The 57,671-nt window shown below is 42.5% G+C and carries 65 protein-coding genes, 1 tRNA gene and 1 other annotated feature (2 of these 67 running past the window's edge); of the genes, 7 read left to right on the top strand and 59 right to left on the bottom strand.

The annotated features are described in order from the left end of the window. Positions 1–787: the 5' portion of a ribosome small subunit-dependent GTPase A gene (rsgA, locus tag CES82_RS04770; protein ID WP_098824175.1), read on the bottom strand. 116 nt of this gene lie to the left of the window's left edge; 787 of the gene's 903 nt are visible here — the first part of the coding sequence; the start codon lies at positions 785–787; its stop codon lies off the left edge, out of view. Positions 788–1,108: 321 nt separating this feature from the next. Here rsgA and CES82_RS04765 point away from each other — a divergent pair, with 321 nt between their 5' ends. Beyond that, a complete protein-coding gene (locus CES82_RS04765) occupies positions 1,109–1,300 on the top strand; it encodes a hypothetical protein (protein ID WP_098824174.1) in 192 nt (63 codons plus the stop codon). A 298-nt stretch (positions 1,301–1,598) separates the two neighbouring features. On the opposite strand, the gene pknB is transcribed toward CES82_RS04765, so the two are convergent. The 8 genes from pknB to gmk all read right to left on the bottom strand — a co-directional run bounded on the left by pknB (position 1,599) and on the right by gmk (position 11,239). Further along, a complete protein-coding gene (gene pknB / locus CES82_RS04760) occupies positions 1,599–3,578 on the bottom strand; it encodes a Stk1 family PASTA domain-containing Ser/Thr kinase (RefSeq protein ID WP_098824173.1) in 1,980 nt (659 codons plus the stop codon). Further along, positions 3,578–4,321 carry a Stp1/IreP family PP2C-type Ser/Thr phosphatase gene (locus CES82_RS04755; protein WP_098824172.1) on the bottom strand — a complete coding sequence of 248 codons (744 nt, stop codon included), beginning with the start codon at positions 4,319–4,321 and terminating at the stop codon, positions 3,578–3,580. The genes pknB and CES82_RS04755 overlap by 1 nt, the downstream gene beginning before the upstream one ends. Positions 4,322–4,333: 12 nt before the next feature. Then, positions 4,334–5,680, bottom strand: coding sequence for a 16S rRNA (cytosine(967)-C(5))-methyltransferase RsmB (gene rsmB / locus CES82_RS04750; protein WP_098824171.1), 1,347 nt, complete (start codon positions 5,678–5,680; stop codon positions 4,334–4,336). Next, positions 5,677–6,624 carry a methionyl-tRNA formyltransferase gene (gene fmt, locus CES82_RS04745; protein ID WP_098824170.1) on the bottom strand — a complete coding sequence of 316 codons (948 nt, stop codon included), beginning with the start codon at positions 6,622–6,624 and terminating at the stop codon, positions 5,677–5,679. Before fmt ends, rsmB begins: the two co-directional genes overlap by 4 nt. Positions 6,625–6,644: 20 nt before the next feature. Continuing rightward, positions 6,645–9,059, bottom strand: coding sequence for a primosomal protein N' (gene priA / locus CES82_RS04740; protein WP_098824169.1), 2,415 nt, complete (start codon positions 9,057–9,059; stop codon positions 6,645–6,647). Position 9,060: 1 nt separating this feature from the next. Then, positions 9,061–10,272 carry a bifunctional phosphopantothenoylcysteine decarboxylase/phosphopantothenate--cysteine ligase CoaBC gene (gene coaBC, locus CES82_RS04735; RefSeq protein ID WP_098824168.1) on the bottom strand — a complete coding sequence of 404 codons (1,212 nt, stop codon included), beginning with the start codon at positions 10,270–10,272 and terminating at the stop codon, positions 9,061–9,063. A gap of 129 nt (positions 10,273–10,401) precedes the next feature. Continuing rightward, positions 10,402–10,617 (bottom strand): DNA-directed RNA polymerase subunit omega, encoded by a 216-nt coding sequence (gene rpoZ, locus CES82_RS04730; RefSeq protein ID WP_098824167.1) that lies wholly within the window; start codon positions 10,615–10,617, stop codon positions 10,402–10,404. A 1-nt stretch (position 10,618) separates the two neighbouring features. Further along, positions 10,619–11,239: a guanylate kinase gene (gene gmk, locus CES82_RS04725; protein WP_098824166.1), complete on the bottom strand. Its 621-nt coding sequence runs from the start codon at positions 11,237–11,239 to the stop codon at positions 10,619–10,621. Between the two features lie 175 nt (positions 11,240–11,414). Here gmk and CES82_RS04720 point away from each other — a divergent pair, with 175 nt between their 5' ends. Next, positions 11,415–11,732 carry a hypothetical protein gene (locus CES82_RS04720; protein WP_098824165.1) on the top strand — a complete coding sequence of 106 codons (318 nt, stop codon included), beginning with the start codon at positions 11,415–11,417 and terminating at the stop codon, positions 11,730–11,732. A 100-nt stretch (positions 11,733–11,832) separates the two neighbouring features. On the opposite strand, the gene recN is transcribed toward CES82_RS04720, so the two are convergent. From recN to fabZ (CES82_RS04585), 27 genes are all read right to left on the bottom strand, one after another. Continuing rightward, a complete protein-coding gene (gene recN, locus CES82_RS04715; protein WP_098824164.1) occupies positions 11,833–13,536 on the bottom strand; it encodes a DNA repair protein RecN in 1,704 nt (567 codons plus the stop codon). 91 nt (positions 13,537–13,627) lie between these two features. Next, a complete protein-coding gene (locus CES82_RS04710) occupies positions 13,628–14,080 on the bottom strand; it encodes an arginine repressor (protein WP_098824163.1) in 453 nt (150 codons plus the stop codon). Positions 14,081–14,160: 80 nt separating this feature from the next. Further along, a complete protein-coding gene (locus tag CES82_RS04705; RefSeq protein WP_098824162.1) occupies positions 14,161–14,976 on the bottom strand; it encodes a TlyA family RNA methyltransferase in 816 nt (271 codons plus the stop codon). A gap of 8 nt (positions 14,977–14,984) precedes the next feature. Continuing rightward, positions 14,985–15,887: a polyprenyl synthetase family protein gene (locus CES82_RS04700; protein WP_098824161.1), complete on the bottom strand. Its 903-nt coding sequence runs from the start codon at positions 15,885–15,887 to the stop codon at positions 14,985–14,987. Further along, complete coding sequence (locus tag CES82_RS04695) at positions 15,880–16,146, bottom strand: exodeoxyribonuclease VII small subunit (protein WP_098824160.1); 267 nt, start codon at positions 16,144–16,146, stop codon at positions 15,880–15,882. The genes CES82_RS04700 and CES82_RS04695 overlap by 8 nt, the downstream gene beginning before the upstream one ends. Next, positions 16,143–17,498, bottom strand: a complete 1,356-nt coding sequence (gene xseA / locus CES82_RS04690) for an exodeoxyribonuclease VII large subunit (RefSeq protein ID WP_098824159.1) — start codon at positions 17,496–17,498, stop codon at positions 16,143–16,145. The genes CES82_RS04695 and xseA overlap by 4 nt, the downstream gene beginning before the upstream one ends. 1 nt (position 17,499) lies before the next feature. Beyond that, the gene (locus CES82_RS04685) at positions 17,500–18,351 is read right to left on the bottom strand and encodes a bifunctional 5,10-methylenetetrahydrofolate dehydrogenase/5,10-methenyltetrahydrofolate cyclohydrolase (RefSeq protein ID WP_098824158.1); all 852 of its coding nucleotides are present in this window, start codon (positions 18,349–18,351) and stop codon (positions 17,500–17,502) included. Positions 18,352–18,571: 220 nt separating this feature from the next. Next, the gene (gene nusB, locus CES82_RS04680) at positions 18,572–18,994 is read right to left on the bottom strand and encodes a transcription antitermination factor NusB (RefSeq protein WP_098824157.1); all 423 of its coding nucleotides are present in this window, start codon (positions 18,992–18,994) and stop codon (positions 18,572–18,574) included. Continuing rightward, positions 18,991–19,437, bottom strand: a complete 447-nt coding sequence (locus CES82_RS04675; protein WP_098824156.1) for an Asp23/Gls24 family envelope stress response protein — start codon at positions 19,435–19,437, stop codon at positions 18,991–18,993. The genes nusB and CES82_RS04675 overlap by 4 nt, the downstream gene beginning before the upstream one ends. Before the next feature lie 182 nt (positions 19,438–19,619). Then, complete coding sequence (gene efp / locus CES82_RS04670; RefSeq protein WP_098824155.1) at positions 19,620–20,183, bottom strand: elongation factor P; 564 nt, start codon at positions 20,181–20,183, stop codon at positions 19,620–19,622. 84 nt (positions 20,184–20,267) lie between these two features. Continuing rightward, entirely contained in the window at positions 20,268–21,323 is a 1,056-nt protein-coding gene (locus CES82_RS04665; RefSeq protein WP_098824154.1) for a M24 family metallopeptidase, read from the bottom strand. Between the two features lie 62 nt (positions 21,324–21,385). Continuing rightward, positions 21,386–21,682, bottom strand: coding sequence for a 50S ribosomal protein L27 (rpmA, locus tag CES82_RS04660; protein WP_098824153.1), 297 nt, complete (start codon positions 21,680–21,682; stop codon positions 21,386–21,388). Positions 21,683–21,703: 21 nt separating this feature from the next. Further along, the gene (locus tag CES82_RS04655) at positions 21,704–22,033 is read right to left on the bottom strand and encodes a ribosomal-processing cysteine protease Prp (RefSeq protein ID WP_098824152.1); all 330 of its coding nucleotides are present in this window, start codon (positions 22,031–22,033) and stop codon (positions 21,704–21,706) included. A gap of 19 nt (positions 22,034–22,052) precedes the next feature. Continuing rightward, on the bottom strand, positions 22,053–22,361 hold the full coding sequence (gene rplU, locus CES82_RS04650) for a 50S ribosomal protein L21 (RefSeq protein WP_098824151.1): 309 nt from the start codon (positions 22,359–22,361) through the stop codon (positions 22,053–22,055). A gap of 20 nt (positions 22,362–22,381) precedes the next feature. Beyond that, positions 22,382–22,457: a sequence feature (ribosomal protein L21 leader region), on the bottom strand. Positions 22,458–22,530: 73 nt separating this feature from the next. Beyond that, complete coding sequence (locus CES82_RS04645) at positions 22,531–23,289, bottom strand: acetyl-CoA carboxylase carboxyltransferase subunit alpha (RefSeq protein ID WP_225364840.1); 759 nt, start codon at positions 23,287–23,289, stop codon at positions 22,531–22,533. Further along, a complete protein-coding gene (locus tag CES82_RS04640; protein WP_098824150.1) occupies positions 23,286–24,149 on the bottom strand; it encodes an acetyl-CoA carboxylase carboxyltransferase subunit beta in 864 nt (287 codons plus the stop codon). Before CES82_RS04640 ends, CES82_RS04645 begins: the two co-directional genes overlap by 4 nt. After that, positions 24,150–25,526 (bottom strand): acetyl-CoA carboxylase biotin carboxylase subunit, encoded by a 1,377-nt coding sequence (locus CES82_RS04635; RefSeq protein ID WP_098824149.1) that lies wholly within the window; start codon positions 25,524–25,526, stop codon positions 24,150–24,152. 9 nt (positions 25,527–25,535) lie between these two features. Next, complete coding sequence (gene fabZ, locus CES82_RS04630) at positions 25,536–25,982, bottom strand: 3-hydroxyacyl-ACP dehydratase FabZ (protein WP_098824148.1); 447 nt, start codon at positions 25,980–25,982, stop codon at positions 25,536–25,538. Between the two features lie 11 nt (positions 25,983–25,993). Continuing rightward, a complete protein-coding gene (gene accB, locus CES82_RS04625) occupies positions 25,994–26,464 on the bottom strand; it encodes an acetyl-CoA carboxylase biotin carboxyl carrier protein (protein ID WP_098824147.1) in 471 nt (156 codons plus the stop codon). Beyond that, positions 26,464–27,696 carry a beta-ketoacyl-ACP synthase II gene (gene fabF, locus CES82_RS04620; RefSeq protein WP_098824146.1) on the bottom strand — a complete coding sequence of 411 codons (1,233 nt, stop codon included), beginning with the start codon at positions 27,694–27,696 and terminating at the stop codon, positions 26,464–26,466. The genes accB and fabF overlap by 1 nt, the downstream gene beginning before the upstream one ends. Before the next feature lie 11 nt (positions 27,697–27,707). Beyond that, positions 27,708–28,442, bottom strand: a complete 735-nt coding sequence (fabG, locus tag CES82_RS04615) for a 3-oxoacyl-[acyl-carrier-protein] reductase (RefSeq protein ID WP_098824145.1) — start codon at positions 28,440–28,442, stop codon at positions 27,708–27,710. A 2-nt stretch (positions 28,443–28,444) separates the two neighbouring features. Next, positions 28,445–29,386 (bottom strand): ACP S-malonyltransferase, encoded by a 942-nt coding sequence (locus CES82_RS04610; protein ID WP_098824144.1) that lies wholly within the window; start codon positions 29,384–29,386, stop codon positions 28,445–28,447. Then, positions 29,379–30,329, bottom strand: a complete 951-nt coding sequence (gene fabK, locus CES82_RS04605) for an enoyl-[acyl-carrier-protein] reductase FabK (RefSeq protein WP_180245662.1) — start codon at positions 30,327–30,329, stop codon at positions 29,379–29,381. Before fabK ends, CES82_RS04610 begins: the two co-directional genes overlap by 8 nt. A gap of 10 nt (positions 30,330–30,339) precedes the next feature. After that, positions 30,340–30,585 carry an acyl carrier protein gene (locus CES82_RS04600; RefSeq protein WP_098824143.1) on the bottom strand — a complete coding sequence of 82 codons (246 nt, stop codon included), beginning with the start codon at positions 30,583–30,585 and terminating at the stop codon, positions 30,340–30,342. Positions 30,586–30,624: 39 nt separating this feature from the next. Beyond that, the gene (locus CES82_RS04595; protein WP_098824142.1) at positions 30,625–31,602 is read right to left on the bottom strand and encodes a beta-ketoacyl-ACP synthase III; all 978 of its coding nucleotides are present in this window, start codon (positions 31,600–31,602) and stop codon (positions 30,625–30,627) included. A gap of 11 nt (positions 31,603–31,613) precedes the next feature. After that, positions 31,614–32,072 carry a MarR family winged helix-turn-helix transcriptional regulator gene (locus CES82_RS04590; protein ID WP_098824141.1) on the bottom strand — a complete coding sequence of 153 codons (459 nt, stop codon included), beginning with the start codon at positions 32,070–32,072 and terminating at the stop codon, positions 31,614–31,616. Between the two features lie 68 nt (positions 32,073–32,140). After that, on the bottom strand, positions 32,141–32,584 hold the full coding sequence (gene fabZ / locus CES82_RS04585; RefSeq protein ID WP_098824140.1) for a 3-hydroxyacyl-ACP dehydratase FabZ: 444 nt from the start codon (positions 32,582–32,584) through the stop codon (positions 32,141–32,143). Between the two features lie 250 nt (positions 32,585–32,834). Here fabZ (CES82_RS04585) and CES82_RS04580 point away from each other — a divergent pair, with 250 nt between their 5' ends. Further along, a complete protein-coding gene (locus CES82_RS04580; RefSeq protein ID WP_098824139.1) occupies positions 32,835–33,602 on the top strand; it encodes a biotin--[acetyl-CoA-carboxylase] ligase in 768 nt (255 codons plus the stop codon). Positions 33,603–33,662: 60 nt separating this feature from the next. After that, positions 33,663–33,992, top strand: coding sequence for a heavy metal-binding domain-containing protein (locus CES82_RS04575; RefSeq protein ID WP_098824138.1), 330 nt, complete (start codon positions 33,663–33,665; stop codon positions 33,990–33,992). 103 nt (positions 33,993–34,095) lie between these two features. Here CES82_RS04575 and CES82_RS04570 read toward each other — a convergent pair whose 3' ends face one another. Continuing rightward, positions 34,096–34,587, bottom strand: coding sequence for an AP2 domain-containing protein (locus tag CES82_RS04570; RefSeq protein ID WP_098824137.1), 492 nt, complete (start codon positions 34,585–34,587; stop codon positions 34,096–34,098). Between the two features lie 438 nt (positions 34,588–35,025). Here CES82_RS04570 and CES82_RS04565 point away from each other — a divergent pair. Next, a tRNA-Arg gene (locus CES82_RS04565) sits at positions 35,026–35,099 on the top strand. Between the two features lie 539 nt (positions 35,100–35,638). On the opposite strand, the gene CES82_RS04560 is transcribed toward CES82_RS04565, so the two are convergent. The 6 genes from CES82_RS04560 to miaA form a co-directional block, all read right to left on the bottom strand. Beyond that, positions 35,639–36,136 (bottom strand): dUTP diphosphatase, encoded by a 498-nt coding sequence (locus CES82_RS04560; protein WP_098824136.1) that lies wholly within the window; start codon positions 36,134–36,136, stop codon positions 35,639–35,641. 10 nt (positions 36,137–36,146) lie between these two features. Next, positions 36,147–37,079, bottom strand: coding sequence for a hypothetical protein (locus CES82_RS12460; protein ID WP_098824373.1), 933 nt, complete (start codon positions 37,077–37,079; stop codon positions 36,147–36,149). After that, entirely contained in the window at positions 37,072–37,959 is an 888-nt protein-coding gene (locus CES82_RS04550; RefSeq protein WP_098824135.1) for an exonuclease SbcC, read from the bottom strand. Before CES82_RS04550 ends, CES82_RS12460 begins: the two co-directional genes overlap by 8 nt. 237 nt (positions 37,960–38,196) lie before the next feature. Further along, entirely contained in the window at positions 38,197–39,537 is a 1,341-nt protein-coding gene (gene glnA / locus CES82_RS04545) for a type I glutamate--ammonia ligase (protein WP_098824134.1), read from the bottom strand. A gap of 48 nt (positions 39,538–39,585) precedes the next feature. Next, positions 39,586–39,969: a MerR family transcriptional regulator gene (locus CES82_RS04540; RefSeq protein WP_098824133.1), complete on the bottom strand. Its 384-nt coding sequence runs from the start codon at positions 39,967–39,969 to the stop codon at positions 39,586–39,588. A gap of 79 nt (positions 39,970–40,048) precedes the next feature. Beyond that, complete coding sequence (miaA, locus tag CES82_RS04535) at positions 40,049–40,972, bottom strand: tRNA (adenosine(37)-N6)-dimethylallyltransferase MiaA (RefSeq protein ID WP_098824132.1); 924 nt, start codon at positions 40,970–40,972, stop codon at positions 40,049–40,051. 105 nt (positions 40,973–41,077) lie between these two features. Between miaA and CES82_RS04530 the strand changes: the two genes are divergently transcribed. Continuing rightward, the gene (locus tag CES82_RS04530) at positions 41,078–41,251 is read left to right on the top strand and encodes a DUF3042 family protein (protein WP_089108180.1); all 174 of its coding nucleotides are present in this window, start codon (positions 41,078–41,080) and stop codon (positions 41,249–41,251) included. 172 nt (positions 41,252–41,423) lie between these two features. On the opposite strand, the gene CES82_RS04525 is transcribed toward CES82_RS04530, so the two are convergent. The 11 genes from CES82_RS04525 to CES82_RS04475 form a co-directional block, all read right to left on the bottom strand. After that, positions 41,424–42,287: a transporter substrate-binding domain-containing protein gene (locus CES82_RS04525; protein ID WP_098824131.1), complete on the bottom strand. Its 864-nt coding sequence runs from the start codon at positions 42,285–42,287 to the stop codon at positions 41,424–41,426. 107 nt (positions 42,288–42,394) lie between these two features. Then, positions 42,395–43,135, bottom strand: coding sequence for an amino acid ABC transporter ATP-binding protein (locus CES82_RS04520; protein WP_098824130.1), 741 nt, complete (start codon positions 43,133–43,135; stop codon positions 42,395–42,397). Then, complete coding sequence (locus CES82_RS04515; RefSeq protein ID WP_098824129.1) at positions 43,128–43,817, bottom strand: amino acid ABC transporter permease; 690 nt, start codon at positions 43,815–43,817, stop codon at positions 43,128–43,130. The genes CES82_RS04520 and CES82_RS04515 overlap by 8 nt, the downstream gene beginning before the upstream one ends. Continuing rightward, positions 43,798–44,460 carry an amino acid ABC transporter permease gene (locus tag CES82_RS04510; RefSeq protein ID WP_098824128.1) on the bottom strand — a complete coding sequence of 221 codons (663 nt, stop codon included), beginning with the start codon at positions 44,458–44,460 and terminating at the stop codon, positions 43,798–43,800. The genes CES82_RS04515 and CES82_RS04510 overlap by 20 nt, the downstream gene beginning before the upstream one ends. Positions 44,461–45,066: 606 nt before the next feature. Further along, positions 45,067–45,474 carry a rhodanese-like domain-containing protein gene (locus tag CES82_RS04505; protein ID WP_098824127.1) on the bottom strand — a complete coding sequence of 136 codons (408 nt, stop codon included), beginning with the start codon at positions 45,472–45,474 and terminating at the stop codon, positions 45,067–45,069. Positions 45,475–45,496: 22 nt separating this feature from the next. Continuing rightward, complete coding sequence (locus CES82_RS04500; RefSeq protein WP_098824126.1) at positions 45,497–46,471, bottom strand: ROK family glucokinase; 975 nt, start codon at positions 46,469–46,471, stop codon at positions 45,497–45,499. 19 nt (positions 46,472–46,490) lie between these two features. Continuing rightward, positions 46,491–46,700 (bottom strand): YqgQ family protein, encoded by a 210-nt coding sequence (locus CES82_RS04495; RefSeq protein WP_098824125.1) that lies wholly within the window; start codon positions 46,698–46,700, stop codon positions 46,491–46,493. A 40-nt stretch (positions 46,701–46,740) separates the two neighbouring features. Continuing rightward, a complete protein-coding gene (locus CES82_RS04490) occupies positions 46,741–47,415 on the bottom strand; it encodes a rhomboid family intramembrane serine protease (RefSeq protein ID WP_098824124.1) in 675 nt (224 codons plus the stop codon). Positions 47,416–47,426: 11 nt separating this feature from the next. Beyond that, positions 47,427–47,975: a 5-formyltetrahydrofolate cyclo-ligase gene (locus CES82_RS04485; protein ID WP_098824123.1), complete on the bottom strand. Its 549-nt coding sequence runs from the start codon at positions 47,973–47,975 to the stop codon at positions 47,427–47,429. A 55-nt stretch (positions 47,976–48,030) separates the two neighbouring features. Further along, complete coding sequence (gene rpmG / locus CES82_RS04480) at positions 48,031–48,180, bottom strand: 50S ribosomal protein L33 (protein ID WP_082593127.1); 150 nt, start codon at positions 48,178–48,180, stop codon at positions 48,031–48,033. A 145-nt stretch (positions 48,181–48,325) separates the two neighbouring features. After that, on the bottom strand, positions 48,326–50,431 hold the full coding sequence (locus CES82_RS04475) for a peptidoglycan D,D-transpeptidase FtsI family protein (RefSeq protein WP_439959041.1): 2,106 nt from the start codon (positions 50,429–50,431) through the stop codon (positions 48,326–48,328). Positions 50,432–50,734: 303 nt separating this feature from the next. Between CES82_RS04475 and CES82_RS04470 the strand changes: the two genes are divergently transcribed. Then, positions 50,735–53,362, top strand: a complete 2,628-nt coding sequence (locus CES82_RS04470; RefSeq protein ID WP_225364839.1) for a YfhO family protein — start codon at positions 50,735–50,737, stop codon at positions 53,360–53,362. Positions 53,363–53,440: 78 nt separating this feature from the next. Here the strand turns inward: CES82_RS04470 and CES82_RS04465 are convergent, their stop codons facing one another. The 5 genes from CES82_RS04465 to pheT all read right to left on the bottom strand — a co-directional run. After that, a complete protein-coding gene (locus CES82_RS04465) occupies positions 53,441–53,749 on the bottom strand; it encodes a HesB/YadR/YfhF family protein (protein ID WP_098824121.1) in 309 nt (102 codons plus the stop codon). Positions 53,750–53,942: 193 nt separating this feature from the next. Next, positions 53,943–54,428 carry a transcription elongation factor GreA gene (gene greA, locus CES82_RS04460; protein ID WP_098824120.1) on the bottom strand — a complete coding sequence of 162 codons (486 nt, stop codon included), beginning with the start codon at positions 54,426–54,428 and terminating at the stop codon, positions 53,943–53,945. 91 nt (positions 54,429–54,519) lie between these two features. Beyond that, on the bottom strand, positions 54,520–55,176 hold the full coding sequence (gene udk, locus CES82_RS04455; RefSeq protein WP_098824119.1) for a uridine kinase: 657 nt from the start codon (positions 55,174–55,176) through the stop codon (positions 54,520–54,522). A 30-nt stretch (positions 55,177–55,206) separates the two neighbouring features. Then, positions 55,207–56,289: an endolytic transglycosylase MltG gene (mltG, locus tag CES82_RS04450; RefSeq protein ID WP_098824369.1), complete on the bottom strand. Its 1,083-nt coding sequence runs from the start codon at positions 56,287–56,289 to the stop codon at positions 55,207–55,209. 249 nt (positions 56,290–56,538) lie between these two features. Further along, positions 56,539–57,671, bottom strand: the final stretch of a protein-coding gene (gene pheT / locus CES82_RS04445) for a phenylalanine--tRNA ligase subunit beta (protein ID WP_098824118.1). Its footprint extends 1,282 nt past the window's final position; only the last 1,133 of its 2,415 coding nucleotides appear in the window; its start codon lies beyond the right edge, outside the window; it ends in the stop codon at positions 56,539–56,541.

Here is a 57,671-nt window from a genome sequence, read left to right as displayed (position 1 = left end):
CACAGCCAGGCTCATTGACGTGGACACAACCTCGAAAACGACAGTCAACAGACGCTCTGCGAAATTCACGGAAATATTTGCCTAATTCCCGTGCATCAAGCGAAAACGTATCATAGGAGGAGAATCCCGGTGTATCGGCAATCAAGCCACCTGCAACTTCCAGTAACTGTACTCGCCGCGTCGTATGCTTTCCACGATGCAAACTGGCTGATATTTCACCAGTCTCAAGCTTTAAATCAGGCGCAACGTGATTCAGTAATGTCGATTTACCAGCACCCGTCTGACCCATGATGACGCTGACTTTACCAGCCAGTAAATCATCCACTTCTTGAATAGCAGCTGCTGAAAATGGTTCCGCCGTATAAACAACGTGATAACCAATCTTGCGGTAGTCATCCGCCAATTTGGCAAACTCATCCTGCTCAGCTGCAGTCAGCAGATCCGTTTTTGTCAGATAAATGACCGGCTCAATATCTGCGATTTCCAGTGCTAATAACTGTCGATCTAGTAAATTAGTCGAAAAGACCGGCTCACGCACGGCAGTCGCCACGATTGCCTGATCAACGTTAGCAACCGGTGGTCGAACCAACGAATTATGCCTTGGTTTAACTTCCAAAATATAACCTTCACGATCGTTCGGCGCATCGATCACAACCCGATCGCCGACCAATGGTGTAATCTTCCGGTTACGAAAATTACCCCGTGCACGTGTGCGCACCAGTCTTCCTGAATCCGTCATGACATCGTAAAAACCACTTAATGATTGTCGAATTTGGCCTTCCGCCACATCAACGCCACCTTTCTAAGTTCTGAATAATTAAAAACCAGTCCTTGTTTATTATAAAAGAACTATTGGGGTTAAGTCCATTGATTTAACAGGGTTTACCAAAAATAAATCAAAATTGGCTTCTATTTTGGCTTACTAATCTAAAATTTCCGGGGTGGATAGCTGTATTCAACAAAGGGCTATAACATAAGTCGATACTGGTATCAATAAAACCTATTCCGAAAAGTTCGTCAGAATAGACTCTACTGAGTAATAAAAGGTTGCTACCTTTCTGTGACGGATAGATAGTGAGATAATTATCGTTGGAAGGAGACGATTAGCTTGAATAACAATGAACCTGATTTTGATAAAGCTTCTAAGGCACTACATGCTTGGGTCGACAGTTTGGTGTCAGACACCAAGGATGAAACTTCTCGAGATATGGTTAACTTGGTTGCTAATATTTCAGCCAAAGCGGCAATGGTCGCTCTGCACGCTGCGTTCAGCGATCAGAAAAAGGATTCTGATCAGTGAACCGTTAAGAAGGATTTACAAGTTATAGATTTCACTGACTATTGCTGAAACTAGTAATCATCCAAAAAAGAGGTTGTGCCCTAAGTTTATACTGGTCAGCATTTCAATTAATTTTTCAGCAAAAATTAGTGATACCTGCCTTTGGTTCAATGCGTCAATATGACCTAATATGCGCCAAAACTCAGATTCTTGCCATTTAACGCAAATAAAGCCTATTCCGAAAGTGCATTGGAATAGGCTTTATTTGCGTTAAATTCTGGAATCTACCAAGTTTTGTCACACACTCGATATCTTATAATCAATGCGCGTTTTTGGTGACATTGTTATCAGCTAAAATCACTTTGCCATCTCTAACAATCTTATAACCGCCACTCTTACCGGATTCAACGGCGAAGGGAATCGTGACCTGCGTATCTTGAGCAATGGTCAACTGTTTATAGACGGTGCCATAATCATGATCATGGTCGCGAATATAAATCTGAACGGTATTGACTCCTGAAGTTGAAGAGACACTCGTTTTACCTGAACCGCTAGTCTTAGAGCTGTTTGCCTCAAAAGGAATACTAACGTCAACGTTGAAATCCTCAACTTTGGGTTCAGATTTCGAAACTGGCTTCTTCCCCCTGGACAGCGTCACAACAACGGTGGAACCTTCTTTCACCATACTACCGGCAGCCGGATTCTGATCGATTGCTGTCTCTTTAGTGGCATTATCATAGCGATATTTGAACGAAATATTGAGCGATTCTTGCGTTGCATAGCGCTGAATCTGGGCTTTCTTTTTACCAATTAAGTTAGCCAACTGCAATTGCCGCTGACCGGCTGAAACGGTTAACGTCACCGTAGTCTCCTTTGGGTTGATACGCTGACCGCTCTCGACACTTTGCTGCATCACGCTGCCAATTGGCACCTCATTAGACGATTCGTTCTGACGTCTAACAGTTACTCCCTTGGCTTTTAAAACTGCTGCAGTACGTGTATAAGATTGACCAATATAGTTCCCAATTCTTACCATTCGTGGTCCGGTACTAACATAAAGCTTGATTTTTGAATCTTTTTTAGCGGATTTTTCCGCGGCGGGCGATGTTTTGATGACCAAATTTTTCTTAATGTCCGCACTGGATTGCCGCTTGATTGAACCCGTGTCTAAGCTGCTATCTGAAAGTTTTTGCTGGGCTTCATCAATGGTTAGACCACTGACATCCGGCACCGTCACGGTCTGTGGGCGACCAAGCCAAAAGGCTAAACCAACCATGGCGATTAAAACCGCAGCTAGGCCAAACAAGACGTAAAGCCAGTGTCGCCGTCGATGCCGCTTTTTGGGTTTCGACGGAGGGACATCATCTGGTTTTGGCTCTTGATGAGCAACTTCAGAGTGTAAGGCCGATTTATCTAAAACCTTGGTTTCACCGTTATCAGCATCTGCGGCCGGTACAAACTTAGCTTCCGATGCTCGCCGAGGTGATAAAGAAGTTTCTAGGTCATTCGCCATATCAGTAACCGTTTCGTAGCGGTCTGAAGGCCGTTTAGAAGTTGCCTTTAAAACCACGTTCTCCAATGCTTGAGGAATACGCGGATCAAATTCACGCACAGAAGGAATTTCGGACTGAAAATGCTTGATAGCGATTGAAATCGCCGTTTCGCCTTTAAAGGGGACCGTTCCCGTCAGTAGTTCATAGAGAATGATTCCTAACGAATAGATGTCAGATTTTTTGGTTGCCATGCCGCCACGGGCCTGCTCGGGCGATAAGTAGTGTACCGAACCTAATACCGTATTCGTCTGTGTCAACGCGTTTTCTGACATGGCCACCGCGATTCCAAAATCGGTAATCTTAGCAACACCCTTGTCGTCAATCAGAATATTTTGCGGCTTTAAATCACGATGAATAATGTTATGGGCATGAGCCACCGCCACTGCAGACAGGACCTGTTCCATAATGTTGATCACTTCTTGGTAGGGAATGGGAAAATGCTGTTTGATATAGGCCTTTAGGTCCATACCCTTCACGTACTCCATGACCATGTACTGCATGCCGTTTTCTTCGCCCACATCATATACGCTGACGATATTTGGATGGACTAATTCAGTTGCCGCCAAACCTTCGCGCTGAAATCGTTTGATGGTGTGTGGGTCATCTCGAAGATCAAGTCTCAATAACTTCACTGACACATCACGGTCTAAAATGAGATCATGAGCCAAGTATACGTTGGCCATTCCACCTTCACCTAAGGCCTCGGTGATTCGGTATCGGCCACCTAAAACGTAATTTGGTCGCATTAGTCAGCCACCTCCGATCGGTCATCGATTAAGATCACACTAATATTATCCAAACCGCCAGCATCATTGGCCAACTTAATGAGTTGATCACACTTCTCCTGTACCGTAGCGTCGTTTTCAAGCACAGTTTGAATCTGATCATCATTCACCATATCACTGAGCCCATCCGAACAAAGCAACAACATATCGTTGTCAGTTAATTCAAGAAAATGCATGTCAATTTGAACAGCCTTCTCTATCCCTAACGATCGCGTAATCACGTTTTTCTTCGGGTGCACACGTGCAGCCTGTTTTGAAAGTTCACCACGTTTAACCAACTCGTTTACCAGCGAATGATCCTCAGTCACTTGAGAAAAAACGTGACCACGCAACAAATAACCTCGACTATCACCAATATTGCCAATCAAAACCGTCTGTTTGAAAATAACAGCTAAAACAATTGTGGTGCCCATGCCTTTGAGATCAATAAATTGTTCCGAACGGTTACGAATGTCCTGATTTTCAGAGGAGATCTGCTTTTGCAGCCAATTTTTAGTTTCGTCAATGGTTTGGGCGTTGCTTGCTTTAAATGAATGGCCAATATGAGTTACGGCCATCTCAGAAGCGACGTCACCACCCTGATTACCACCAATACCATCAGCGATAATAGCAAGTTTTACACCCTGCTGGTTCGTAAAGATACCGACGCTATCTTCGTTATCTTTACGACGCTTTCCTATTGCTGTTCGATAAGCAATCTGCATCTGTATCCTCCACTAACGTACCCGTTTGAACTGACTGATGAAGAAACCATCAGAATCATAATCGTCAGGGTAAATTTCAAGATAATCAGTTGTTCGGTCTGGTTTTAAATCAAGCGCTGTTTCGACTCGCTGTGATTCAAATTCTGGGTGATCAGCCAAAAAGGCCGCCACCACGTCCCGATTTTCCTGATTAAGTATCGTACAAGTACTGTAAGTTATTATACCGTTAATTTTTACTTTTTGAGCAACCGCGTTTAAAATATCTAACTGAATTTTGGACAGCGCCTGCACATCTTTAAGTTGCTTCTCGTAACGAATCTCAGGCTTCCGGCGTACCAAGCCAATTCCAGAACAAGGAGCATCTACTAAAACCTCATCGAAAGTTTGGTCTTCAAACACGTCTTGAATCTTACGCGCATCAATGGCTTGCGTAACGACCCGGTCGTTGACATGCATCCGCTTAGCATTCTGCTTAACTAGCTGCACTTTATGTTCGTGGATGTCTAAAGCCACTACCTGACCGCGATCATCCGCTGATAATTGACCTGCGATTTGAACGGTTTTACCGCCGGGAGCTGAGCAGGCGTCTAAAATCATCATATCTGGTTTGATATGCATGCTTTCAGCCGGCAACATAGCACTTTCATCTTGAATCGTAATCTGACCCTCATGGAACAACTTAGCTTGATTAGCGGGTTTGCCTTTAAGGACAAAGCCCTCTGCGGCAACTTGGCTCTCGCTGACTTTATAGTCTTCAGCTTCTAATTCAGCTTTAGCATCCGCCATTGAAATTTGATCAGTCGCCACGCGAATAGACTGGTTAGCAGGATGGTTGATACTCTCTAACACACTAACTGCCTTTTTAGCACCTAATTGGTCATTTAACGCATTGATCAGCCATTCTGGAACGGAATAGACCAAGCTCTGACGTTGGATTGGGTCGTCAATATCGGCTGGGTCGTTGATTCCAACCCGGTCCATTTGATGCAGTACGCCGGTGACAAAGCGCCGAATTCCTTCATGACCACGGGTTTTGGCAATCTGAATCGATTCGTCAAAAATAGCCCGCTTGGGAACGCGTTCCAAATACTGCATCTGGTACACAGCCGTCTCCAACAGGATCATCACCCAGTCAGCGACCCGCTTTTGATTTTTGATAAACGGTGCCAGTTGGTAGTCAATCGTCAGTCGATGTTGAATAACGCCATAGACAATGGTCGTCATTAAACCAGCATCTCGTTGTGACATGTTTGATTGATCAATCATCTGATTTAATTGTAGATTTGAATATGCACCATTTTTAACACGAGTCAGGGCTGTAACCGCTAATGACCGTGGATTGTTATCAATCTTACTCATAGTTTAACCACCTGTTCGCCCTCTGTTAGGGCATCCTCAGTTCCGTTCAGAAAGTCTGTAATACTTTGTTTTGGTTTGCCAGCAGGCTGTAATTCGTTGATTTGCAACGTGCCGTGGTCGCCGGTTGACAAGACTAACCGGTGTTTTTCGTGTAAAACAACTTTTCCAGGTGTCAATTCAGTTTTATCGGGTAAAACCGTCACGTCCCAAAGTTTCGTTCGAGTTCCTGATAAAATAATATATGACGTTGGAAATGGCCGTAGACCGCGAATCTTAGCATCAATCATTTCAGCTGACATATTAAAATCAACTTCTTCTTCATCCGGTTTGATAGTGGGTGAGAAAGTCACTTTTGATTCATCTTGTGGTACCGGATTTACATCACCGTCAATTAACTTCGGCAAAGTCTCCAGTAATAAATCTCGGCCAAGTAAACTTAACTTATCAAACATGCTACCAACATCATCCGTTTTTTCAATGGGAATCGCACGCTGACTGATGATGTCACCAGCGTCCATTTTTTTGATCATGTAAATAATCGAAACACCAGTCTCGGGATCGTTGTTCATGACGGCATAATGCACGGGTGCGCCACCACGATACTTTGGCAGTAGCGAAGCGTGCACGTTAATTGCCGCTGTCTTTGCCGCCTTTAACAATTTAGTGGGTAAAAATTGACCAAAGGCTGCGGTAACAATAAAATCGGGTGCAATCTCAATCACCCGTGCCATTTCATCACTACCGCCAATTTTTGCTGGCTGTAACACTTCAATCTGATGTGCCACCGCAACCTTTTTCACTGGCGATGCTGTCAGCACGTGTTTGCGTCCAACAGGTCGATCCGGTTGGGTCACAACCGCTTTAACATCGTAATGATTTTGAATCAGTGCTTCTAAAATTGGCGCTGAGAACTCTGGTGTTCCCATAAATACAATTGAAGTCATGTTTTTTTCTCCTTCGTTGCTTACATAAAACTCATTGGATTTCGGTCAATGGCAATTTGTAATCCGCCACGACTCTGCTTTTGTGCCTGCCCCAAAATATTGAACAAGGCAGCATCCAGTTTGGGTTCGCGTTTATATTTGATTACCAACTGATAATAGTAACGTTTGTTCACTCGTGCAATAGCTCCCGGTGTAGGGCCGAGGACAATTGCTTGTGGACTCAGGACCGTTTTCAACTGGCGAACAATTTTAACCATCGCTTCAGCAGCTTGACGTTCGTCCACGTCGCTGGCAGTTAACTTAACCGCAAAGTAATATGGCGGATAGTTTCCACGATGACGCAGCTGCATTTCCCTAACGAAGAACTGCTCGTAATTTTGGGTTTTGGCTAATTGAATCGCATAATGATCCGGATTATAGGTTTGAATAAAGACTTGCCCTGCTTTTTCAGCCCGGCCTGCCCGACCACTGACCTGAGTGAGTAGCTGAAATGTCCGTTCACTAGCACGAAAATCAGGTAGTCCTAGCGCCGTATCGGCATTTAGCACGCCAACTAACGTCACGTCAGGAAAGTCTAACCCTTTAGCAATCATTTGTGTCCCCAGTAAGATGTCTGCTTTATGGTCACCAAACTGCTTCAGAAGTCGTTCGTGAGCACCCTTTCGACGGGTCGTATCCACATCCATCCGAATGACGCGAGCGTCAGGTAGCAGTTCAGTCAACTCTTGCTCAACCTTCTGGGTCCCCGTACCGTAATAACGGATATGGTGACCATGACAGCTAGGACAAACATGCGGAATGGGTTCTTCATGACCACAGTAATGGCACTTCATGGTCTTCGTGTCCATGTGAAGGGTCAGTGAAATATCGCAGTTTGGACACTGCAACACAAAACCACAGTCGCGACACATAACAAATGACGAATAACCACGCCGATTCAACATTAAAAGCGACTGTTCACCACGGTCAAGCCGTTCCTTCAAAGCCTGCAGTAAACTCCCAGAGAAATTGCTTTCTTTGTGGTGCCGCAGTTCTTCAGTCATATCCACAATGGTCACATCCGGCAATTGCTGGTGATTGACCCGATTAGGCAATAATAATCTAGTATACACGTTCTTTTCAGCGCGTGCTCGACTTTCTAATGAAGGTGTAGCACTGCCTAAAACAACGGGACAATGGTGGTAACGGGCACGCCATAGTGCAACGTCTCGTGCATGGTATCGCGGATTGTCGTCTTGTTTATAGCTGCTTTCATGTTCTTCATCAACCACGATGACCCCTAGATGAGTCAGTGGTGCAAAGACAGCAGAACGAGCGCCGACCACGACCTGCGCTTCACCGCGTTGGATTCGGCGCCATTCATCAAAACGTTCTCCGCCAGATAGACCGCTATGTAAAACGGCTACTTTTTGGCCAAAGCGCCCCCGAACGCGACCAACGATTTGCGGTGTCAATGAAATTTCAGGGACTAGCATCAGTGCTTGCTTACCGTGTGACAGCGCGTTGGCAATTGTCTGAAGGTAAACTTCAGTCTTACCGCTCCCCGTTACACCTTCTAACAGAAAAGTTTCTGGTTTTTCTTGATCAGTGGCAGCGCAAATTGCACTCACTGCTTTAGTTTGATCCGGATTTAAGTGTAACGGTTGGGTTTTAACCACAGCTGTCTGAAAAGGATCACGGTAAACTTCAACGGCTTTGCGAGTCAGCCAGCCGTTTGCTTCTCCCGTTTTTAAAATACTGCTGGAAACGTTGATTTTGCGTTCTAATTCGATTTGACTGATTGGTTCGGGATGATCCATTAAATAATCAATCAGTTCTGCTTGTTTAACTGCCGTTTTTCTCAGTTGCGTTCTTGCAGTCATCAAATTCTCATGACTCGTGATTGGTTTAACCATCATCATCGTTTTGACCTGCGATTTACTGCTAACTTCATAATGAACGTTAATCAAGTGCTGACGATTAAGTGCCAGTAGCTGCTTCACAATCTCAGTTGACAGTGTATCATCCCATAACAATTTCTTTTGCTCGCCAAATAGACGAGTCCGGATATCTGCAGGCAACTGATCTGTGGGACTCACCCACTTTTGGTATTTCGCTTTAAGTGCGTTGGGGAGCATCGTTTGCAGACACGTGATAGTAAAAGCATACGTAGTGTTTGCTAACCAGCCAGAAAGCTGCATCAGTTCAGCGTTAACAACTGGTGCGGGATCCATGACGGTTTCAATCGCTTTTAACGTCACCTCGGGATCAGGTGTCGCGTCAGTCTTAATTTGCCAGACAAATCCCTGAACTTTACGACCACCGTTGCCGAAGGGGACTACTACCCGCATACCAGGCTGAAGTTGATCGACTAAGGCAGCCGGAATTTCATACGAATAAGGCGTATTGGTCTGCATCGTAGGTACATCCACGATGACCTCAGCAATTTGCGTCATACTATCCCTCTTTTTGTACTAGTTGACTAATTTGGTCAACCACTTGTTTAGCAATAATGTGTTTATCAGCCAGCTTAGTTTTAATTGGTGCCTGTCCAGGTTGCAAAATGGTAACTTGATTGGTATCGCCATTAAAACCGACCCCAGGCTTTGAAACATCATTTGCAATCAATAGATCAAGCTGCTTGCCGACCAGTTTCTGCTGAGCATTATCCAGTAGATTTTGTGTCTCAGCAGCAAAACCCACGGTAATTTGATTCGGTTGCTTTATTTTGGCAACTTGTTTTAAAATATCAACTGTTTTTGTTAATTGAAGTGTCATTTGATCATTGTCAGCCGATTTCTTAATCTTTTGATCCGCACTGTTAAGCGGTTTGAAATCGGCAACAGCTGCTGCCATTACAAGAATATCGGCTTGCTTAAAGAACTTGGTAACAGCTTCGGCCAAGTCTTCAGTGGTCAATACGGGTACCAAGTTCACCCCAGTTGGAGCTTCTAGCTTGGTGGGCGCAGAAATCAATGTCACGTCAGCACCCTTGTCTTGCATTTCTTCAGCAATGGCATACCCCATTTTGCCGGAAGAATCATTCGTAATAAAACGCACTGGGTCGATTCGTTCACGGGTACCCCCGGCTGTCACAACCACCTTTTTACCGGTTAGCGGCGTGGTATGCTGCTTTAAGTTTTTAACAGTTTGCATAATTGCCTCGGGTTCAGGCATTCGTCCTCGACCACTATAACCCTCAGCCAAAAAGCCACTGGCAGGCGTCATAACGGTTATACCGTCTTGCTTTAGGGTGTCAAGATTGCGTTTAGTTGCCGCATTTTCCAACATATGCTGATTCATAGCAGGAACGACTAGTTTAGGCGCAGTCGTTGCCAGTAAAGTCAGACTGGCCATGTCATCTGCAATACCATTAGCTAGTTTGGCAATGATGTCGGCAGTTGCCGGTGCTACGACAGCTAAATCGGTCCAGTCGGCCAACTCAATATGGTCCACGGCTTTGACCTGTGCGCCGGCAAACATCTCAGTAACCACGGCGTTCTTCGATAATATTTGAAAACTTAGCGGTGTGACAAAAGCTTCAGCAGCCTTGGTCATCACCACACGAACCGCTGCCCCGTCCTTAACAAAAAGTCGGGTCAACGCTAGTGCTTTATAGGCCGCGATGCTGCCAGTTACGTATAATGCTACGTGTTGTTGCTTAGCCATTTAAATTCCCCCAGACATCTCATCAATTTAATTCTCATTGTACCAGAGTAAATGGCACCTTGTACAAACAAAACCGCCATCTTAACCCAATTTATTAAGGGTCAAAACAGCGGTCCTGAAATATTAAAACTAGCCAAGTGGATCGGTTTCATCTGGGTCGATAATCACTTTACCAGCCGCGATTTCTTCAAGTGCACGACCAATCGTCTTTGGTGATTCATAACTGTCAAGCATTGGCTTGGCACCAGCCTCTAACTCATGTGCTCGCTTACTTGCAAGCATAATCAATGAATAACGGGAATTAACACGTTCAAGTAACTTATCTACTGATGGATATAATAACATTTTATTCGTCTCCCTCTAATAACATCTGTTCGTAATCTGGCATCACGCGTGTAACCCTCAAACGTTCAGAACGAATGATGGTTCTGATCCGTGCTACCGCGTTTTCAACCTCATCATTAACAACGGCATAATCATAATTACGCATCATTTTGATTTCGCCAACCGCCTTTTTGATTCGCGCGTTGATCACGCTCATCTCTTCGGTACCACGATTGATCAATCGGTGCTTCAATTCCATTAAATCAGGTGGGGTCAGGAAAACAAAGACTGCATCTGGACAATTAGCCCGAACCTGCATGGCACCGTTAACTTCAATCTCCAAGAAAACGTCCTTACCTGAATCTAAGGTCTCATTTACATATTTTAATGGCGTACCGTAGTAATTGTCAACATACTTAGCATATTCGAGCATTTCACCATTCTTGATGTTTTCTTCGAATTGCTCTTTTGATACAAAGAAATAATCAACGCCATCCTGTTCACCTTCACGTGGTTTACGAGTCGTCATGGAAATGGAGTACTGAAAATCAGTGTCTGGTTCGTCAAACAAAGCCTTACGCACGGTTCCTTTGCCGACACCGGATGGGCCAGATAGCACAATCAACATACCTCTTTTAGTCATTACTTGAGATCCCCTTATTTAGTTTCAGAGTGATAATAAAAACCATTATCGCACGGGATACCGCGCTTTGACAAGCTTTAGCGAAGATTTTTCAAAATTATCGAAACTTATCCTTGCAAAAGCAAACACAGGTTCGTATAATAATAAATGCAAACAAATGTTCGAGGTGATTAAAATGTCCAATCAAGTATCTGCAATTAAGAAAATATCGTCCCAGTTAAACGATCGTTACCGTCAGTTTTTAGTGATGGACGATGCTGAACCTATGGGAATGCCGCAGGAACAACGAGATTACTTTTTGGCCCAAGCCCTAACCCGTCATTATCATGTTACCCTACATCTTCGTCAATCAGGCGAAGAACAGGCACTAATGTCGGGTTACCTTGCAAAGGGACCCAAGGATACATTGTTAGTCACGAATGTCAGTCAAAACATTACTCAGGTCGCACATTTGAATCAGATTATGTTTGTGGAACGTAACGATTACCGTTAATCAAAAATCAATTAGCTAAAGTGTGAATATTGAAGGCGCGCTAACAGTTCGAAACTTGGAACTGCTAACGTGTCTTTTTGCATTCTTTCAGTAAATATCCTTAAGCACGTTGGTGTTTTTCCTCAGTAGCCATGTCTAATAACTCTTTCGCATGGTCTAAGGTAAGCTCTGTGACCGTTGTCCCAGCCAACATCCGGGCTAACTCTTTGACCCGGTCTGATTGATTCAGTTTCTTAATATGGGTAACGGTCCGCTTACCTTTGACTTGCTTATCAATGAAGTAATGGTGATCACTCATGGCAGCAACTTGAGGTAAATGCGTAATGCACAGTACTTGCGACTCGTTAGCAATACCGCTAATTTTTTCCGCAATCGCTTGTGCCACCCTGCCGGAAACACCAGTATCGACTTCATCAAAAATAATCGAGGTAACGCCTTGTGACTTGGAAAAAATGGTTTTCAGTGCCAGCATCAACCGTGACAGCTCACCACCAGAGGCAATTTTAGCCAGTGGCCGAATTTCTTCACCGGGGTTAGGCTGAATGTAAAACTCAACATCGTCCATGCCAGTAGCAAAATACTGCTGATCATTGGTTGGCTTGAATCGTACCTGAAACACCGTTTTTGACATATATAAATCTTTTAATTCCGACTGAATCGCCTTTTCAAGTTTAACCGAGATCCGCTTTCGTTCTGCAGTGAGTTGCTCACCATACTTAATGAGCTGCTGTTCTTTTTTATCCAGCTGTTCGTCCAGATCACTCTCATCGATCTCAGCAGCTTCCATATCAGCCAGTTCTTTTTTAATCCGAGCTAAATAGTTCAAAATTTGCTTTTCCGAATCACCGTATTTCCGTTTCAGTTGGTGAATGACATCCAAACGAGCCTCAATTTCATCCAGCTTGTTATCATCCCATTCTAACTGGTCAACCTGCTTGGAAATCTCACCTGAAGCGTCCTGCAACGCGTAGTAAGCAGACTGCAAAGAATCCGACAATTGCTTAAAATCGGGATCTAAATCCGCAATCGAAGATAGCGAATCCATTGCTTTACCGCTTAAATCTAAAGCACCGGTAACTTCCTCATCACCGTTTAAGGCCAAATAACCTTCTTGAAGCGCCGTATTGATCTTTTGAAAATTCATCAGACGATCACGTTGCTGACTAAGATTGGTTTCCTCATCAGGTTCCAGCTGGGCATCTTCAATTTCCTTAACTTGAAAACGTAACATATCCAAACGTTGGGCCCATTCCTTTTGGTGAGTGTTGCGAGACACCATTGAGTGATGTAAGTGCTGATAATCTTGATAAGTGCTCTGGTACTTGGACTTGATTGCTAGTAACTCATCACCACCAAACTCATCCAGTAAACGCAGATGCTTATCCGGCTGCATTAATTCCTGATGTTCGTTTTGACCGTGAATATCAACAATGGTTTCGCCCAATTGCTTGAGCGTATTGGTGTTCACTAGCATCCCATTGATACGACAAACATTGCGACCACTACGATAAATCTCCCGTTGTAAAATCACCGTGCCGTCGTCATGATCGATACCCAACTGGTCAAGCTGATGATACGTTTGCCCGTTTTCGGGGAATACAAATGCCCCTTGGATGATGGCTTTATCAGCACCTGTTCTCACAAAATGCTGCGAACCGCGGCCACCGGCTAACAAGCCAACAGCATCAATAATAATGGACTTCCCAGCACCAGTCTCACCGGTCAGAACCGTCATACCATTTTCAAACTCAACGTCCAAGCTAGCAATAATCGCAAAATTTTTAATTGAAAGTTCCTGAAGCACTGCACTACCCCCTGTAAGTTGTCTAGACTCATTATACCTGATAACGGAAAAACGAGCTAGACCACACCCTTAGCGTCAGCCTAACTCGTATTTATTCTAATAATTCATTAATGACTGATTGTAGTTGCAATGCACCATCATCATCCGTGCAAATTGCCAAAACTGTTTTATCATCACCAATGGTGCCAAAAACAAAGTCAAAATCCATCTGATCAATCAACGCAGAAGTCGCTGGACCATTACCGGGCAAGACCTTGATGATCACATCCTTACCCTGAACAGCCACGCTGACGTATGCATCCTGCAATGTTCGCTTTAATTTTTTCTTCGTATCCAGCGTCTTTTGAATTGGCATATTGTAGCGATAACCACCAGAAGCCGCGGGGACCTTAACTAACTGCATTTCTTTGATGTCTCGTGAAATTGTGGCCTGGGTCACGTGAATATTTTGTTCCTCCAGCAAACGAACAAAATCTTCTTGGCGTTCAATATCCTGTGAACTCAATAATTGACGAATTAAGCGCTGTCGGTCTTGTTTCTTCACGTCACACCATCTCCAATCGGAAAAATCATTTAAATACATCATACAGCTAAGATCCTCATTTTAAAAGCAAAATGCGATTTTTATGCAGTTAATATGCGGTGAGCTGATTCAACGGTTTCCTTAACGTTAATTTCAGGCCCAACTTCTGGCGTACCAGCAACGGATTTTAAATGAATCAGAAATTCAATATTGCCTTCGCCACCAGTAATCGGTGAAAAATCCAGATGCAATGGGCTAAAACCACTCTTCACAGCAAGTTGAATTACCTTTTGAATGACGTTTTCGTGGATTTTAGGATCCTTCACAATGCCGTGTTTACCAACGTGTTCACGACCTGCTTCAAATTGCGGTTTAATTAATGCCACGACTTCGCCGTCTGTTACCAAGATGTGTTTCAGAGGTGGCAGAATTAAACTCAACGAGATGAACGAAACATCAATTGAGGAAAAGCTTGGCTGGCCCTGAGTAAAGTCTTCAGGCTTACTGTAACGGAAATTGGTGTGTTCCATCACGACCACTCTTGGATCTTGACGCAGTTTCCAGACGAGCTGGTTGCTGCCAACATCTAGCGCATAGGACATTTTAGCACCATTTTGAAGCATCACATCCGTAAAACCGCCAGTTGAAGAACCAATGTCTAGCACGATTCGATCAGTCACATCGATGTCAAAAACTTTGAGTGCTTTTGCTAACTTTAAACCGCCCCGGCTAACGTAGGGTATCGGCTTACCTTTAATATGCAGGTCAGTATCCACGGGAATCTTAACTCCAGGCTTATCCAGCCGCTCTTCATTATTGCCTAGGACTTCACCCGCCATTACAGCACGTTTTGCCTGTTCACGGGATTCAAATAATCCTTGGGTTACTAGTAATACGTCAACGCGTTGTTTATCCATAATGACCCCTATTCCTTAATTTTAAAATAACTGCAAAAGGCGTTTAGCAACCGATAATCTCTGCCAGTTATCTGATTTAAATCCTTCAGCTGTGACTCAGCGGATTCAACGACCCGTTTTAACCGTTGCTTAGTACCTTCGACACCAAATAAGCCAGGATAAGTATTTTTTTCTTCTCCGGCATCCTTATGCGTCTTCTTGCCAAGTTGCTGAGCTGTGGAAGTAACGTCTAGTAAATCATCATAGATTTGGTACGCTAAGCCAAACTGATCAGCAAATTTTAGCAGGTCTTGCCGTTCTTCCTCATTAACATCAGCCATAATACAACCAGCTTCAACGGCATAGTGCAGCAACGCACCGGTTTTTTGACGATGCAGTTTTGCCAGTTCGTCGATATTTAATTGATGATGTTCGCTTGAAATATCTTGAGCCTGACCGGCAACCATTCCGGCCGGTCCCGCTGCATGGCTTAAAGCCCGCACTAGTGACAACTGTTGGGTTGCCGGAATATCGGCATTGCTCAACCATTCGAACGCCAACGTCAATAAACCGTCGCCAGCTAAAGTTGCCATTCCGGCACCAAATTTAACGTGATTGGTTGCCACGCCGCGACGCAGATCATCATTATCCATTGCTGGCAAGTCATCATGGATCAGTGAATAAGTATGCAACAGTTCTAACGCACTGGCAGCCATTAACTGGCCCTCAGTCAATTGAACACCATACGTTTTCAGCACGGCCAATGTCAGTAACGGTCGTAACCGTTTGCCACCAGCATCCACTGAATAAGTCATGGCTGACTGAAGAATCGACTGATCAATCCACCCCTCATTAAGGTGTTGTAACGTTGCATTAATTTGGGGAACGTATTCGGTTTCAAATTCTTTTAAAAGTGATGAAGCATCATTCATTCTTATCATCCTCAGAAATTTCAAACGGTTCAGTCTGATCGTCATCGTTCATCATTTGCGCTAACGTCTTTTCAGCTTCTGTTAACTTGACTTGTAAGTCGTGACTAAGTGCAACGCCTTGCTTAAATTGTGATAACGCTTTTTCCAACGGGACATTTCCCTTTTCAAGTGAAGTGACGATTTCTTCAAGTTGATTGAGATTTTCTTCAAACGTTGGTGTTTCTGCCGACGTCTTTTTATTCGCTGGTTTTTCACTCATGATTGGCCATCCTTTTTATTTGGTTGAATTGATTTGATTGTCGCATTTGCCTGTCCATTTGTCAGGTGCATGACCACTTCATCGCCCTGATGAAGTTGATCGACATCAGCAACCACCTTTTGATTGCTGGTAACATAGCTATAACCACGCCCCATAATTTTTAGTGGGCTAAGATAATCTAACGATTGCACTAATTCGGCTAGGCGCTGTTTTTGCTGGTTAAAATCTTGTTGCATACCACGGTTCAGCCGTGCAGTTAGATTCCGCCGATTTTGTTCTAATTGCGTCATCTGATTAGTTGGAGAAGCCACCTTCAACCGTTTATCAACCGCATCAATCTGTGCGTGAACCAAGCTAAGCCGATGTGACATAGTCTGCTGTAACTGTGTCGTCAACTGATCGACTTTTTGACTATAGCCTTCATACAGACGTTCAGGCTGCTGGAAGACATACGCTTCCCGCAACTTTTTGAGTTGTTCTTGATACATAGCTAGGTGATGGTGAAAAGCATGGTAAATTCTCACACGATCTTGATTGATTTCCAACAGAACATCGCTTAAAACCGGTACTGCTAGTTCAGCAGCTGCAGTTGGTGTGGCCGCCCGAACATCGGCCACCAAATCAGCGATTGTCGTGTCGGTTTCATGTCCCACCGAAGAAATCACCGGAATCTGACTTTCAAAAATGGCTCGAGCCACTGCCTCTTCATTAAATGGCCATAGATCCTCAATCGAACCCCCACCACGGCCAATGATTAAAGTATCGAAATGACCTAACCGATTAACGCGTTCAATTTGGCGAACAATGTCTCCCGCAGCCTCATTTCCCTGTACCAAAGCCGGAAATAAAACAATCTGCGCAATCGGGTAGCGACGACGAGCTGTGGTAATAATATCTCTAATCACTGCACCACTTGGGCTAGTCACCACTGCGATTCGCTTAGGAAAACGTGGTAATGGTTTCTTGGGTGCCGAGAAAATACCTTCTTGACTCAGCTTACGTTTTAACTGTTCGTAAGCTTGATAAAGCTGCCCAACGCCGTCAGGTTCCATATGATCGACATAGATCTGATAACTGCCACTTGGCTCATACAACGAAATACGCCCGGTAACAAGGACTTTCATCCCTTCTTCCGGTGTAAATTTAACCTTCGAAAAAGCCGACTTAAACATAATCGCACTAATTTTGGCGTGATCATCTTTAAGGCTAAAATACTGATGGGCGTTAGGTCGAAGCCTAAAGTTCGAAATCTCACCAGTTAGATAAACTTTCCCCAGATACGGATCAACATCGAATTTGCGTTTAATATAACTCGTTAATGCACTGACAGTTAAATACTCACTAGGTGCCAAATTATTCACTCCATTTTGCTAATTCAACGGTCTGTTGCAGTAGGGTTGCAATCGTCATTGGGCCCACACCACCTGGTACGGGGGTAATCTTACCGGCTACTGATTCGGCGCTATCAAAATCAACATCACCCGTTAATTTACCATCTTCATCACGGTTCATACCCACATCAATCACAGTGGCGCCAGGTTTAATATCCTCACCCTTAATCAGATGGGCAATACCTGTGGCAACGATTAAAATATCAGCCTCACGAGTATAAGCTTGCATGTTTTTAGTGTGGCTGTGAACCACGGTTACCGTTGCGCTGGCGTTAAGCAGTAACGCAGCCATTGGTCGGCCAACAATATTAGAACGACCGACAATCACAGCATTGGCCCCTGCTAGTTTCACCTGATAGGCCGCTAACATAGTCATAATACCTTTAGGCGTGCATGATACCGGAAAGTTAAGTGGTGAATTTGAATATAAGTTGCCAACGTTCACCGGATTAAACCCATCCGCATCCTTAGCTGGCGAAATGGCACGAGTGATCGCGTCTTCATCGATCTGTGGCGGTAACGGTGACTGAACCATGAGTCCGTGAACTGTATCATCATGATTATACTGATCAATTATTTCCAACAGTTCCGCTTGAGAAGTCTCTTCAGGCAACTGCCGAGTTTCAGAGATGATTCCCAACTGTTTTGCTTTACGGTGCTTGTTACGAACATAAATCTGACTTGCTTGATCGTCACCAACGATAATGACGATTAATTTGGGGCTAATTCCCTGTGCCTTCAATTGTGTCACGGCTTGTTGGGTTCGAGCATTGATTGTCTTCGCCAACTGTTTACCATCAATTAATTCTGCCATTACCTTCACTCTCACTATCTTTGTCAGTTTAATGATTTCTCATCACAATTTCACAAATCTACTGCATATTATTTTATCACATTTCAATTTGTTAAGCGCTACTGGTTCCGCTAAAAGAATGACTTATTTTTTAAAACTGTTAACCGTTTAACGATTACTATTTTGGCGTATCAAAAAATCGATAGCAATCATCACGATCACTACCGACTTATTTAAAAAACTATTTTTCTGGTTCAATCTCGTGTGATAGTACACCATTAATAAATCGGCGTGAACGGTCATCACTAAATTGTTTTGCTAGCTCCAAAGCTTCATTGACGGCTACCCGCTTAGGAATATCAGCTTGGTAATCCAATTCATAAAAAGCGATGCGCAAAATAACCAAATCAGTTTTCGCGATTCGTTGTAATGTCCAGCCAGTAGTCAAATACTTTTTGATTTGGGCATCCAGTTGATCTTGGTTTTCCAAGACACCGTCTACTAATTTCTCTAAGTATGCAGGAACATCTGCCGTTACACCGTCTTCATCAGATAATAACTGCTGGTAAATGACCTGTCGATCAGCTTCTGGATTAGCGTTCATTGCAAATAACGTTTGAAAGGCGCGAGTGCGGATTTGGTGTCGATTTAATTCTTCAGTCACTTATCCTCACCATTTTCACTTTCATCATTATCATCATCGAATAGATTATCGGGATCAACCGCCTGAGCCGTTTTTTCAGGAATCACGCCTTGAATATGGACGTTGACTTCATTGACATGTAAGTCAGTCATGAACAAAAGCTGCTGTTTGACTTGTTCTTGAATCGCCAAAGCAACCTTTGGTACTGACACGCCATAATTCAAGTAGACGTACACATCAACGTTAAGTGAATCGTCCGTCACAGACAGTTTAACGCCCTTACCGCGTTCCTTTTTCCCAAATAATTCATTGACACTGTTTGCCAGAGAACCGCGCATTCTTGCCACGCCGTCGACATCACTAGCTGCAATACCAGCAACGATTTCTAGCACTTGTGGTGCAACTTCAATTTTACCCAGAGTAGGCTCAGTCGCTTTTAAAACAATGTTTGTATCTTCAGCCAATTTTAAGCCTCCGTTTCGTGAACTACTCATTACTAGAAGAATAACGAGCTTCTAGGAACATCGCTACCATGCTCACCAATTTACGGTTAGCACGCAGTTGTTTGCTAAGGCACGTTCCATGCCAGCTGATGGCTTTTGGGAGAATAGTTGGAAAAGATCCAACGTATTCTTATAGACCGGGTCTAGTTGGCACGTGAAATGTAGGTACCATCTTGTGTGTTAATTGAAAGCTTGTCGCCTTCGTTGACAAAGAATGGTACTTGAACAACTAATCCAGTATCCATAGTAGCTGGTTTTGAACCACCAGAAGCCGTGTTACCCTTGATACCAGGTTCAGTAGCTGTAACCGTTAAAACAACGGTATTAGGCACTTCAATGCCTAAAGTTTCTGAGCCGTATTGGATAAGATTAACTTCCATGTTTTCTTGCAAATACTTCAGTTGATCCTTGATGGCTTCATCAGGAACTTCAATTTGTTCGTAGTTATCAGTATCCATGAAGACCCGTGAGTCACCGTCTTCATAAAGGTACTGCATCTTCCGAGTGTTGATTGGTGCTTGTTCCATCTTAGCACCGGCACGGAAAGTTTTTTCTTGAACGGCACCCGTCCGTAAGTTCTTTAACTTTGAACGTACGAAAGCACCACCCTTACCAGGCTTAACGTGCTGGAATTCAACAATCCGCCAAATAGCACCGTCAACCTCAATAGTTAAACCGTTTTTAAAATCTGCTGTAGAAATTGCCATATTGTGTTTCCTCCTAAATAATTCTTATTAATAATACCAATTAAGTGCAGGCAATTGCAAGCCACACCCGCAAATAATTAGGAATTACAAGACGACCAGGTCGGTTGGGCCGGTGGTCAAAATCTGATGACCTGACTCAGTAACCAAAATATCGTCTTCAATTCGAATCCCGCCAAGTTGGGGTAGATAGATGCCAGGTTCAACGGTAATCACGTTGTCAGGCATCATTTGATCCTCTGAGCGGGTAGACAGTGCCGGTCCTTCATGAATATCCAAACCGATACCATGGCCCGTACCGTGATTAAAGTAGTCGCCATAACCTGCTGCTGAAATAATTTGTCGACCAATTGTATCTAGTTGTTTCCCGGTCACTCCAGGCTTCACGGCATCAATAATAGCTTGCTGGGCTTGTCGCACGATATCGTATACTCGTCTCAATTCTTCACCCGGATCACCTAAAGCAACTGTGCGTGTCAAATCGGAAGTATAACCGTCAAACTCATAACCAAAATCAATGGTGATCATTTCACCAATCTGAACCATTTTAGAGGTGGCAGCACCATGAGGCAAAGCCGCACGCTTGCCACTAGCCACAATTGTATCAAAGCTAGCTTTTTCAGCCCCTAAATCACGCATGATTGCATCTAACCGATTGGCTAGGTATCGTTCCGTTACTCCAGGTTTAATCAGTGGCAGGAGCGCATTAAAACCCTTAACCGTTAGCTCACAAGCTCGTTTAAGCGTCTTTATTTCATCAACAGATTTGATCTCTCGCATTTTTTCAATTAAATGAGTCATTGGAACGATATCGGAGCTCATCAATTCATCAATTTGATCGTAGTCGTGAAATGGTAGACTATCTTCAAACCCTAAGACCGAAATCTGTTGTTTGCTAATCAGTTGGGCAGCCACTTCTAGGTAGTAACGCGTAATAACGACATCAAACTCATGATCTGAAGCTGCCAACGCTGTTTCGTATCTTGAGTCTGTAATCACATAAGTTTTGCTAGCTGTTACTAAGACTACACCATCACCATCAAAACCAGTAAGATAACGTTTGTTCACTGTATTTGTGACTAGAAATGCATCAATACGCAGTGTTTCAAACTTTGATTGCAACTGTTCAAGTCGAGTATTCATGAAAAGTCACCCTTCTAAACCTCAAAAAGCCAAATAAAAAAGGCCCCTGAGGGACCTTTTTATTATCTAGCTGCAACTTCTGTTACAGGATAAACGGAAACTTGGCGCTTATCACGGCCCTTACGTTCGAAGCGAACGACACCGTCGATCTTTGAATACAAAGTATCGTCGTTGCCACGCAAAACGTTAGCACCTGGGTAAATATGAGTACCACGTTGACGGTAAAGGATTGAACCACCGGTTACAGTAGAACCATCAGCAGCCTTAGTACCGAGACGACGTCCGGCAGAGTTACGACCGTTGGCAGTAGAACCGCCCCCTTTATGGTGAGAGAAGAATTGTAAGTTCATTTCTAACATGAGTTTCACCTCCATAAAAGATTAGTTAATTCGAATATAGTCCGAATATTGTTTTTCGACATCTAAAAGTCCATTTTGAAAGCTTTGTAATAATGCTTGACTAATTCGATCTTGAATGTAGTCATCAACCGGAGGCATCCGGAGACTTAAGAAGCCACCCTCCTCCTGTTTAGCAACCACTACTGGCTCAATAGAAGCCACAGTTGATAAACCGTTGACAGTACTAATCGATAATGCTGAAACTGCAGAACAAACGATATCGCTACCGTATGGTCCGCTATCAGCGTGACCAGTTAATTTAAAGCCAATAATCCGATTGTCATTATCATAGTCAAATGCTGCTTGAATCATAAATGATCACCCACAGAAATTATGCGTTGATAGCATCAATAACAACCTTGGTATATGGTTGACGATGACCAACTTTTGTGTGTTGACCCTTCTTAGCCTTGTACTTGAAGGTAACAACCTTCTTTTCTTGGCCTTGCTTTTCAACTGTTCCAGTAACTGAAGCGCCTGAAACTAATGGCGTACCAATCTTAGTTGAATCGCCACCAACAAAAACAACTTGGTCAAAAGTAACCTTGTCGCCAGCATTGGCACTAAGTTTTTCAACGTAGACTGCTTCGCCTTGTTGAACGCGGTATTGCTTACCGCCAGTTACGATAATTGCGTACATGTATGTGCACCTCCTTTTTATTTAACACTTAGACTCGCCGAGAACAAGCGCTGCTTAAACAGACTTAAGACTTGGCCCGTGCGGTTGCAGCTGTGGAAGCCCACAAATACAACAAACTGTATTCTACAAAACTTCCGGCCATCCGTCAACCCTTAGATTCGACAAACAACTAAAATCTTCTAAAGAAAGCGGCTCTTTTTTTAAGGCGATCGGCTACATTTTGATGACTTAAATCACGGATTACCCCCGTCATTTCAGTCTTTAGCGAACCGTCTGATAACATATTTTCTGGAATAACTCGGTGAATAGCGTGTTGCTTTAATAACCAGTCTGGTGTTAACCGCATCAACTCAGCAGCTTTATCAGCTAAATGAGCATCTTTCCACATAATTGAGGCAAATCCCTCCGGTGAAAGAACAGAATACATGCTATTTTCAAACATCCAGATTTGGTCTGAGCAAGCCAACGCTAGCGCACCGCCCGAGCCTGCTTCGCCGGTAATGAGCGTTAAGATGGGTACTTTAATTTTTAACATTTCACTGATGTTTTTAGCAATCATTTGGCCTTGACCAGAGGCTTCGGCATCCGCACCTGGATAGGCACCAGGCGTGTTGATCAACGTTATAATAGGAAAGTTTAACTTTTCAGCTAATTTCATCACTCGCAACGATTTACGATACCCAGCAGGTTCGGGACTACCAAAATGGGTAGCCATCCTGTCTTCCAGATTGTTCCCTTTTTGAGTCGCAACCAAGGCAACTGGATGGCCAGACAACTTCGCAAGACCCGCGACAATTGCAGAATCATCACCAGAAACTTGATCACCATGCATTTCAAAAAAATCCGTAAACAATTGATCAATCATTTCATAAACATTGGCTTTACGATCACTTCTAGCACCGGCAATAATTGATTGCGTATCTGTCACTTTGTGTCACCCCACTCCTTGGCTTCGAGGATTCCCAGTAGCTGGCTAAGCCGGTTAGGCAACTGCTCACGAGAAACGATTTCATCAATAAAGCCACGCTTGTAACTGTTTTCGACACTTTGAAAATCATCTGGCAGTTGTTTATTAATGGTCTGTTCAATGACTCGCTTACCAGTGAAACCAAACAATGCTTTAGGTTCCGCTAGGGTAATGTCTGCTTGACTGGCAAAACTAGCTGTAACACCACCCGTTGTTGGATCCATGATGACGGAAATATAAGCTAATCCAGCAGCCGAATGGTCATTTACGGCCTGACTAATTTTTGCCATCTGCATCAAGGAATAAATTCCTTCCTGCATCCTAGCACCGCCAGATGCAGTCAGTAAAACAACGGGCAATCGCTGTTCAGTCGCCTTTTCAAACATTCGGGCAATCCGCTCACCGTTAGCAGTCCCTAAACTGCCCATAATAAATAAAGGATCCATAATTCCTAAGGCAACCGGATACTCATCAATCAGTGCCTTGCCCGTCAAAACACCATCCTTAAGATGCGTGACTGTTTGAGCTTTTTTGATTTTATGCTCATAATCTGGAAATTCAGTTGGATCTTTAGTTTCCAAATCAGTATCCCATTCCTCAAAGTTTTTCGTCAACATTTTTAGACGACGGCGAGCAGTTACTCGAAAACCATAACCGCACTCAGGGCAAACCCGATATTGACCCGCACGCTTAAAGTAAAAGCTGGCATGACAATGCGGGCATTCCTGCCAAATACCGTTAGGCACTTTTGCTTGATAGTGTTTTAGCATCGACACAGAACGTGATGAAAACCGCTTAACGTGTTCCCCAAACGATGACATCTAAGACACCTCCCGAATAGCGTGACTAGCAAATTTCGCCATGAACTGCTTCGTCACATAATCCGTGGTGGCGGTTCCTTGCTGAACGATTGGGTCAGCTAACAAGTCTTCCAAAAAGCCTTGATTAGCACTAATACCCTCCAACTCAAATTCGTCTAGAGCATCGATTAGCTTTTTAAGGGCCTCTTGATACGTTTTCGCGTGAGCGATGATTTTAACGATCATCGAATCATAAAACGGTGAAATCATATCTCCAGACTGAATGCCACTATCAACACGAATGCCGGGTCCTCCAGGTAGTTTAAGCTGTTTAACGACACCTGCTTGGGGCATAAAATCCAGCGATGGATCTTCTGCATTAACCCGAGCTTCAACCGCAAATCCTTGAGGTTTAAGATCCTCCTGATCGAAGGACAGTGCCTCTCCTGAAGCTACTCTGACTTGTTCTTTTACCAAGTCGATGCCGGACACTGCTTCGGTGATTGGATGTTCGACTTGAATTCGGGTGTTCATTTCCATGAAGTAAAAATGATGCTCCTTATCCATCAAAAATTCAATCGTACCCGTATTCAGGTACTTAATCGTTTTTGTGGCTCGAATGGCGATTTCCTGTAAATGCTGACGTTCTTGTGGTGTCATTACCGGGCAAGGACTCAACTCTAATACTTTTTGCTGTCTCCGCTGCAACGAACAATCCCGCTCTGGAAAAGCCGTCACATGACCAAATCGATCAGCAAAAACCTGTACTTCAATGTGCTTAGCCGGCGCGACAATTTTTTCCAGGTACATTCTCTGATCACCAAATGAAAGTTGGGCTTCTTTAGTGGCTGATTGATAAGCCTCGCGCATTTCACTTTCGTTCTTAACGCGGCGGATACCCTTACCGCCACCACCAGATGCTGCTTTTAGCATCACGGGGTAACCCACTTCATTGGCGACTTTAACGGCATCAGTCTCATCCTTCAAAAAACCGGTACTTCCTGGAATCACTGGGATGTTACCCGCTTGCATTTGAATTCTGGCGTTTGCTTTATTTCCCATCAATGAGATCGTGTCTGGTTTTGGACCAATAAAAGTAATATGACAGGTCTCACAAAGCTCAGCAAACTCCTCATTTTCCGACAAGAAACCATATCCTGGATGAATTGCCTCGGCACCTGTCAGTACCGCCGCACTCACAATATTTTGCATATTCAAATAAGAGTCAGCCGGTTGAGGACCGCCCACGCAGACAGCCTCATCTGCCAATTTTACATACTGAGCATCCGCATCCGCGGTTGAGTAGATTGCCACTGACTGAACGTTAAGTTCTCGCAGCGCCCGAATAATTCGCACCGCAATCTCGCCACGGTTAGCAATTAAGACCTTTTTAAACATATTATTCACCTACCCAATCATAAAGGTGAGATCTCCTGAACAAACCTTTTTACCTTCGACGTATGCTTCACCGTGACCTAGGCCAGCGTTGCCGCGAATCTTTTCCAGAGTAACTTCTAATTTCAGAGTATCACCAGGTTTAACCATTTTACGGAATTTAACCTTATTCATACCGCCAAAATAAGCTGTCTTTCCTTTAAATTCTGGCATGGTCAACAGTGCAATTGCACCAGCCTGTGCCATTGCTTCAACGATTAAAACGCCTGGCATTACTGGATTACCTGGAAAGTGACCTTGGAAAAAGGCTTCATTAACGGAGACGTTTTTCTTCGCAATCACTTTTTCACCTGGTACATAGTCAAGTACCCGGTCAACTAACAGCATCGGATACCGGTGTGGTAAAATTTTCTGAATCTCAACGACGTCTAACTCGTGTGTTGCTGCTTCTTCTGACAAATTTTGTCACCTCATTTAGTTACTTCAAATAGTGGTTGATCATATTCAACCACTTCTTCATTTTCAACTAGGATCTTCGAAATGGTGCCGTCCACTTTGCTCTTAATTTCGGTCATCATCTTCATGGCTTCAATCACGCAAACTACTTCACCAACACTAACGTGATCCCCCACTGATTTGTATGCCGGCTTATCAGGAGAAGGCTGCAAATAAATCACGCCAACGAGTGGCGCTTTGATTGCCGTTGCTTCTTTTGCCGCTGGCTTTGGCGTCTCTAAATCAGGCTGGGATGCTTGAATTGGCTGCTTAGGCTCATCAGCTGACTTAGCAGAGACCGATTTTTGATCAACAGCCTCATTTTTTTGATGGCTAATTTTGTTTTTGTTGAGATAAAGATGGATATCTTGATAATCAAGGTCAATTTCACGAATATCACTATCGTTGATTTGACGAATAATGGCTTGGATCTCTTCAAGTGTCATTAGTCCGCCCACTTTCTAAATGCCAAGACGGCGTTATGTCCCCCAAAGCCAAATGAATTACTGATGGCATATTCAGTTTCATGGTCACGGTTAGCGTCATTTACCAAGTTGACCTGGCATTCAGGATCTTGATTGACAACGCCAACGTTTTCTGGCAGCTTACCGGTCTGCAGTGCACCCACTGTCGCAACAGCTTCGATGGCACCGGCTGCTCCTAATAGATGACCAGTCATGGATTTAGTGCTAGAAACTAGCACATCACTGTCCTGTCCAAAGACGGTATTGATTGCCTTTGATTCAGCGCTGTCATTACCCATAGTGGCAGTCCCGTGAGCATTAATGTAGTCAACATCAGCAGGCTTAATTCCAGCCTCATCAATGGCTAGTTGCATGGCACGTGCTGCTTGGGTCCCTTCAGGATCTGGTGATGTCATATGGTAAGCATCTGAAGTCGCACCGTAACCGACGATTTCAGCCAAAATGTTAGCACCGCGCTTTTGAGCATGTTCCAGGGATTCGAGTACCAAAGTACCAGCCCCTTCACCCATAACGAAGCCCAACCGGCCAGCATCAAACGGCAGGGAAGCTTTCTTCGGATCAGTAGCTTTAGATAACGTCGATAGAGCAGCGAAACCGGCAATCCCAATTTCGTTAACTGAAGCTTCAGAGCCACCAGTCAGCATAACTTGTGCGCGGCCTTCCTTGATTTGGCGGAACGCTTCACCAATGGCGTTGGTTCCCGAAGCACAAGCAGTCACAATCGTTGTACAAATATTTTTGGCATGATAACGAATGGCAATGTTACCGGAAGCCATATTTGAAATCGACGTTGGCACGAACATTGGAGAAACCCGCTGAGGTCCCTTGTCATGCATCTTAATGACCTGCTCTTGAATGGTCGTCAAACCACCAATCCCTGAACCATAGATAACACCCATTGATTCCGGTTCAGTATTCGTTTCATCAATACCTGCTTGTTCTACGGCTTCTGAAGCAGCATACATTGCGTATTGACTAAAAGCATCCATTCGACGTAAGTCTTTCTTGCCAAGTCGTTTTAACGGATCGAAATCATGTAATTCACCAGCTAAAGTAATACCAGTTTCACTGGCATCAAAATGTGTAATCGGTTGAAAACCAACCTTCGAAGCTAGTAGACCCGCTTCAAATTCTGAAACACTATTACCAATCGGTGTTAATGCACCCATTCCTGTAATCACTACTCTAGTCATACACTCGCTCCTTATTGCATTGTTAGGCCACCATCAACTGTGATGGTTTGACCTGTAATATAGTCATTTTCTGCTAAAAAGATGGCTGCTTGGGCAACTTCTTGGGTTGACCCCAGACGTTTTAACGGGATTTGTTTTAAAATTTCCGCTTTAACTTTATCGGACAATTGTGCTGTCATTGCGGTATCAATCATACCTGGCGCAATCGCATTACAACGAATACCCCGCATTGAAGCTTCCTTAGCTACTGACTTAGTCAAGCCGATAATTCCAGCCTTACTAGCAGCATAATTAGCTTGACCGATGTTACCTGTCAAACCGATAACACTTGCCATATTGATGAAAGCCCCACGGCGAGCTTTATACATTGGTCGCAGACAGGCTTTGATCACGTTGAACGTACCGGTCAAATTGGTGTTGATCACCTGACTAAAATCAGCTTCGCTCATTCGATTAAGTAACTTATCATTCACAATGCCGGCATTATTAACCACAATATCAAGCTGACCAGCCTTTTCATAAATGCTGTCGATCATCGTTTTAACAGCATCCGGATCAGTGATATCAGCCGAGAGGTCCCAACACGTGACGTTTTCCGCTTGGATCGAGGAAATAACCTCTTTTGATGCCCCATGGCGACCATTAATCACAACGTTGGCACCCTGTTTTGCAAAAGCTTGCGCAATAGCAAGTCCGATACCCTGTGTACTGCCGGTCACTAAAACCGTTTTTCCTTTTAATTCCAAACTTACTCACCCCTTAAAGCTGTCATCGTTTTATTAAGGGTATCAACGTCATCAATATGATAATAATCAATCCCCTTAACTGTTTTCCGAGCAAAACTCATAAGGGTCTTACCAGGCCCTAATTCTATGACAGCATCAACTTGACCATTCAACTGCTGAATGGCATCCGTGAATCTAGTGGTAGATATCAGCTGATTCGTCAGTGTTTGTGTTAATTCATTGGTTTTAAATGGTTTACCAGTCGTTGTACTGATTACCGGAAAGTTACCCTGTGTCCAGTTCACTTTTGTTAATGCATCATGCAGTTCTGACTGAGCTGGCTGCATGAGAGGCGTATGAAAAGCACCGCTGACTTTGAGGGGTACCATGCGTTTGACATCTTTTGATTCTAAGTAACTAACTGCCGCATCCACTGCCTCAACTTCACCGCCAATCACGACTTGTTTAGGCGTGTTGACGTTTGCAATTGAAACCAGTCCATTGCTTTTGGCTGCATCGCAAGCTTCTTGAATCATCTCAATTGGCGTGTTCATGATTGCGACCATTTTACTTGGCTGTGCATCACTAGCCTGTTGCATCAAACGACCACGCAGTTGAACAAGTTTCAATGCCTGTGCAGTGGTCATAAAGCCACTGGTTGCTAAGGCACTGTACTCGCCCAAACTAAGCCCGATGCCAGCTACAACGGTCGGTAGTTGTTCTTTGACAACCTCGTAAAGCGCACAGCTCATTGCTACGATTGCAGGTTGCGTAAACCGTGTTTCAGATAACTGATCTGCAGCTGACGAATCAAAATATAGTTTTGGTAAATCAATATCAAGTGTTTGACTAGCCTGGTCGATGGCCGCTTTATAAGTTGCGTTTTGCTGATACAGCTCTTCACCCATACCCGTTTTTTGCGCACCTTGACCGCTAAATAATAATCCAACCTTCAGTTTAGACACCACCCATCAATTTTGTAGCTTGTTCATAGACATCAGCCAAAATTTCCGCGGCAGGTTGTGCCTGTTTAACTAGTCCAGCCACTTGGCCTGCCATATAGGCACCGTTTTCACGATCACCCGTTAAAACAGCGGTCCGCAAACTACCATTACCAATTTCTTCAACTTCGCCAAAATCAGGCTCAGTTTTAGCTGCCTCAGCCTTTTCAAGCCGAATAAACCGTTTTGCCATCGGATTCTTAAGAACACGTGCAGGATGACCAGCGTATTCACCAGTAATTACCGTGTCGATGTCCTTGGCCTTAAGCACCGCTTGTTTATAATCGGGATGAACCTTGGATTCAGCTGCAACGAGGAATCGAGTTCCCATCTGAACGCCTACTGCACCCAGCATGAAGGCAGCAGCTAAACCGCGTCCATCGGCAATTCCACCAGCAGCAATTACCGGAATGTTAACGGCATCAACTACTTGAGGAACTAAAGCCATCGTCGTCAACTTGCCAATATGACCACCTGACTCCATACCCTCAGCTACGACAGCATCAGCGCCCACTCTGGCCATCCGTTTAGCCTGCGCAACCGAAGCCACTACCGGAACAACCTTAATATCAGCAGCTTTAAACATCGAAAGGTATTTGGAAGGATCCCCAGCACCAGTAGTGACTACCGTAATGCTGTCGTGCGCCTTCAAAATAACATTTACGACATCTTCCACATGTGGAGAAAGGAGCATCACATTCACACCAAAAGGCCGGTCAGTTAGTGACTTAGCCCGTTCAATTTCCTGAGCTACGACCTCACCAGAGGCATGACCAGCACCAATAATTCCCAGTCCGCCAGCGTTTGATACCGCGGCCGCCAAACGGCCATCTGCGACCCATGCCATACCGCCTTGAAAAATCGGATATTTTAATCCTAATGACTGCATAAATGGATCTAATTGCATAAGCTTGTTTTTACTCCTTGTCAGCTAATTGTTTTTCAACAAAGGTAACCAAATCAGAAACGGTTTCAATCCCCTCTTCAGTTTCAATCTTAATGTCGAATTCATCTTCAATTTCATTGATTACTTCGAAAATATCCAGGCTATCAGCGTCTAAATCTTGTTTGATGTTGGTCGTCATAGTAACCTTTTCTGCATCTTCACCAGTTTGATCTACAATAATTGCCTGTACTTTTGAAAAAATTTCGTCGTTAGTCATAATATTTGAGCTCCTTAAGCTATCATTTATTTTTTGTGTTTAGTATTTGATAATTTGTGTACCAACGGTTAATCCGCCACCAAAACCGCTCAACGCGATGATTTGACCACGTTGAATGGTGTCGTTTTGAATAACTTCATTCAGTAAAATTGGCACACTGGCTGCCGACGTATTGCCGTAATCAGCCACATTAGTCAGAAACTTGGTACTGGGTTGATCCAACCGCTTAGCGATTTGATCAAGAATTCGCTGATTTGCCTGATGTAAAATAAAATAGTCAACGTCCTGAACCAACAGACCGGCTTTCGTTACCGCGCGTTGAATCGATTCAGGCACCTGATGTGTTGCAAACTTATAAACTGCCCGACCATCCATTTCAAAATAACGCTGGTGCGGGTCAGTCGAATCACTGGCAAAAACAGAGTTAACAGGCTGATAACCAGCCGTCAGCTTATCACCTAAATCACCAATGGTCTGAAGGTCTGAGGCTAGAAACGCTGACTCAGTTTGCTTATCATTAGCTAACAAAACACCCGCTGCACCATCGCCAAACAAAACTGCAGTCGAGCGTTCGTGCCAGTCAATTAACTTGGATAAGACTTCGCCACCGATCAACATGCCTCGCGTACCTGGAGTCTGCAGTAATCCCTCTGCCACTTTTAGTCCGTAAATAAAACCCGAACAAGCAGCGTTTAAATCAAACGCAAACGCTTTTTTGGCACCAATCCGCCCTTGAACAATGGCGGCTGTTGCAGGTGTCATATAGTCTGGAGACATGGTGGCAACAATGATAAAGTCTAAATCTGAAGCTTGCCAATCAGTTTGATCCAGCAACTTCTGTGCGACTTGAGTACACAAATCGCTAGTGGTCTGTCCAGTTGAAACATGTCGTTGCTTGATCCCCGTTCGCGTGGAAATCCATTCGTCTGAAGTATCCATGTAGGCATTCAGCTCGTCATTGGGAACTACCCGTTCTGGGACCGTACTAGCACTTTGGACAATTTGAATACCTGTCATTAAGTAACCCCTCACTTATTTGGAGTTGGTGAAGCGAATTCGAGAAACGCTTCCAAATTTAACAGTGCTCTTTCAATGATTTTAAGTTGCTCATCATCCATACCCTTAGCAAGGCTTTCAACCATTTGCCGATGAAAAGACGCATGAGCACGATAAACTAAACGACCACGACGCGTCAGCCCTAGACGGACAAAACGTCGGTCATCATCGCTTCTAAGACGTTTAACATAGTCTTTTCTAACCAAATGATTAACCATAGTTGTCAAAGTTCCAGGAGTAATTCGTAACTCACGAGCAACTTCCGAAGTGGTCTTATGTTCGTACATTGAAATCGCGTCTACAGCGTGCACTTCTTTGAGGGAAATATCTTTAAACTGACTCGTTCTCAGAGCCAATTCCTCCACTCTCACAATATCGCCATATACCGTTGTTAATAATTGGTTGACCCGTTTGGCCGTAGAATAATCCATCTATTCATCACCTATTTTGATTCGCAAATGATCTCATTTCCAAACAATACCAGTGAGAATTTCGGTAGTTAACGTACGGTTTCTTCGGGTTCAACGATAAACATCAGCTCAGCCTTCAAGACAACTTCTTCGTTAACCACAGCCTCACACGAAACAACGCCCATATTATCACGCTGTTTTTTCATTTTGACTTTAAGCTCTAACTGATCTGAAGCGTGAACGTCCTTCAGAAATTCAGCTTTAGAAATCCCGCCTAAGTAAGCAGTTTTATGCTCAAAAGCCGGCGATTTCAAGATCAGAATCGAAGCTGCCTGTGCAAGTGATTCAACAATCAACGCTGGCGGCATCACGTATTCACCTGGACGATAGCCGTTAACAAAGCTTTCATCAGCGGTGACGTTTTTGATAGCAGTGATTGATTCGCCAGCAACAAGTTCTTTAACGCCATCCATGTAAAAAATCGGGAACCGGTTAGGAATAAGCTCTTGAATCTCTTGAGAAGTTAATTGCATAGGTCGCAAAGCACCTCCTTCAAAACTATTTCAAACATCAAAGTATTTGATGGCGTTATCATATTCTAAAATCAGAGTCACTGTCAAGTAATTTTCCAAAATTGACTACGTACGACCCACTTTCTTACACGTATCTGCACTATTTAAGAAAGCGTTTCCAATCGTTTTAATAGTTTGATTATCAAACTAATTAACCAAATGATGACTAAAATGATATATGTTATAATAATCACATCTTGGAGGTAAAACAATGAACGACGGGGATATTGAAAACAAGTTACGCGATCGAACGAAAACTAAAATCAGCTTATTGCACGTTGACTCAATCGGTTCAACCAATCAATATGCAAAAACATTAGCCCAGCAAGAGACCATCCAAAATCCCTGTTTGATATGGGCTGACCAGCAAACGGCCGGTGTCGGCAAGCGTGCTCGTCGCTTTTACTCGTCCGCTGGTGGTCTCTATTTTTCATTGGTTTTACCAAGCTTAACCGTTGAGCCTGAAAAAACTGGCCTATTTACTACGAGTCTGGCAATGGCCATCGTCAAAGCGAGCAAAAAATGCTTTAACCTTTCAGTTCAGGTTAAATGGGTCAATGATATTTATCTAAACAACCGTAAAGTTGCTGGCATACTAGTAGAGCAAGGTGCCAACCAGTCAGTAATTATCGGTGTTGGCATCAACTTATACCAGCCTAATTTTCCTCAAGAACTTGAAACAATTGCTGGAAATCTGCTCATACAACCACCTACGCCATTTGATCGTACAAACTTTTTAATTGAATTAGCCAGCAATCTATATTACTCAAGCACCACCTATACCAATTCGAAATTTATTGGTGAATATAAGCGTCTTTTGATCCTGATGAATAAGCGAATTCAAATGCAAATTGGACACTCTTCAGTAACCGGCAAAGTCATTGATGTCGATGCCTTAGGTCAGTTAGTTATCGTTGATGAAGCCACTGCCAAGAAGCGCATCATTCGGGCTGGTGAAGTTACGAAGATTTTACTCTGATCAATTTGGTATTTTCGAATCATTCATGATACACTGACTTCAAATAAAGGGGGTATTCACGTGTCAGAAATTATTGTCACAACAACTGAGCAAATTCCTGGTAAAGAATACGAAATTATTGGTGAAGTTTTTGGCTTAACCACGCAGTCAAAAAACGTTGTCAGAAATATTGGCGCGGGCCTGAAAAACATCGTTGGTGGTGAGATTAAAGACTATACCAAAATGTTGATTGAGGCCAGAGACGTGGCGATTGAACGACTGAGACAAAACGCCGTTGAACTTGGTGCAGATGCCGTGGTCATGATGCGCTTTGACTCCGGTTCAATCGGTACTGACATGCAGTCCGTTGCCGCATATGGTACAGCTGTTAAATTCACTCATCAAAACTAGATTTAAATTTTCAATCTTTAAACTAAAAAAGAACGCTGAACATTCAGCGCTCTTTTTGATGTAACCAATAGTCAGTTGTATTAACCCAATTTTTTACTCAATTCTACATAGCTGTTTGTGGGTTCTTTTTTGATTTATGCCAATATACTTTTTCTGCTTCTTTGCGTGCATCAATTGCTTCTGCCTTAGTTTCAAAGCTTTTAAGCAACACATAGTGTCCCTGATACATCAAACGAGCCAACCAACGATCCGTGGTCTTATCATAGGAAACTCCGACCACCCCAGATGTGTTGCGCTGAGACTCTTTAATAGAAGAAACCATAATGCCATCACTAGTGCGTAAATTCTGCGGATTTCCCATGTTTTTGGTGAAGCCCTCATTTTTTGTATATCGTTCACGCGCTAGTTCCCGACGCAAACAACCGCAGCTTCTGACATAGCCTCCACGGAGACGTGAACCATCCACTGTAACGATATTGCCGCAGCTGCAACGACATTCCCACAATAAATCAGCATTCTTTGGATCCTGACCGTTTTGGCGAATTACTGTCAAACGACCAAAGTGCTTGCCTTTCATCTCAATCATTCTACTCATAACGTTTCCCCATCCTTTAATAAAAGTGACGTCCCTCCATTAATCAAATCACTTCACTGAAATATAACTGCCTATTCCGTACAAATATCTAATCTGATACGTTTAGTCAATCAAAAAATTAGAATCTGAAATTAAACAATACTCCTCCAAAAGTATGATTAATTCCAGCTGATCAACTTGTCCCTATTTTATCAGGAGTGCTACAGTATTTCAATTGTATTCGATTAAATTGTAAGAAAACGCTACCAATTATTTAAATATATTGGAAATTTGTCCAGCTTTCTTTAAGCTATCGCTAAAACACAGTTGGAAAAACTGATTTAATAATTGCTGACATCAGAATCGAATAAATATTAGTTTTAGTCACCAATAAATCGCTTTTGTGATTGACTTAACCCCACTATTCACATATAATTATACGTGTTGTTTCATTGTTATGCGGCAATAGCTCAGCTGGATAGAGCAACGGTCTTCTAAACCGTAGGTCGAGGGTTCGAATCTCTCTTGCCGCACTATTTAATTAAACGATTAGTCTTTTCTAGGTAAACTACCAGTGATGATTGTTTTGATCACGTGGATTTAGTTTACCTAGAATTTTTTTTGCAAATTTTTATCAATTAAAATTAATTTTAATGGATAAAATCAGCGTCAATAAAGATGCTTTACTGACGTGTTATTGTACGATACAAATAATGTTTTAAGAGGTATCTGCCCCTCTCAACCAATTGTCTGTACACCCAAACTTTTTGAATAAAATAACTTGCAAATTCGATGTCATAAAACCATAATGTACTTGTAACGTAATTGAAATCTAAGTTTATGGGGGGATTGCGATGATTTTCATCTCATTTATTATCGGCTTGTTTGTATTTGCAGGCGTATGGGAATTGTATCTCAGCGCAAGTCGTCAGCGTGCTCAGTCAAAGCATTTAGGTTCATCACCGAAGCGCGCTTACGTGCAATTATTTTTCAAATTACTTCACATTAGTTAATCGTTTTTAGATTCAAAAAAGGGATTGTTTATCGAGTTGGATAAACAATCCCTTTTCTTTTATTTATTAGTTTTTAAGTAAGCGGTTTGGATTTGTTCCTCAGTGAAACCTAAATCAACAAATCCCCATTTTAAAATCAAATGCCAAGCATGTTGGAAGGCCGCTTGCTGCCGATCAAAAAACGACTGATCAATAAAATGAGAAATTGCCAAGTATTGTTGGCTTAAACTCTTAGCCGGCCGTTTTTGCTTTAAAGCCTCTAAATCATCCGGTGTCATCACAATTAAGTGAGACCACGTCTGCCTAGCAGCAACTTGAAAGGTATGGTCAATCACCTCAACGTATGCTTTAAGCAGCCCATCAGGTGAAATAGCAGGCTTTTCTTGTCCCAACTTAAACCAACCCATTAAATCGGCTAAATGACCTAACGAGACGTGCAATGCCACGTAATCAACCCGTAACCCCTCTTCAGGACTCACTGCAACCTGATGCTCGTAATTAAACTGATTACGCCGTTGAATAGCAGTTTGTAATAAATTAGCTAAATCTAACGTCAATATATCACCTCTAAAAAACTAAGTTGTCTGAACGAATCTGCAAGTCATCAATATTTTCAAGATACCACTTACGCAAGAAAGGATATTCTAACAAAACTTTGAACCAGGAAACCGTCTGATCTTCATCAGAAACATACAGTCCCCAGGCTGCTCCCCCAGTTGCGTTATGACTGGCTATCTTAAGCTTGAGGTCTGGCGCCAATTCCAACACCGCACCGTCTTTATCGTGCTTCAACATGTAATTTTCTGATGCCGCAGCCACAAATAGTTTATCGACGATTTCGCCGGATAGATTACTAGTTTGAAAGGCGTAAAATTCGTTATTACTTGTATCTAACAAGTTGAAGTCAACATCGAAGCCGAAGTCAGTTTTAAGCGCTTGCCCAAATGCAATTAACAAGTCAGTTGCCGACAGTAAATGTTCTTTTTCAAGCTTGTCCGCATACGTTTCAATAAACAATTTTGTAATCGCACTACTATTAATACGCATCATTCGACGTTTGAGATTCAGGTAAAACAGTGTTTCACCCGTGACTTTATCTTGATAGTAAACGCCACCAGTATTGTCATTAGCTGACACAAAAGCAAACACACCCAGATCACCTAACGCTGAAATTTGCTGAGTTAAGTGCTGATTGTCCTCGTGCGAGTCTAAGGTGATTGCTTCGCCTTGGTCATGTAATTCAAGCAATCGGCTCATAAAGACCAAATAGTAATCGGCATTATTGTACTGGTGAGGAAAAGTCACGTAATCGCTGTCAAGTTCAAAAACCGATAACGTTTGTGCGGCAGCCACCAATTCTTTAGGATCCTTAGTATTGATCAGTTGGTCCATTAGTTCGGTGAATTGCTGACCAATCTTTAATCCCTCTTTAACTGCATTATTGTAGGATAGTAATCTGCCGCTTGTACTTAGCGTCGATGGATCATTCTCGTTAATCATCAACATTCACCTGCCCTTTACCAATCAAACTCGTCAGGTAGTCCGTATACAAACTTTGATTATGAGATTCAAAGTGTGAAAAATCTTCAAATCTTTGCTGAATGCTCTGTTTCTCATACGTCAAAATGGTATCTTCTTTTGACAGACTCAGAATTTTTTCATCGTTTTCCTTGATCTTCTTATTAGCATTGATTGCTTCTTCGTCATCATCAGCTAATTTTGACAACTGATCCACAATGGTTTGACGTTCTTCTTTAACTTTACCAGAATCCCATGGCAACGTGCTCTTTTGACTAACCTCTTTAAGCTGCTGGCGAAGCGTTTCTTTTTGGTGGTCACGTTCATCCTGACCATCAATGAGTTTTTGAAGCTGAGCGCTGTTAGCAGAAATCTCAGCGATATTATCGGTATTGTAACGCTGATTAAGCGCATCCAACTCAAAGGAGCGTTTCAGCTTACCATATTCAGTTTCGTCAAATTCAAAGGCAACATTTAAGACGTCCAATTTACCAAACTTACGGCGATCCCACCAATTACCAAAGTAGATATCAAACTCACCATTACGAACTTCATCATAATAGAAAAATGGGTAAGTTTTTCCGAGATAATCGATTAAATTCTCACTTAAATAATGACTGAGTTGTTCATGATCATCGGCTACCAAGTCCGCCAAATTCTGAGTCTTAGTTGTCGATCTCGATTTCTTAACTTCACGATCATAACGTGGCTTATCGATCAATTCATAAATCTGACGATCATCGTGTTCATGTAACGCGGACTGCAGTGTCTGCAAGTATTTAATTTTTTGAGTAAGTGACGAATCAAGCTGAGCCTGACCCGGCGTTACTTCCTGATTTGTTTCTTCATTATTATTCGGCATATATTTATCCCTCGATTGTTATTTCTCGCTGTATATACTTAATCTTAAATGATAATTTACGATTAATAAAGCAGTTTTAAAGAAAAAGTCGATATTTAAAAGAAATCTTCATCCCTAGCAACTGCACAGCACCCAGAAGAACCGCTAAACTGTTATTTAACCGTCAAAATAGCCTGTCTACCAATCATATCGACTGGTAAACAGGCTATCCGTCATTTTTAAAAAATCAGAGATTCATTAATATAATTCGAGGTACTGATCGCGTTCCCACTTAGAAACTTGAGTACGATAAGCATCGTATTCCAAGTTCTTAGCTTCAATAAAGCTAGGATATAGATGTGGACCCATAGCTTTACGCATCACTTCATCAGCAGATAAGTCCTTAAGTGCGTTGTGTAATGTATCAGGCAAATTAGTGATATGACTGTCACTACGTTCTTTGTCATCCATCCGATAGATGTTACGATCAACACTCTTCTCAGGCACGATCTTGTTCTTTAAACCGTCTAAGCCGGCTTCCAAAACAGCAGCAATGGCTAGATATGGGTTAGCGGTTGGGTCAACACTCCGGAGTTCAAGACGAGTTGATAAACCACGAGAACTTGGTACCCGGATCAATGGTGAACGGTTTGAACCTGACCATGCAACATAGACTGGTGCTTCATAACCTGGAACTAACCGCTTGTACGAGTTAACAGTTGGGTTGCAGATAGCTGTAAAGCTACGTGCATGCTTCAGCAAACCACCTAAGAAGTAGTAAGCATCCTGTGATAATTGCAAATCACCTTTTTCATCGTAAAAGGCGTTACCATCTTTATGGAAGAGTGACATGTTCAGATGCATCCCTGAACCGTTAATACCAGCTAATGGTTTTGGCATGAAGGTTGCGTAAAGACCAAACTTACGTGCAACCGTCTTTACAACCAATTTGAAAGTCTGAATGTTATCAGCAGCATGTAGTGCATCAGCGTACTTGAAATCAATTTCATGTTGACCAGGTGCCACTTCATGGTGAGCAGCTTCGACATCAAAGCCCATGTCTTCAAGGGTTAACACAATTTCACGCCGGCAATTTTCACCCATGTCCATTGGTGCCATATCAAAGTATGATCCTTGATCGTTTAAATCAGTAGTTGGTTTACCATTATCATCCATCTTAAATAGGAAGAATTCTGGTTCTGGTCCAATGTTAAAGTCGGTGAAACCAGCTTTACGCATATCATCCAACACACGAATCAAGTTGTTACGTGGATCACCAGCAAACGGTTTGTTTTCTGTCGTGTAAACTTCACAAATGACACGTGCGATTTTACCACGATCACTACTCCAAGGGAAAATCATCCAAGTTGATAAGTCAGGATACAGATACATATCACTTTCTTCAATGCGGACGAAACCGTCGATTGAAGAACCATCAAACATTAACTTGTTGTCGAGTAGTTTTTCCAATTGAGAAATTGGTACTTCAACATTCTTAATCGTTCCAAACAGATCCGTAAACATTAACCGTAAAAATTGAACATTCTCGTCCTTAGCCATTTGACGAATATCGTCTTTGGTGTAATCGTGTTTTGGCATAAAATCGCTCCTTGAATGATAGATTGTGTTAACAGTCAGTAATTGTGGTTATTTTAGAGGTCGCTGTGAATGCAATGAAGGACCAGAATTAGGTTCGAAACCGCTGATATTGAGAAATTCATCATGCAAAATCCGACGAACATCACTATCAGTCAACGATTCGTTCTTCATATCATCAGCTCGCTTCTTCTGCTGCGCATAAATTGCTTTGATGCCAGCCATATTGATACCGTCATCCAAATAATCTTTGATTTCGAGCAACTTATCAATATCGTTTAAAGAATACATCCGCCGGTTTCCGTCGGTTCGTTGTGGAATCACCAATTCTTGTTCTTCATAATAACGAATCTGACGAGCAGTCAAATCGGTTAACTTCATGACTGTACCAATTGGCAAAACTGACTTAGATCGCTGTAGTTCTTTTTCTGCCATTGCACTCACCTCCCTCTAATATGTTTAATCATACCACTATCTGTTTGCCTGTCAACACTTCATGTCATGTTTTATCACATCATTTTTCAAGCCACTCTGAAACTGATGTACCAATCTCGCGTTTGATGCCTGGATCAGCAATGATATCGTACCAATGTACAGGAATTTGATGTCGGAACCAGGTCAGTTGCCGCTTTGCATAGTGCCGGGTATCCTGTTTAATTTTCTCAACGGCATTATCCTTTGAAATTTCACCCTTAAAGTAAGGAAACAGTTCCCGATAACCAATGCCTTTCCCCGACTGCCATTGCTCACCCCCAGCCTCATATAAACGACGTGCTTCATCCACTAACCCTGCGTCAAGCATTTGATCCACTCGCTTGTTAATTCGTTCGTACACTTTGCTCCGGTCGGTATTAAGCCCAATCACATACGCATCGTACCTTGGTTTTAGGACGGTCTGCTGTTTTGAAAATAACGTCCCCGTTCGCTCGTAAACTTCTAACGCACGTACTACCCGACGTTCATTGGTGACCGGAATATTTTGAGCTGCATCCGGATCAATCTGGTTTAAATGATCCCACAGCGCTTGCTGACCGTGTTGTGCTGCATAATCATGCCATTTATTCCTAACTTTTTCTGATGGCTCAAAATGGTCACCACCAAGGTTCAAATCATACAGTAGTGCCTTTAGATAAAAACCCGTACCGCCCACTACCATGGGTAATCCACCACGATTGGAAATTTCGTCAATCAAACGTTGACTTTCTGCCACAAAATCGGCGACTGAGTAACGCTCATCAATGTTTCTGATATCAATTAAATAATGCGGAATATTTTCTCGTTCCGCAGGCATAATCTTTGCAGTGCCAATATTCAAACCACGGTAAACTTGCATGGAATCGCCGGAAATAATTTCACCGTGAAATTGTTTGGCTAATTCCAATGATAAAGCGGTTTTACCCACCGCCGTTGGCCCAATAATGGCCAATACTTTTTTCAAACTGATCACTCCACTATAATTTTGTTAATGACTGGAAATTTAGCCCTAAAACCTGCATAATGTAGGTAACAAATCATATTTTAACCTGTTAGGGGGCCTTTAACAATGAAGCATTTCATCAAAGGATTTTTATTTGGCACTGTAGCTACTATTGGCGCAGTCGCAGGTGCAGCACTCTCATTCAAGAAAAAAGTTGTCGAACCAATTGAAGACGAAGAAGAACGGTTTGAAGAAAACCGCAAACGGGCAGCTCGTAAATCTCGTTCGGCTCACCACTAAGCTTTCATCCTACAATCAATGTCCATTTAGATATCCCATAATGATTCGCAGTTCAAATCATTGTGGGATTTTATATTGCATCTAAATAAAAAACTCATAGCCGAAAATTCCGTAAAGTATTGTAACGGAATTCAAGCTACGAGTTTTTCGCTTATTGCATCAAATCAGTCAGCTACTTGATAACAATATCTGATGGTTTTACTTCTTTACCAAAGTATGGCTTCAATTGAGAGTTGTAGTCTTTGTCAAAAAAGCCTTTATTATTCAATGATGTTACTTCTTTATTCGTCCAGTTTAGGAGAGACTTGTTCCCCTTCTTAACAGCTGGTGCGATGTATTGCTTTGGTCCAATTGATTTGATACCAACAGTGTATTTAGGCTGGTCCTTAACCCAAGCGTAAAGATAAGAGTTATCATCCGCCAGTGCAACCCCACGGTTATTCTTCAACGCGTTGAATTGCTGGGTCTTAGAATCAAATTTTAATAACTTAACATTGGGTTGCTTTGAAGTGAAGTAGTTTTCAGCCGTGGTACCTTTAGTCACAATGAGGTTCTTGCCTTGAAGCTGACTAGCTTTCGTAATCGGCTGAGATTTTGGTGAAACGACCCCAACAGAAACCTTCATGTATGGTGAAGCAAAGTCAACAACTTGTTTCCGTTCTGGTGTCACGGTAAAGTTAGCCAACACAAGATCAACTTTATTAGAGTTCAAAGCATCCACTCGGTTATTAGCATTAACTTGCACAAACTTTGGCTTTACCTTGAGATCTTTAGCAATTTGGCGTGCTAAGGTTAAATCATAACCAACACGCTGGCCTTGCTTATTAACCCAGCCATATGGTGGTAAATCACCAAAGACGGCAATCCGAATCGTCCCACGCTTCTTGATTTGTTGGACGGTACTTTGACTGGTACTCTTGGTGGAACTTGCTGACGAACTGCTCTTACTACTGCTACCACAGCCGCTTAATACCAACGCTAAACTAGCAGCTATGCCCAAAAACAGTCCAAGTTTCTTAAACCCAAATTTCTTCATCTATGATTCCTCCCTAAATATGATTGGTTTTATAAAAAGTCTGGTTAGTAAATTAATAAACGATGTTTTCTCAAGCTGAATCAAAACGAAATGACCAGTTCTAAAAATTAAAAATCCATGCTATCCAAGAATGCCTTAGCCCGATCAGTTTGTGGTTGTTCGAAAAATTGGCTACCCTTGGTTTGTTCCAAAATTTTGCCATCTTCCAAGAATAAGACGCGATCTGCAATCTGTTGAGCAAAGTTCATCTCATGCGTCACTACGATCATAGTCATGTTAGAATCTTGTGCTAGATTTGAAATAATGTTCAGAACACCGCGAACCATTTCTGGATCAAGTGACGCGGTGACTTCATCAAATAGCATTAATTCAGGATTCAACGCTAACGCCCGGACAATCGCGATCCGCTGTTTTTGACCGCCCGATAATTGCCGCGGGTACGCATTTTCATACTCGCGCAAGCCAACTTGATCCAGTAATTTTTCAGCACTAGCTGTTGCCGCCTCTTTGGATTGATGTTGAACTTTAACGGGTCCCAACAAAATATTGTCCAGAACCGTTAAGTTAGGGAATAGATCGTAGCTTTGAAACACCATCCCGATTTTTTGACGAATCTTTTGCCAATTCTTTTCTGTTGGTACAATTTTTTCGCCATTGAAGGTGACTTCACCTTGTTGATAAGGTTCCAAACCGTTCAAGCAGCGAATCAATGTACTCTTACCTGAACCAGAGGGTCCGAGCAGCGCAACGACTTCACCTTCATTAACTGAGAAATTAATGTCGTGCAACACGTGACGCTTTTGATAGAACTTTTCCAAATGTTCGACTTTGACGATTTCTTTAGCCATTTGCCCGCTCCAATCTCTTTTTATCCATCCGTTTTGCCCACCAAGATAGTGGGTAGTCGATTACAAAGTACATCACGAAGATGATACCGTAGACCCAAAAGACGCCAGTAGGATATTTTTGATTATTGGCTTCAACAACTTGTTGCCCGACGTTAATAACATCCATTACACTGATCAGCATCAGCAACGAGGTTGTTTTAATCACACGGGTAACTAAGTTGATGGTAGCTGGTAACTCCAGCGAAACTGCTTGAGGAATCAGCACATAACGATAAAGTTGCCAGCGACTGAGGCCAATCGCCATACCGGACTCGCGTTGGTGTTTTGGCACCGAAATTAAAGCACCACGGACAATATCGCTCATCTCAGCGGCTGTCCACAACGCAAATACTAATGTTGCCACTTGATTTGCAGGTAGGTTAACACCCATTTGCTTTGGCAGAATATAATAAAACAGGAAAAGCAGGACAACCGTGGGAATAATTCGGAAAAATTCCAAGTATAACCGCAATACAAATCGCAACAGACGACTAGGAAAGGTTCTTAAAACCCCAAGAACGACACCTAAAATTAGGCCCAACACTAACGCAACCGCTGCAATTTCGACCGTCGTCCATAATCCGCCAAACAAACGAATGAGGTTACGGCCTTCAAATAAAACGTTAATTCCCGAATGAGCCATAACGAACCCTCTTTTCCAAAATAGTGAGAATAATTGACAATGGAATCAAAATAATAGCATACCCAACAACTAGCATGAACAAATATTCATTGGATCGGTAATACATGCCAATCAAATCAAGTGCAGTGTTGGTTAACTCCGGAATTGCAATAACCGTAAAAATCGAGGTTTCCTTGATCAAAAAAATCATGTTAGCCGCTAATGCCGGAACACTCAGTGTAAAACCTTGAGGAAAAACAACGTAGCGAGCTAATTGCAAACGCGATAAACCAATTGCCTTACCCGTTTCAACTTGGGTCTTGCTAACACCGTCAAAACCACCATTGAATCCCTCAGCCATGTAACTGCCGCCCAGAAAGATCAAACCAACGATCCCACACATTTCCGCATTCAACTTAAACCCAAAAACTGGAAAAGCGTAATACAGAAAGAAGAGCTGTACCAAAAGCGGTGTATTTCGGGAAATTTCAACGTAGATGGCGGCTATCTTACCAAGAACGGGTACTTGGAAATACTTCAGCAAACTGCAAATCAGACCAACGATAATTGATCCAATAATGCCAATCAGTGACAGCCAAAGTGTTAGAACGAACCCCTTTTCAAAAAGCGGTAAACTTTGCTGGATAATTTGCCAGCTACTCATGTGATTTTGCCTCCTGCCCTAAAATATTCGTTTTAATTACTGACCTATTTGAAATCGCAATGTTCTGAAAACAAAAAAGTCCCCATCAGTTTATTTCTAAACTGATAGGGACGATTAAAATCGCTATTCCACCCTGTGTGATGTGTGCTTACGGCTCGTTTTCAAGCCTGAGGACGATAACGTGTCCTGACGATTTGCCATTACGCAAATAGGTCTCAAAACAGACGCACTTCCTTAAAACGCTAAGGTCCCTTTTCATCAACTGGAACTTTCTTTGCCTAGCGGATTTAAGTACTCTTCCTGCTCGTAACCTTTATAAAACAAGATTAAAATGTAATTAAAATGAATTTCAAATGACGCCAATCAACAAAATGCCAATTTAGAAACACTGCATTTATATCAAATACGCCATCAACAAATCCCATATTACCACACTTTGTGAAAATGGCAATGGGTTTGCTTACTAATGTTTAGAGAATTTGATTCTGAGAGAATAGTTAGTAAACATAAAAAGGGACTTAATTGCTATATTTAACAGCAATTAAGTCCCTTTTTTCATACACGTTACTTCATAAAAATTTGATTACACAACGATTCGTCACACACTTAGGATTTTTTAGTTTTACCATCCCAACGTGCGTACCCCGTTTTTAAAATGTAAATGTCTTTGTAACCGTGTTTTTTTAATAAAACCGCACTACGAGAACTCATAGCCTTACCCTGATCATACAGATAAACGGGCAAATCTTTACGAATTCCCTGGTAGTATGCACGCATTGTCGAATAGGGAATGTTACGAGCACCAAGAATATGGCCCGCGTCAAAGTCTTTTTTCTCCCTAACATCAATGACTTGTGCCTTACGCATACCTTCTCTAAAGGTTTTTTCGTCAATTAAAGTTGCTGCTTGATTACGTTGATAGATACCATATAGATACCAAAGCAAGTAAGCAATCAGTAAAACGACCAAAATGATCGTATAAAGTTGCGATGTTGAAATTGCTGCAATAACCATCTGTCTCGTCCTTCCAAACTAATTATGCGCCTGCGTTTTCAAACCGGAGTGCTAATGATGAAGCACCGATTGCACCAGCATCATTACCAAGCTGAGCAAGCTTAATCCGTGTTGAGTCACGGACAGCAGGGAACGTGTTTTCTTGGAAGTAACGGGTAGTTGGTGATAATAAAGTGTTACCAGCTGCTGACACGCCGCCACCAATAATGATGTTAGCTGGGTTCAAAATATTAGCACAGTTAGCTAATGCCAAACCAAGGTAGAATGACACACGGTCAACAATTCGGCTAGCCAAAATATCACCGTTATCAGCCAAGTAAACGACCATCTTTGAAGTTACTTCTTCGTTATTGTCGAAGAGTTCCTTTAACCGTGATTTACCAGTAAATTCAGCTGCCATATCCTTAGCAACATGGACAATACCAGTTGCTGAAGAATACTGTTCGAGACAGCCGCGCTTGCCACAAGTACATAGGTAACCATTTGGCTGAACGGTAATATGACCAAGTTCACCAGCACCACCATTAATACCGTGCAGTAATTGGCCGCCAGCAATCACACCGCCACCAACACCGGTACCGAGTGTAACGAAGATCACATCAGAATCCTTTTCACCGGCACCCTTCCAAAATTCACCAAGGGCAGCGACGTTTGCATCGTTTTCCAAAACGAGCTTCAAGCCCACGCCTTCCTGAATCTGGTCACGCACACGTTGGGTAGTTGTCCAATTTAAGTTATAGGCACCAATAACAGTCCCATTTTCAATATCAACAGCACCTGGCGTCCCCATTCCAATACCCATAAACTGATCTTTGGTATAGCCAGAGTCCGTCATTGTCTTCTTAAGTGAAGCAATAATATTAGGGACAATATGCTTACCGTTTTCGCTTATATCAGTTGGGATGCTCCATTTTTGCATGATATCACCCTCTTGAGTGACGAATGCAATCTTAGTGGTTGTACCACCTAAATCAATACCAATCAAACTCTTTGCCATGAACTTGTGTCCTCCAGACTTATTTCGTGTTCTCTCGCGTTTCTTCGAGACGGTGCTCGTGTGTCAAAACCAACTTGGCATGTGCAAACGTTTTATGATCAATTACATTGGCGTCATGAAGATGATCCAATTCCAACGCCATGACCTCAATATCCCATAAGCGTTTCCCTACGTAAACGTATATACCAAACTGTTTTAACAACTGTTGTACATCATAGAGCGTTTTCATTTCGATATCCTCCGAAATTTCACACAACTACTTTATTATTTTACAACGTTATACCGGAATAGTATAGCCCAATCATGATAAGAATGGCAACGATTACAGCTAAAATTCTTTTTACGGTACTAATTTTTCCTAGCTTCGGGACACCAACAATATATCCTGCCAAAAAACCAATGACTAACCCACCAATATGACCCTGAAGATCAGTACCAGGACTGAATAGACCAAAGGCCAAATTAAGAACAATGAACAGGACAAAAGTTTTGGTCATCTGCCGAATATAGGGGTTTTCCCAAAAGGACTCCCCAAGCATCAGAAAAGCACCGAATAACCCAAAGATGGCGGTACTAGCACCAGCAGAAATTGAATTAGGGTTAAATGCGAAGCTAGCTAAGTTACCGCCAATTCCAGACAATAAGAAAATCGCTAAATAGCGCCAATGCCCGAAAATGGCTTCAATCTGAATACCAATAAAATAAAGTGTCACCGTATTAAAAAGAATGTGTTCAAACCCCATGTGCAAAAAAATAGGGGTTATAAAACGCCACCACTGTCCTGCAAGAATCAAGGGGTTATATTTAGCGCCAAAATTTACTAGTACCTGAGCGTTTTGACTGCCACCAGCCAACGTCATGGCACCATACACCAAAAACATCACAACGATCAAGCCTACGGTGATGTATGGCCCAGATAACCAGCGTTTGAGTTGTTGCTGCATTATTTGCCCCCTTAGTGGCTCGTGATGACATGTTGGACAAGTACGTCAGTATCGGCGACTTGCCAAGTTGGTTCTTTAAACATTTGGGCTTCAAATGCAAGGGTAACGGTTCGTCCTTGGTAATCGGCTAAGAAGCGATCATAATAACCACCGCCAAAACCAAGACGTGCTCCCTTTTTAGTGAAACCTAGGCCAGGAACAACAATTAAGTCAATTTGATCTTTCGGTACTGCAGTGCCATTTTCTGGTTCCATAATACCAAAGTTGGATTCTTTCATCACCGTTTCGTCAGTTAACGGTAAAAAAATCATGCTGCGATCAGTATTAAATGTTTTGGGAATAACAATCTCTTTTCGAGCCTGTTTAGCAGCCTCAATGATGGGCTGGGTATCCAACTCAAAACCAGTCGACAGTGTAATTGCAACTGTTTGACTGTGATTCCACTCTTCGGATTCAAATAATCGTTCATATAACGTTCCAGCTTGAAAATGACGAACATCATCAGGCATGGCGTTCAATGCTGCAATAATCTCTTCACGAACTGCTTTTTTTGTTGCCATCTGGTCGTTTCCTCCTGTCTTAAATAAAAAAGGCGCAGGCTCATCGCCTATGCCTTTATTTTGTTTCTTTGTGTAACGTCACCTTGTGTTGACGTGGGCAATATTTCTTAAGCTCTACCCGGTCAGGATTGTTACGACGGTTTTTACTTGATAAGTAGTTTTGTTCGTGACATTCGGTACATTCTAATGTAATGTGTACGCGCATGGCTTGTGACCTCCCTACGTTTTTATGATTTGGCAAATAGCCTTAACTCGTAGTATTTTATCATTTATTCAAAGTAATTACCAGTCTAAATGTTATATTTGTTAAGTAAATTTACTTTACAGGCAAAATTAAAACTGATAGAAGTTTAGTTTCCTGCTGTGGCAGTGTTGGTCGTCGTACTACCAGACTTCAAAGTCGATGTCGACTGAACCGAACTCCAATAGGCCTGATAAATTGACTTAGCCAACTTCATGTTATTATCTTCAGCGTTGTAATCCAAGTTGGGCATTGCTAAAGCAACGACCACTTGCGGATGCGTTGAAGGTGCATAAGAAGCCAAACTCAAGGTAACGGTTTCAGTCCCTTTATAATAAGTTTGAGCTGTCCCAGTCTTGGCAGAGATCTCCGGCTTAATCGTATCCAGTTCACCACCGGTCTTCCAGGTGTTAGTCCCATGGACAACATCATAAAGCCCTTCAGTGACTAATTTACGTTGAGCAGGCGTCATGTCAATGTGGTTAAGCACCGTTGGAGTAACTGAATCTTTAACCGTTCCTAAGCCGCCATTTTTATTGGTGCCACGAATGGACGATAAAATATGCGGTTGAATTCGATACCCACCGTTAGCGATGGTTGACATGTACTGCGCAACTTGAATCGTGGTGTACGCATCGTAGTTCCCAAAGGCCTCATCTAACGCATTCCCAATATGCGCTTTAGACGTTGAACCTTGAATACCAGTAGTTTCACCTGGTAGATCGATCCCGGTTTTGACACCAAGTCCAAACTGGTTGAAGTAGCCACGCATTTTGCTGAAAATACTAGAATTCATGGTCAGCGCTGCGCCTTCAGAATACTTAAAACCGGCTTCCTTCATTGCCAATTGCATCATATATGAGTTAGAAGAAACTTCTAGGGCAGTCGAAGCATTAACGGCCATATTTTGACCACCGTTTTTGTTGAACCACGATGCCTTCTTCGTTCCCCCAACAGTAATTGGCATATCAGTCAAGGTGTTGTTCGTTGGTGTGATGACACCATCCATTAAAGCACCAGAAACCATGGCACCTTTAACCACCGATCCCATAGTGATGGAATTATTGATGGCGCCCAGCGCGTTATTAGTGATTTTTTGCGTGCTTGGATTGCGGTCAACACCCGCCATCCCAATAATGCTCCCATTATTAGGGTTCATCACAACGGCATAAGTCCCAGTTGAAACACCACCGGCACCACTTTCAGCTTGCCGAACTAATGACTGCAACTTCTTTTGGAAACCAGCATTGATGGTCAGCTGCAGATTATCACCTTTTTGACCACCATAACGCTTAACTTCCTTCATGATCTTAGTCCCGGAAACTTCCACATCAGTCTGCGATTTACTCCCTCTTAGAACTGGTTCATATTGCTCTTCAAGGTAGGATTGACCCACTGAATCGTTTCTGGAATAACCTTGAGCCAGATACTGGTTAACCTTATTATCTGGTAACCCAATCTTCTCTGAAGAAACGGTCCCTAAGATACTCTTGAGTGAACTGCCATAAGGATAATCACGAGTCCAGCTTGTACCAACTTTTACACCTGGCATTTCTCCCAGATGTTCGCCGACTTCAGCTAGTTCCTTACTGGTCACACCCGTTTCCTTAATATAAGTTGTTGACAGTGAATACGCCCCGCTCATTCGAGCGTAAATCATGGCATCATTCTTCTGCTGTTTGGTTAACTGAAAATCAGCAGGATGAGCATACAGATATTGAAGCTCCTTATCATAAGCATCCGACTGCGCGGCATTTTTGATTCCCGGAATATTTGCCTGTACCTGCTTCGCCCGCTTTGAGGAAGCTAAGAAATAATCAGCCCTATTCCGTCGAGTCAATGATCCGGTTGGCACTGTTAGGTATTTTCCCAAGCGATTAGCTATCCGATACATATCCGGAGCCATAACGTTAACTCCCTTAGTATAACTAATTGCTTGATGGGTTTTATTACCAACTAAAACACGACCAGTAGAATCAAAAATCATCCCCCGCTGAACGTTGTTCGTTTCAACGGTACTATCCGTCCGGCTAACTTCAGCTTTAAGCTGGGTACCGTGGAGAATTTGTAAATATGCTAATTGTGCAATTAACGCTGCAAATAAGAGTCCTACAATAATGAATAGAAAATTCATTCTAAATGGAATTTGAGCTGTAGTTGACGTCTTACTGCGAGACGCTCGGTGCTGGGTAACTCGACTAAAGAAATTTTTCAATGTCCTAAACGCTCCTTATCTAACTTCATTATTCTACCAGAATTTCAATAGCGAAACCATTAACACTGAACGGTTTTAAAACTTTTTATGATTTTGAATCCGCGCAATCAGCTCATTGTTTTTAAGACCTGTTTAATTGCGCTTTGTTTGCATTGTTTGTCAATCAACATACGGTATAATTAACTACATGCGATTACGCAACTTAAATGACCAGAAACTTGTCACTAGATTACCATGGATATATCAATACTTACATACTCGTAAATGGATGCCATTCTACGAGGCTATCGGAGGGTTTTATTCTTGAGATTATTTGTTCAATGGGTGCGTCAACACGAAAAATTATCACTACTGTTTTTAAGCTTCGTTATTCCAGCTGCTATAATGGCGGCTTACTTTTGCTATCGCGGGATGGGACCATTTGGCAAATCGACATTACTAACAGTCGATCTTGGCCAGCAGTACGTCGATTTTTTTGCTTACTTCCGTCACACTTTACTCAGTCATCCTAGTGGCTTTTTCTACACTTTCCAAAAAGCATTAGGCGGTGAGATGTTTGGTGTTTGGACTTATTACCTGATGAGTCCGTTTAATTTTATCCTACTCTTATTTCCTGATAAATCACTTCCAAGCGCCATCTTCTGGATTACGGTCCTTAAGTACGGTGCTGCAGGATTAAGTTTTGCTTGGCTGCTAATGAAAACCAAAGTTCAAAAGCACCTGCCAGTTTTGGCTTTTTCAACCAGCTATGCCTTAATGGGCTGGATGATTGCTAATCAACTTAACTTAATGTGGCTGGATGCTGTCATTATTCTGCCATTAATTGTCTGGGGCATTATCCAACTGGTAGACACAGGCAAAATCAGAACCTACGTTGGCTGGTTAACGGCACTTCTCATCATTAATTATTACATGGCTTATATGGTTTGCATATTCGCGGGACTATTCTTCCTGTGGTACTGGCTGTCACAATCCCATTCAGGAAAGGCTGCCCGTTCTTCTTTGCTTCGTTTTATCAGTGGATCACTACTAGCCGCCGGTATTTCAGCTGTGACGCTATTACCAACTTGGTACTCATTGGGAATCAGTAAAAATCAGTATACCCAAACAGACTGGTCGGCAAAATTTGAATATTTTCCACCCAAAATGTTAGCTAAGTTCTTTCTAGGCAGTTTTAATTTTAATCAAATGCCGAAGGGAACCCCCAATCTGTTTATTGGTAGTCTAATGGTTTTAGGTGCGATCTTCTATTTTTTGCAAAACAACCATTCGCGCCGAACAAAATGGCTAGCCTTAGCAGTTACCGCCATTTTAGCCCTATCACTGTGCTTTGAGCCATTAGACCTGCTATGGCATGGCATGCAATTTCCAATCTGGTACCCCTACCGTTTCTCGTTTATTGTCAGTTTTTGGCTCATTTGGCTAGCTGCTAATGCGCTGCAGCCTGAATTTACACCAACGCTAAAACAGCTGATTGTCCCAATTCTCATCTGTATGGGAACAGTGCTTTATGTCTGGGTCAACGTGAACCACTTTTCCTTCTTGAGTCAAAATCAGATACTGATTGGTACCCTTCTATTAGTCGCAGCATTTTGCTTAATTGCATTACCCAATAAGCAGCCATGGTTTTATCAGACCGCTTTCGTCCTGTTCGCTGTGATTGAAATGACCAGCAGTGCCGCTACCAGCTTGAATCGGATTAGTTACGTCACTAAACCTGAATTTCAAAATTATCAGCAGGTCTTAGCCTCACAATCCGCCAAAGTGACTGATCATGATAGCGGTTGGTACCGAATGACACCGACTTTCATGCGGACTAAAAACGATCCGCTGTCTGGGCAGTTCAATGGTGGCTCCGTCTTTTCGTCAACTCTGGAAAAGGACATGCCAACCTTCATGGGTGCCATGGGTAATCCTGATGGCGACGGTTTTGTAACCTACACAAATGGGACCCTTTTAAGCGATTCATTATTTAATATGAAATACGTCATTGACCGACAAACAAATTCAGGTACCCTAGGTTCAAATATCGTCAATCCGGTTTCTACTCGTGCTGACCTTACTGATTATCAACGTGTTCGCAAAGATGGTTTGATTTCAACGTATCGTAATCCCTATGCCTTACCAATTGGTTTTCTTGCCAGCAATAAAATTCGAACTTTGGATAACACGACAAAGGATCCAACGCAATATCAAGCTAACCTGTGGGCCAGTTTAACCGGAAACCCTCAGGACGAACATCTATTTAGCGCTCAGAACTTCGATCACGTCATCTTCCAAAACGTGAAACAGCAAACGAAACTGACTGGTGCTATTTTACAAAAGAATAATTTAATTAAACCTGGTATGATCACTTTTAACTTCACGCCTAAAACCAACGATGCATATTACCTGACGTTAGGATCAAACCTGAACGATGATAACGTCTCAATCAACTTAAACAATCACCCGCTGGCACAATATCCTACCTACCGTAATACGATTGTGGTTAACATTGCTGATCACCAAAAAGGCAAACCCGTTAAGCTACAACTCACTTTAAAGAAATCGACCTTGTGGCTGCAAAACTTTACCCTTTATCAATTCAACAATCAGCAATTCATCACTGGCCAGAAAAAGCTTGCGGCCAGTCCGCTAAAAATCACACAGCACAGTCAAAGCAGCTTGACTGGTTCAACTAATGTTAAACCCAAAAGTGCTACTTTAATGACGACCATCCCCTACAGCAAAGGCTGGCATATCACCGTTGATGGTCATTCAACCAAACCAGTTAAAGTAGCCGGTATCTTCACTGCGTTGAAACTACAGCATGGCTATCACACGATTCATTTTAAATATTGGCCACCAATGCTGAATACTGGTTTGATCATTACCTTAGTCAGTCTTGGTATCTGTTATTTCACGATTTACAAACAGCGACGAAATGATTAATTAAAAATACAAAATAAGGATAGCTGAATTATCAACACGATAACTCAGCTATCCTTATTTTGTGTCCATAGAACTGTTCTACTGCAACTCACTATTTTCAACGTAATTGTATTTCGGCCCATCAACGCTCGGATCATAATTAATGATCAAATCATAGCCCTTGAAAAACCAGCGGTCATCTTCTTGAACAAAATAATTGACACCATCTTTTTTGGTGATCGCATATGGCTTTTCAGGATGATCATCTGGCGTCATAGCTAATGAAAAGCCCTCATGCACAGGTGTGTTGCCGTAAACCTTGCCATAAAACCTAACCCCACGGCCATCTGATAGCCCCATTTCGTTATGAAACCATTTACTTGCCTGATCAGTAATAATCATTTTCATGATGCGTGTCTCCTTCATTTGCAACAAATTGTTTGCGCTTTCATTCAATTCATTTATACCCTAGATTTCACAAAAGTGCAAGTCTTTATCCTCACTGCTATGAAATCAAACGAAATAAAGCGCGTTAAATTAACAAAAGAGCTACTCCACTGGGGAATAGCTCTTTAGCATGATGATTAAAAAGTTTGTGAAATTATGAAGCACTTTCAACTTTTAAAATTTTAACTTTCATATCGCCTGCAGGAATTGCAATGGTGATTTCCTGATCGATTTTGTGACCCAACAAAGCCTTTGCAATTGGTGAGTCGTTAGAAATCTTACCAGCCATTGGATCAGCCTCAGCTGCACCAACAATGGTATATGATTCAGGTTCTTCATCGGGTAATTCTTTGAAAGTGACTTTTTTACCAACAGTCACTTCATCTTCAGCCGTATTATTATTATCAACCACATCAGCGTATTGCAGCATATGTTCAATTGTCTTGATCCGGCTTTCAAGCATACTTTGTTCGTCCTTAGCAGACTCGTATTCGGAGTTTTCTGAAAGGTCCCCAAAACCACGGGCAATCTGGATACGTTTGATTACTTCCGGACGCTTGTTCATCTTTAAATCTTCTAATTCTTGTTCCAACTTAACCTTACCATCGGCAGTCATTGGATATGATTTTTGTTCAGCCAAAATAGCACCTCATTACATTTTTTATAGTTTACTGTCGCTTACAATAGCATGCGACAGTCTTTCACGCAAGCTTTAAATTCGAATATTAGAATTAAATATTGGGACGGCCGTTTTTCTTTTGAATCAAAATTGAACGAATCTTTGTGGTCAACAAGTCAATGGCAACCTGGTTTTCGCCACCTTCTGGCACGATTAAATCAGCATACCGCTTAGTGGGTTCAACAAACTGGTGATACATTGGTTTAACCGTGGTTAGGTACTGTTTAATAATGCCATCTAAGTCCCGTTGACGCTCTTTAATATCTCGTTCAATCCGACGAATGATCCGGATATCATCATCCGTATCAACGAACACCTTGATATCCATCAGATCACGTAACCGTTCATCGTCCAAAATTAAAATTCCTTCAAGGATGATGACGTCCTTTGGTTCTTGGTGAATGGTTTGCGAACTACGCGTATACTGCGTGTAATCGTAAACTGGCTTTTCGATTGCATGATTATCACGTAGCTGTTTTAACTGTTCAATCAGCAGATCAGTGTCAAAAGCCAATGGATGGTCGTAATTAACCGCCTTACGTTCAGCCATAGGCATATTAGCTTGATCATTGTAGTAGGCATCTTGCTGCAGTATCATAATTGATTCGTTTTGTAACTGGTCGTAAATTGCACGGCTCACAGTCGTTTTCCCACTGCTAGAACCGCCGGTAACACCGATGATGACTGGTCTTGACTGTTGTACTGACATGTTTTAGTTGATCCCTTCAATATAAAATAACTAATTATTAACCTTAGATAGTGACGCAACACGCTTATTGTGCTCAGACAGCGTCTTTGAAAAGTAAATCTTACCCGTTTTTGTATTAGCAACGAAATACAAGTAACCCTTAGATCGGTCAGATGGGTTTAAGACAGCCTGAATCGCTGACATACTTGGATTGTTAAAAGGCCCAGGACCATACCCAGCAAACTTATAAAGATTATAAGGTGAATTGGATTGAAGATCCTTGGTAGAAAGATGCTGTTTATGATGCCCAATGGCATATTCGACAGCCACGTCAGACTGAAGTGGCATCCCTTGATCGATTCGATTGAAAAAGACACCAGAAATTTGACGTCGATAAGACTGACTAACACCTTCACGTTCAACTAGTGAAGCAAGTGTCATAACTTGTTGAACGGATAGTTTCTGCTTTTTTATTTTTTTGTAGTACGGTGTCAGTTCAGCATTAGTATGCGCCACCATCTGGTTAACTAACGACTTTAGCGACATCTTCTTGTTTACAATATAAGTTGCAGGGTATAAATAACCTTCAAGGTGATAACGCACATCTTTAGATGCCATTGATGATGATAACAGTGATGGATACTGTTTCTCCAAGGTCTTCATGTAAGATTGATTCTTCATGAGACTTAAAAATTCAGCCTTACTAAAGTCGGTAGTTGAAGAAATCTTATCCGCAATGTCTGCGATGCCGGCACCCTCGGTAACAAGTACTTTTCCTTTTGTGGATTGAATCGGTTCGCTGGTCCCACCCTGCTGCAAGCGTTTAGCAACTTGGTTCAACGTCATGGAAGCATTTAGCTGGTAATAACCTGCCCTGAAATCAGAGTAGTTATGCGATTTGACATAGTAGTTAAAAACCGAACCACTTTTAACGATTTTCTTTTCTTGTAAAATCGACCCAATCTTTTTACTAGAAGCCCCCATTGGAATATCAACCTGAACAACTTCTTGACTCTTAGGATCCAGTGGCTTTAACGCCGACTGGAAGTAATTATAGAAAACGACGCCACTTATAATTAGCAATAGCGCTAAAATACTGACGACTCCCGCAATAATTTTTTGTCCGGTCGACATTTTTTTCTTCCCTGGCCGTTTGGAAGTGGGCTGCTTGTCGTTATCCAAAGTATTTCCTCCGTTCCATTTTTCAATATCTGCCCCATTATACAAGATTTTAAGTATCAATGCAGTAAAAATATGGTGAACTTAAGAATTTTGAAATAGACTGAATCTCGTTGACCATCCACTGGCTGGCTCAAAGCAAAAAACGTTAGAACAGCTTTCTAGGCAAGTTCTAGCGTTTTTTGAAAAAAGACTGACGAAGCCCTATCTAATCTGAGCTCCCAGTTCGCTGGTCAGTGTCTTTTGAACCTTTTCAAAGGCCTGGTTAACTTCATCATCAGTCAACGTTGCATTGGGATTTTGATACGTCAACGTGTAAGCCAACGACTGCTTACCACCTGGTAAGTTTTTACCGTCATAAATATCAAACAGTTCAACCGACTTCAAGTATGCGCCACCCTTTTTCTGAATCTGTGCTAATACCTGTGCATTAGTTACCGATTTATCAACTAACAAGGCAACGTCACGGGTAATCACCGGATACTTGGAAATTGGTTCAAACTGGTTCATATCCTTTGGCATCTCAATCAGGGCGTCCAAATCTAATTCAAACACGTAGGTCTGATTGATCTTATAAGCCTCAGCGATTGTTGGGTGAACTTCACCAATAAAGCCAACGTAATGACCGTGAATATTAATGTCAGCCGTCCGGCCAGGATGCATTTCTGGATAACGATTCGTTGCAACAAACTCAACATCACCTTTAATGGCTAAATTATCCAAATATTGTTCAACGATTCCCTTGAATTGGTAGAAATCGACGGCATTATGCTTGGCGTTTTTTAATGGATCAACAACCAATTGTCCACTGACTGCACCGGCAATATGTTCGTGCTCGCTTGGCCGTACCTGATCAGCTGAGTCTTTGTAGAAGACCCGACCCTGTTCGTACAGTGCCACATCTTTGACACGACGAGCATTATTATAGGCCACATCATCCAGCAAACCACTGATTAAATTCATCCGTAGCGTCGTGTGGTCAGCCGTCATTGGCCAGCTCAACTCAGTTTCCGAACTTTCACGCATCATAAATTGATTTGCTTTGGTTTGAGTTGTCAACGCATAAGAAATCGCTTGGTTGAGGCCTAAAGCTTCCAGCACGTGACGTGAATCACGAATCAGTTTTTGTTTTTCAGTTAAAGCACCAACCGTGGTTGGACCACTCGGCAACGTAACTGGAATCTTGTCGTAGCCATAAATTCTAGCAACTTCTTCCAGTAAATCAGCTGGAATATGAATGTCCCAACGGGTGGAAGGAACGCTCACGGTATAGGTTTCACCATCAACTTGAACGCCAAATCCTAGTCGTTTGAAAATGTCTTCAACTTGGTCAAGGG

The organism is Secundilactobacillus silagincola, assembly GCF_002583405.1.
Taxonomy (GTDB): Bacteria; Bacillota; Bacilli; order Lactobacillales; family Lactobacillaceae; genus Secundilactobacillus; species Secundilactobacillus silagincola.
Note: the sequence above shows the minus strand (reverse complement) of the source record. Positions and strands in the feature narration are given on the sequence as shown.

Excerpts from the sequence above, each read along its gene's own strand:
- CES82_RS04530 (WP_089108180.1), top strand. The coding sequence starts at position 41,078 with ATGAAGCATTTCATCAAAGGATTTTTATTTGGCACTGTAGCTACTATT.
- CES82_RS04485 (WP_098824123.1), bottom strand. The coding sequence starts at position 47,975 with ATGGCAACAAAAAAAGCAGTTCGTGAAGAGATTATTGCAGCATTGAAC.
- priA (WP_098824169.1), bottom strand. The coding sequence starts at position 9,059 with ATGACGCAAATTGCTGAGGTCATCGTGGATGTACCTACGATGCAGACC.
- pknB (WP_098824173.1), bottom strand. The coding sequence starts at position 3,578 with ATGCGACCAAATTACGTTTTAGGTGGCCGATACCGAATCACCGAGGCC.
- CES82_RS04685 (WP_098824158.1), bottom strand. The coding sequence starts at position 18,351 with ATGGCAGAATTAATTGATGGTAAACAGTTGGCGAAGACAATCAATGCT.
- CES82_RS04640 (WP_098824150.1), bottom strand. The coding sequence starts at position 24,149 with ATGTCATCGTTTGGGGAACACGTTAAGCGGTTTTCATCACGTTCTGTG.
- CES82_RS04490 (WP_098824124.1), bottom strand. The coding sequence starts at position 47,415 with ATGCAGCAACAACTCAAACGCTGGTTATCTGGGCCATACATCACCGTA.
- fabK (WP_180245662.1), bottom strand. The coding sequence starts at position 30,329 with ATGCAATTAGATCCATTTATGCAGTCATTAGGATTAAAATATCCGATT.
- CES82_RS04700 (WP_098824161.1), bottom strand. The coding sequence starts at position 15,887 with ATGAATGATGCTTCATCACTTTTAAAAGAATTTGAAACCGAATACGTT.
- CES82_RS04525 (WP_098824131.1), bottom strand. The coding sequence starts at position 42,287 with ATGAAGAAATTTGGGTTTAAGAAACTTGGACTGTTTTTGGGCATAGCT.
- glnA (WP_098824134.1), bottom strand. The coding sequence starts at position 39,537 with ATGCCAAAACACGATTACACCAAAGACGATATTCGTCAAATGGCTAAG.
- rpmA (WP_098824153.1), bottom strand. The coding sequence starts at position 21,682 with ATGTTAGAAATGAACTTACAATTCTTCTCTCACCATAAAGGGGGCGGT.
- CES82_RS04550 (WP_098824135.1), bottom strand. The coding sequence starts at position 37,959 with ATGCCGAATAATAATGAAGAAACAAATCAGGAAGTAACGCCGGGTCAG.
- mltG (WP_098824369.1), bottom strand. The coding sequence starts at position 56,289 with ATGTCGACCGGACAAAAAATTATTGCGGGAGTCGTCAGTATTTTAGCG.
- CES82_RS04520 (WP_098824130.1), bottom strand. The coding sequence starts at position 43,135 with ATGGCTAAAGAAATCGTCAAAGTCGAACATTTGGAAAAGTTCTATCAA.
- CES82_RS04495 (WP_098824125.1), bottom strand. The coding sequence starts at position 46,700 with ATGAAAACGCTCTATGATGTACAACAGTTGTTAAAACAGTTTGGTATA.
- fabF (WP_098824146.1), bottom strand. The coding sequence starts at position 27,696 with ATGACTAGAGTAGTGATTACAGGAATGGGTGCATTAACACCGATTGGT.
- accB (WP_098824147.1), bottom strand. The coding sequence starts at position 26,464 with ATGACACTTGAAGAGATCCAAGCCATTATTCGTCAAATCAACGATAGT.
- CES82_RS04465 (WP_098824121.1), bottom strand. The coding sequence starts at position 53,749 with ATGAAAATGATTATTACTGATCAGGCAAGTAAATGGTTTCATAACGAA.
- CES82_RS04500 (WP_098824126.1), bottom strand. The coding sequence starts at position 46,471 with ATGGCAAAGAGTTTGATTGGTATTGATTTAGGTGGTACAACCACTAAG.
- udk (WP_098824119.1), bottom strand. The coding sequence starts at position 55,176 with ATGTCAGTACAACAGTCAAGACCAGTCATCATCGGTGTTACCGGCGGT.
- CES82_RS04600 (WP_098824143.1), bottom strand. The coding sequence starts at position 30,585 with ATGACTAACGACGAAATTTTTTCAAAAGTACAGGCAATTATTGTAGAT.
- CES82_RS12460 (WP_098824373.1), bottom strand. The coding sequence starts at position 37,079 with ATGATTAACGAGAATGATCCATCGACGCTAAGTACAAGCGGCAGATTA.
- CES82_RS04695 (WP_098824160.1), bottom strand. The coding sequence starts at position 16,146 with ATGAGTGAAAAACCAGCGAATAAAAAGACGTCGGCAGAAACACCAACG.
- CES82_RS04580 (WP_098824139.1), top strand. The coding sequence starts at position 32,835 with ATGAACGACGGGGATATTGAAAACAAGTTACGCGATCGAACGAAAACT.
- CES82_RS04590 (WP_098824141.1), bottom strand. The coding sequence starts at position 32,072 with ATGGATTATTCTACGGCCAAACGGGTCAACCAATTATTAACAACGGTA.
- rplU (WP_098824151.1), bottom strand. The coding sequence starts at position 22,361 with ATGTACGCAATTATCGTAACTGGCGGTAAGCAATACCGCGTTCAACAA.
- coaBC (WP_098824168.1), bottom strand. The coding sequence starts at position 10,272 with ATGGCTAAGCAACAACACGTAGCATTATACGTAACTGGCAGCATCGCG.
- CES82_RS04755 (WP_098824172.1), bottom strand. The coding sequence starts at position 4,321 with ATGCAGATTGCTTATCGAACAGCAATAGGAAAGCGTCGTAAAGATAAC.
- CES82_RS04570 (WP_098824137.1), bottom strand. The coding sequence starts at position 34,587 with ATGAGTAGAATGATTGAGATGAAAGGCAAGCACTTTGGTCGTTTGACA.
- CES82_RS04510 (WP_098824128.1), bottom strand. The coding sequence starts at position 44,460 with ATGAGTAGCTGGCAAATTATCCAGCAAAGTTTACCGCTTTTTGAAAAG.
- CES82_RS04595 (WP_098824142.1), bottom strand. The coding sequence starts at position 31,602 with ATGACAGGTATTCAAATTGTCCAAAGTGCTAGTACGGTCCCAGAACGG.
- rpoZ (WP_098824167.1), bottom strand. The coding sequence starts at position 10,617 with ATGTTATTATATCCATCAGTAGATAAGTTACTTGAACGTGTTAATTCC.
- CES82_RS04665 (WP_098824154.1), bottom strand. The coding sequence starts at position 21,323 with ATGAATACTCGACTTGAACAGTTGCAATCAAAGTTTGAAACACTGCGT.
- CES82_RS04540 (WP_098824133.1), bottom strand. The coding sequence starts at position 39,969 with ATGGCAGAAAAAGAACTACAGCGATCTAAGTCAGTTTTGCCAATTGGT.
- CES82_RS04720 (WP_098824165.1), top strand. The coding sequence starts at position 11,415 with ATGTCCAATCAAGTATCTGCAATTAAGAAAATATCGTCCCAGTTAAAC.
- rsmB (WP_098824171.1), bottom strand. The coding sequence starts at position 5,680 with ATGAGTAAGATTGATAACAATCCACGGTCATTAGCGGTTACAGCCCTG.
- fmt (WP_098824170.1), bottom strand. The coding sequence starts at position 6,624 with ATGACTTCAATTGTATTTATGGGAACACCAGAGTTCTCAGCGCCAATT.
- CES82_RS04515 (WP_098824129.1), bottom strand. The coding sequence starts at position 43,817 with ATGGCTCATTCGGGAATTAACGTTTTATTTGAAGGCCGTAACCTCATT.
- efp (WP_098824155.1), bottom strand. The coding sequence starts at position 20,183 with ATGGCAATTTCTACAGCAGATTTTAAAAACGGTTTAACTATTGAGGTT.
- CES82_RS04635 (WP_098824149.1), bottom strand. The coding sequence starts at position 25,526 with ATGTTTAAAAAGGTCTTAATTGCTAACCGTGGCGAGATTGCGGTGCGA.
- gmk (WP_098824166.1), bottom strand. The coding sequence starts at position 11,239 with ATGACTAAAAGAGGTATGTTGATTGTGCTATCTGGCCCATCCGGTGTC.
- rpmG (WP_082593127.1), bottom strand. The coding sequence starts at position 48,180 with ATGCGCGTACACATTACATTAGAATGTACCGAATGTCACGAACAAAAC.
- CES82_RS04705 (WP_098824162.1), bottom strand. The coding sequence starts at position 14,976 with ATGGATAAACAACGCGTTGACGTATTACTAGTAACCCAAGGATTATTT.
- fabZ (WP_098824140.1), bottom strand. The coding sequence starts at position 32,584 with ATGCAATTAACTTCTCAAGAGATTCAAGAGCTTATTCCTAACCGGTTC.
- CES82_RS04505 (WP_098824127.1), bottom strand. The coding sequence starts at position 45,474 with ATGGTTATTGCAGCAATTTCAACATCGCAACTTTATACGATCATTTTG.
- CES82_RS04655 (WP_098824152.1), bottom strand. The coding sequence starts at position 22,033 with ATGATTCAAGCAGCATTTGACTATGATAATGACAATCGGATTATTGGC.